The organism is Streptomyces sp. NPDC058239 (assembly GCF_042882185.1).
Classification (GTDB): Bacteria; Actinomycetota; Actinomycetes; order Streptomycetales; family Streptomycetaceae; genus Streptomyces.
The window spans coordinates 92071-149741 of sequence record NZ_JBHVWS010000018.1; the positions used below are offsets into that span (position 1 = coordinate 92071).

Sequence of the window (57671 nt, forward strand, 5' to 3'; positions counted from 1 at the left end):
CCGTCGGGCCCCCCCCGGCCTCTATCCCCCGCCCCGCGCCCCCCCCCCCCCCCCCCCCGCGGGGGGGGGGGGGGGGGGGGCCCCCCCCCCCCCCCCCCCCCCCCCCCGGCTGTCGAATCAGTTCTGCATATGGACCAATCGGCCCGGAGTGGCGCGTGCCTGTGCGGGTGACCGGGCACCCATGTCCCGTCCAGCCCGCAGATTCCTCGAACCACCCGTCAGATCCCCCCTCTGGAGCTCCGTATGGAACCAGTCGCCGGCGCACGGCACTGCCCGTTCGACTATGCCGAGGCCCTCGAATTCGACCCGGTGCTCAGGCACTTGATGACCGAAGAACCCGTCTCCCGCATCCGGCTGCCGCACGGCGACGGCGAGGCATGGCTCGTCACCGGCTACGACGACGTGCGCACGGTGACCACCGACCGGCGCTTCAGCCGGAGCGCCATCATCGGCCGGAACTTCCCGCGCATGACCCCCGAGCCGATCGTTCAGGACGAAGCGATCAACGTGATGGACCCGCCGGGCAGCAGCCGCCTGCGCAGCCTGATCTCCAAGGGCTTCGCGCCTCGTCACATGGAGCGCATGAAGGTCCGTACCCAGCATGTCGTGGACGAGCTGCTGGACCGGATGGAGGAGCACGGAGCCCCCGCCGATCTCTTCGAGCATCTGGCGGCCCCGCTGCCCCTGACCACCATCTGCGAGGTCCTCGACATTCCCGAGGCCGACCGCGCGCAGCTGCGCGCCCATGCCCGGACGATGATGGACACGACCGTCGAGAACCGGGACGACGCGGTACGGGCCAAGGCCGATCTCCGCGCCTACTTCCAGAAGCTGACGGCGCTGCGGCGCGGGAACCCGGGCGACGACCTGATCAGCGCGCTGGCCACGGCTCGCGACGGGGACGAGATCCTCAACGACCAGGAACTGACCGTGATGGCCATGGTGCTGCTCATCACGGGCCAGGACACCACCACGTACGAGATCGGGAACATCGCCTACACGCTGCTCACCAGGCCCGACGAGCTCGCGATGCTGCGCGACCGCCCCGACATGCTCCCGCAGGCCATCGAGGAGCTGCTGCGCTTCATTCCCTTCCGCAAGGGTGTCGGCATTCCCCGTGTCGCCACCGAGGACGTGGAACTGAGCGGCGTGGCGATCCGGGCGGGGGACATCGTGCATGTCTCCTATCTGACGGCCAACCGGGACGGCCGGAAGTTCGACCGGCCCGACGAGCTGGATCTGGAGCGCGAAAGTCCGTCCCATATGACCTTCGGCTGGGGCGGCCATCACTGTCTGGGTGCCCCGCTCGCGGCGACGGAGCTCCAGGTCGCCATCGGAACTCTGCTGGAGCGTTTCCCGGCTCTGAAGCTGGCGACGCCGGCCGAGGAAGTGCGCTGGAACAAGACCTCGATCTGGCGCTATCCCCTCGAACTGCCTGTCACCTGGTGACAGGGGAGGTCCGGCGACGCACCGGGCCTCTGTGTACGGACAGTGATGCTCATTGATGATGCGTCGCACCATGGCGCCCGGCAACCCGGAACAGTCCCGGGGCGCCGGGCGCCTTTCCACGCCCTGCTGCGCGCTGTGCGTCGGCTCGACATGCGGCCCCGATCCGCCTGCCGTAGCGTGATCCCGACGGCCACCCACCCAAGCCGTGGCGGATCAGTATCCGCCCATGAACGGCTAGAACTCAGTCTTCGACGGTCGGCCCGTCCGCGCCCGTATCAGGGGTTACCGAACCCGGCGCAGGAATCCACCAAAGCTCCGATTCGCGCGGCACCGCGCGTGCGGAGCCGTGGTGGCCACTCCCGCGTCGATGAACACCCCGTAACGTTCCGGGCCAGGCGGTGTGGACCAAAAGTCCGCTAGGAGGAGTTCCATGGCGGTTCTCTGCAAGCCGGCAATCGAGGTTCCCGAGTATGTCATCACCAACGAGGAAACCCTGGAGCTGGCTCAACGGTTGCACGGCGACCATCCGCAGATCGACCTGGTCCTTCGTCTGATCGAACATACCGGGGTGCGGAAACGGCACCTGATCCAACCGATCGAGAAGGTGCTGCAGCACCCGGGCTTCGACGCCCGCAGCATCACCTACGAACAACAGACCAAGGCCAGGGTGCCGGCGGTGGTACGCCGGGCACTCGATCAGGCCCAACTGGAGCCGCGGCAGATCGACTTGATCGTCTACGTCTCCTGCACCGGCTTCATGATGCCTCCGCCGACCGCGTGGCTCATCGGCAAGATGGGCTTCCGGCCGGAGACACGGCAGATGCCGATCGCCCAACTCGGCTGCGCCGCGGGCGGCGCAGCCGTCAACCGGGCCCACGACTTCTGCACGGCTTACCCCGACGCCAATGTGCTGATCGTCGCCTGCGAGTTCTGCTCGCTGTGCTACCAGCCCACCGATCTGGGTGTCGGATCCCTGCTGTCCAACGGCCTGTTCGGCGACGGCATAGCCGCCGTCGTGGTCCGAGGCAGCGGTGGCACCGGAGTCCGCCTGGAAAGCAACGGCTCGTACATCATCCCGGACACCGAGGACTGGATCTCCTACGCGGTCCGGTCCACCGGATTCCACTTCCAGCTCGACAAGCGTGTGCCAGGAACCATGGAGCCCCTCGCCCCGGCCCTGAACGCCGTCGCGGAGGAGCACGCGTGGAACGCCAGCAAGATGGACTTCTACATCATCCACGCGGGCGGCCCGCGCATCCTGGACGACCTGAGTCGCTTCCTCGACGTGCCGCCGGAAGCGTTCCGCTTCAGCCGCGCCACGCTCACCGAGTACGGCAACATAGCCAGCGCGGTGGTGCTCGACGCCCTTGGCCGCATGTTCGACGAGGCTTCGGCCCTTGACGGCCACCGCGGCCTGATGGCGGGCTTCGGCCCCGGCATCACCGCCGAGATCTCCCTGGGCACCTGGACGACGGACTCCGAGTAGGTTTCGGCCCGCCCGGCGCTTGTGGCCCCGGTCCTCCAGCCCGTCCGGCGCTCGAGGACCGGGGTCCGGGGCAGAGCCCCTGGTTCCGGAAAGGGACGGGGTTGGGGTGAAATCCCGCGCAGCGGCCCACCCCGCCCCGCGCCCCACGCCCCTGTCAGTGCCGGGTGCCAGACTCGACAGCATGACCGAACGTTGGGCTCTGGCCACCACGGAGACCGGCGGCGCCCTCCTCGCCCCGCTGGACTCCACCGGCCTGCCCACCGCCGCGGTCCTGACCGAACCCGACCTCGTGGAAGCGGTCCGCTCCCGCCCGGATGTCACCCGCTGGGTCTGGCGGTCCACCGCCGAGATCTACCCGCGCCTGCTCGCGGCCGGCGTCCCCGTGGCCCGTTGTTACGACATCGAGGTCGCCGAGTCCCTCCTCCTCGCCCACGAGGGCCGTCTGGGCGAACCCCGTTCCGCAGCCGCCGCCCACGCCCGCCTGCGCAACGCCCCCGTACCCCCCGATCCTCCGCCCCGCTCCGCCGAGCCCGGCTCGCAGTCCTCCCTCTTCGAGCCGCAGTCCGGCACGGATCTGCCCCTCGACGACCTGCTCCAGGTGTACGCCGACCAGCTCCGCCGCCACGACGCCACCGCACACCCGGGCAGGATGCGCCTGCTGACGGCCGCCGAATCGGCCGGCATGCTGGTCGCCACCGAAATGAACCGGTCAGGCCTCCCCTGGCGCGCCGACGTGCACCGGGACGTGCTCCACGAACTGCTCGGCGAGCGTTACGCGGGCGGCGGCGAGCCCCGCAGGCTGGCCGAGCTGGCCGACGAGGTGTCGGCCGCCTTCGGCAGACGGGTCCGCCCCGACCTCCCCGCCGACGTGGTGAAGGCGTTCGCACAGTCCGGCATCAAGGTGAAGTCCACCCGGCGCTGGGAGCTGGAGGAGCTGGACCATCCGGCGGTGGAACCCCTCATCCAGTACAAGAAGCTGTACCGGATCTGGACGGCGCACGGCTGGAGCTGGCTCCAGGACTGGGTGCGCGACGGCCGCTTCCGCCCCGAGTACCAGCCGGGCGGCACGGTCAGCGGCCGCTGGACGACCAACGGCGGAGGAGCGCTGCAGATCCCCAAGGTGATACGGCAGGCGGTCGTCGCCGACGAGGGCTGGCGCCTCGTCGTCGCGGACGCCGACCAGATGGAGCCCAGAGTGCTGGCTGCGATCTCCCGCGATCGCGGTCTGATGGAGGTGGCGGGCCATGACGGCGATCTCTATACGTCGCTGTCGGACCGGGCCTTCCACGGCGACCGGGACCACGCCAAGCTCGCCCTGCTGGGCGCGATCTACGGCCAGACCTCGGGCGACGGCCTGAAGAACCTGGCAGCCCTGCGCCGAAGATTTCCGCTGGCCGTGGCCTTCGTCGACGATGCGGCAAAAGCGGGCGAGGAAGGACGCCTCGTACGGACATGGCTGGGCCGGACCAGTCCGCCCGCGGCCGGGAGCGAGGAGAACGACGAGGCCGGCATCCCGCAGGAGAACACGGAACAGCCCTCCGCCGAGGGCGAATTCACCCCTGGTTACGCATCGTCGAACGCCCGCGCGCGAGGCCGCTTCACCCGTAACTTCGTGGTGCAGGGCAGTGCGGCGGACTGGGCGCTGCTGCTCCTGGCCGCCCTGCGCCAGTCGCTCGGCTCCGCCGGTCTGCGGGCCGAGTTGGTCTTCTTCCAGCATGACGAGGTGATCGTGCACTGTCCACAGGAGGAGGCAGAGGCGGTCGTGGAGGCGATCCGGGCAGCCGGCGACCTGGCCGGGCGGACCGCCTTCGGCGATACGCCGGTCCGTTTTCCGTTCACGACGGCGGTCGTGGAGCGCTACTCGGACGCGAAATAGCGCCACCTGCGGATCACCCGCCGGAGCCGGGCATACCCGGCCCCCGGGGCCCTCCGCTCCCCTGCTGTTCACCCGTGTCCCGCCCCGGGGCAGGTCCCGGAGCAGGTCGTGCGCCCGGTCCGTCGTCGAACCCGGCCAGCCCGTGATCGTAGTGCGCGGGACGCAGATGCTGATGCCGATGCCTGGCATTGAGCCTGTGGATGACGAACGCTGCGATCGCGATCATCGCGACGACGACCACGACGGTGACCAGAATGTCCATGCGGTACCGGCCCCCTTCGATGCGCAGGCCGACAAAGGCGGCTCACCGGGAGCCGTACACATCCAGGCTACTCCGCAGACCAGCACCCGCCCCCGGACAGCGGACCCACCGCGTGCGCCGTATCCACTTGCGTTCCCACAGCGCGGGGACGTTCGGCGGTTCCCAGCCGATGACGGCCGAGTGCGCCTGCAGACAGCGGTACGTGACCCCGCCGCACGTGACACGGTCTCCCGCGTTGCAGAGCGCCCGGCCGCCCAGGCGGATCCGTCGGGTCGGTGGGCGGGTCCGCCTGAGTGCCGCTGGTGACCAGGGTGAGCCCAGCGCCGGGTTCACCGGCTGGAAGTACGTCGTACCGCCCTGGGGGCAGTTGCCGGAACCGCCGGAGGTGACGCCCTGCGCCTGGCGGCCGGAGATGAACGAACCACCGCAGTCGCCCGGTTCGGCGCACACATGGGTGCGGGTGCCCCCGGAGACGATGCCCTCGGCCGAGGCGCGGGCGGCCTGCACGACCACGCGGTTGGTGGCCACGTCGACGTACCGGCCGGGTATGTCCCTGGGGGCCTTGCCCAGTGCCGGCCGGTCCAATGCGGCCTCGGCGGCGTCGAGTTCGGCCAGGCTGTGTCCGACGACGACAGGCCCGGCACCGGCCTTGCCGATCCGGGCGGCGTCCGTGGCATCGGTGGTGGCGACGGTCGCGATGGCGGTACACGCGGCCGGGGCGCGTCTGCGGAGGATGGATCTCTCCATGGAACTCTCCTTGATTTCGGGGGAATTGCCGCCCAGGTAGCCGCGTACACGTCAGCCTCAGGAGATCCCGCTCTCCCCCTCACCTCGCGTTATGGGGCACGTGACCGGCGGCGTCGGGGCCTTCCCGGCCCCGAGCCGCCGGACTGGCCCTAGGCTCCGCGCATGGCCACGCATGAACGCGAGATCACCGAGCCCGTCGACCTGTGCCTGCCGGACGGCCGGCTGAACCCTGCGGCCCGCGGATGGTCCAGGCAGCCGCTGCACCGGGCGAATCTCCGGGGCTGGGGCCGGACCAAGCGGTGGGAGTACTGGTGCGTGACCACACCGACCCACCTCGTCGCGCTGACCGTGAGCGACCTCGACTTCCTGGCCCTGAACACCGTGTACGTACTGGAGTACGGGTCGGGTGGCCGCGAGTTCGAACGCACCGCGATCGTCCCCGGCGGCCGCGGCGTCCATCTCCCGGAGACGATCGCAGGCGCGCCCGGCTCCCCCGCCGTGGTGGTCGGTCCGCAGCGACCGACCAGCGGCAAGGTCAGGATCGAGATCCGCGAGGAGAACGGGGGTACCCGCCTGCGGGCCCGCTGCCTGACCCCGTCCTCACCGCAGGAGCCCAAGGGGACGAGGAGGACCAGGGAGACCGTGGAGGTCGACCTTTTCGCCGCTCTGCCCGCCGGCCACGAAACGCTGTCCGTCGTCGTGCCGTGGAGCGAGCACCGCTTCCAGCACACGTCGAAGCACACGGCCCGCCCCGCCTCCGGCACGGTCCGGATCGGCGACAGGGTCCTGGAGTTCGGCGAGGACGCCTGGGCCGTACTCGACCACGGCCGGGGCCGCTGGCCGCGTTCGGTCGACTGGAACTGGGGCGCCGCATCGGGCCGTACGGGCGGTCACACGGTGGGGCTGCAGTTCGGCGGCCGCTGGACGCGCGGCACCGGCGCCACCGAGAACGCACTCTGCGTGGACGGCCGGATCACCAAGATCGGCCAGGAACTGGAGTGGCGCTGGTCGCCCGACGACTACATGGCCCCATGGACCATCAGATCGGCGGACGACCGGACCGTGGTGGACCTCACCTCCGCCCCTGACGACCGGCCCCTGGTGGACCTCACCTTCACCCCCTTCCACAACCGCTCCGCCCGCACCGACGCCGGCCTGATCGCCAACCGCACCGACCAGTGCTTCGGCCACTACACCGGCCGCATCCGGGACGACAAGGGCCGCGAGATCGCCGTGGACCGGCTACTCGGCTGGGCCGAGGACGTCCATATGCGCTGGTGATCTCCCCGTGCCGCCACCCGCACCCATAGGTTCGTCCCATGCGAATAGGTGAGTTGCTGGGTGCCGGACGATCCGCCGATGTGTACGCGCTCGACCAGAAGTGGGTCCTGCGCCGCTACCGCGACGGCATGGACGCCACCCACGAGTGGACGGTCATGTCCTACCTCAGCGCCCACGGCTACCCGGTCCCCCGCCTCGGCCCCCGCAACGCCGAGGCGGCACCCGGCGATCTGGTGCTGCAGCGCCTGACCGGCCCGACGATGCTGCAGTCCCTGCTGTCCGGCGATCTCTCTGCGGCCGAGGCCGGCACCATGCTGGCCGGCCTTCTCGCCGAACTGCACACCGTCCCCGCCCGGCTCTCCCCGCACCCCGAGGACCGGATCCTCCACCTCGACCTGCACCCGGACAATGTGATGCTGACGGACCGGGGCCCGGTGGTGATCGACTGGAGCAACACCGGGGAGGGCGTACCGGCCGCGGACCGGGCCATGTCGGCCCTGATCCTCGCCCAGGTCGCGGTCGACGTCCGTTCCCCCGTGTCGGCGGGCGCCCGTGCCCTGCTGGATGCCCTGTTGCCGCACTTCTCCGCCTCCGGCGGCATCCCCGACCGCCACCTCGCCGAAGCCGCCTCGCACCGCACGGCCAACCCGACGATGAGCCCGCACGAGGTGGCCCTCATCGGCCGCGCGACGTCACTGATCACCGAGTTGACGCACTGAGCGCCCGTACCGCCGACCGGCCCACCGGCTCGTTGTGGCCGATCCGGCCCGGCCCCGAGCGGGCGGCCCTCTTCCCCCTGCCACCGGGTCGCTGCATGTCAACCGGAGGCCCTTTGCGGCAGCGGTCGAACAAGCGCATAAGAAAAACCCCAGGTCACGGCGAGTGAGTCCTGGGGTAATTCCGAGCCGCCTTCGGGATTCGAACCCGAGACCTACGCATTACGAGTGCGTTGCTCTGGCCAACTGAGCTAAGGCGGCACGCTCTGTCGCACCATGGTGCGATCAGCAGCGTCGCCAAGTCTACACAGTTTCCGAGGGTGCTCCGTACCAGCCCGGCTTTGGCCCGTTTTCGCAGGTCAGCGGCAAGACGGATGCGATCAGGAGCACATCTTGCCCTCGGTCGGCGGGGTGCCGTCCAGGAGGTAGGTATTGATCGCCGTGTCGATGCAGTCGCTGCCGCGGCCGTACGCCGTGTGGCCGTCGCCACGGTAGGTGAGAAGAGTTCCGGAGGAGAGCTGGCCGGCCAGGGACTCGGCCCACTTGTACGGAGTGGCCGGGTCGCGGGTGGTGCCGACCACGAGGATCGGGTCGGCGCCCTTCGCCTCGATGCGGTGGGGGGTGCCGGTGGGCCGGACCGGCCAGTGGGCGCAGTTCAGGGCGGCCCAGGTGAAGGTCCTGCCGAAGACCGGGGATACCTTCTCGAAGCCGCTGAGTGCCTGGGCTGCGGCATTGGCGTCGGCGAAGGCGGGCGGCAGATCCAGGCAGTTCACGGCGGTGTTGGCGAACATCAGGTTCGCGTACGTGCCGTTCGGCTCGCGCTCGTAATAGCTGTCCGACAGGGAGAGCAGGCCGGAGCCGTCACCCTTCTCGGCCCCGGTGAGGGCATCGCGGAGCTGGGGCCAGGCCGACTCGTCGTACATGGCGGCGATGACTCCCGTGGTGGCGAGGGATTCGGTGAGCTCGCGGGAGGCGCCGGTGGGGATCGGCCTGGCGTCGAGGCGGGCGAAGAGCTGCTTCAGACGAGTGGCCGCATCGGCGGTGGAGGTGGTGCCGAGCGGGCAGTCCGCCTTCTTCACGCAGTCGGCGGCGAAGGACTTGAACGCGGTCTCGAAGCCCGCGGTCTGGTCGCGGTTCGCGTCAACTGCGGGGAGCGACGGGTCCATCGCGCCGTCCAGGACCAGGCGGCCGACCCGGGCGGGGAAGAGCTCGGCGTACGTCGCGCCGAGATAGGTGCCGTACGACGCCCCGACGTAGTGCAGCTTCTCGTCACCGAGCAGGGCCCGCAACATGTCCATGTCGCGGGCCGTCTCGGCCGTGGAGACATGCGGGAGGATCTCGCCCGAGCGCCGCTCGCAGCCGCTTGCGAACTCCTTGTAGGCGTCGCTCAGCCTGTTGACCTCGGTGGCGTCGTCCGGGGTCTGGTCGACCTGGGTGTAGGCATCCATCTGCGAACCGGTGAGGCATTCGACGGGCTCGCTGCGGGCCACTCCGCGCGGGTCGATGGCGACCATGTCGTAACGGGCCCGGACCTGGGCGGGATAGCCGATGGCCGCGTAACTCTGGAGGTAGCCAACGGCCGAACCGCCGGGGCCACCCGGATTCACCAGGAGGGAGCCGATCCGCTTGCCCGGTCCGGTGGCCTTCGCGCGGGAGACGGCCAGCTCGATGTCGCCGCCGTCCGGCATCGCGTAGTCCAGGGGCGCCTTCATCGTCGTGCACTGGAACCCCTCGACGCCGCAGTCCCGCCAATTCAGCTGCTGCGCGTAATACGGCGCGAGCGCGGCGGGGGCCGATGAGGCGGACGGCGAGGCGCTCGTCGAACTGCCACTGCTGCAGCCGGAGATGAGGAGGCCGGCAGTGCCGAGCGCGGTGGCAAGGATGCGGAGCGGGCGCCTGGTGTCCATCCCCGGAGCGTAGTCGCCGCGTGACGGCTCGCCCGCTTGTCTGCTCGTACGGGTGAAAAAGCAGTGATAAACGGTGATGAGCAGCGGCGATGAGTGACGAGTGGTGTCAGCCCGCGCGCAGCGCCATCGTCATCGCCTCCACCGCGAGCAGCGGCGCCACATTGCGGTCCAGCGCCCGGCGGCAGGCGAGCACCGCCTCTATCCGGCGCAGGGTTCGCTCGGGCGTGGAGGAGCGGGCGATGCGGTCGATGGCGTCCTGTGCGTCCGCATTGGCGATGGCGATCCGCGAGCCCAGCTGGATGGCCAGTACATCGCGGTAGAAGCCGGTCAGATCGGTGAGGGCGAGATCGAGGCTGTCGCGCTGGGTACGGGTCTTGCGGCGCTTCTGTCTGTCCTCCAGCTCCTTCATCACCCCCGCCGTGCCGCGCGGCATCCGCCCCCCGGCCGCAGCGCCGAGCGCGGCCTTCATCTCCTCCGTCTCCTTGGCGTCGACCTCCTCCGAGACCTGCTTGGCGTCATCGGTGGCGGTGTCGATCAGCTCCTGGGCGGCCTTGAGGCAGCCTCCGATGTCCTCGACCCGCAGCGGGAGCTTGAGCACGGCGGCACGACGGGAACGGGCTTTCTCGTCGGTGGCGAGGCGGCGGGCCCTGCCGATGTGGCCCTGGGTGGCACGGGCGGCGGACGCGGCCCGCTCCGGATCGATGCCGTCGCGCCGGATCAGGACGTCGGCGACGGCGTCGACCGGGGGCGTGCGCAGCGTGAGGTGGCGGCAGCGGGAACGGATGGTGGGCAGCACATCTTCGAGGGAGGGTGCGCAGAGCAGCCACACCGTGCGCGGCGCGGGCTCCTCGACGGCCTTCAGCAGGACGTTCCCCGCGCCTTCGGTGAGCCGGTCGGCGTCCTCCAGAACAATGACCTGCCAGCGACCGACGGCCGGTGAGAGCTGGGCGCGGCGGACCAGCTCGCGGGTCTCCTTCACACCGATGGAGAGCAGATCGGTACGGACCACGTCTACGTCGGCGTGCGTACCGATGAGGCTGGTGTGACAGCCGTCGCAGAAGCCGCAGCCCGGTGCGCCGCCCAGGGCGCGGTCGGGGCTGGTGCACTGGAGGGCGGCGGCGAAGGCCCGGGCGGCGGTGGAACGGCCGGAGCCCGGCGGTCCTGTGAACAGCCAGGCGTGGGTCATCTTCGACCCCGGAGGCACCGGCTCCCCCGCGGAGTGGGCGGTGACCAGCGCATCGGCGTCCCGGGCGGCGGCACCGAGCTGCTCCTGCACCCGGTCCTGACCGACCAGGTCGTCCCATACGGTCATGGGTCACCGCCCTTCCGGTGGTGTGCGGCTGCGCGGCTGTCCTGCGATGCGGCCGCGCAGCTGTGATGTCACTGCTTGTCGATCCGGCTTCCCCGATCCGACTCCCATTGTGGGGGACGGGTCTGACAATCCCGGCAGCACCGCAGTCCGGCTGCCGGGCAGACCCGCCCGGCAGCCTCCGCGGATCAGCGGCGGGGGCGCCGTCCCCGGCCCGAGGGACCTGAGTCCTCGTCGTCGCGGTGGTCGCCCAGCAGTTCGTCCGCCAGCGTCGGAAGATCGTCCAGCGGGGTCTCCTCGGCCCAGTCGGGACGAGGGCGCCGGCCCCGGCGCTCCTGGTGTTCCTGACCGTCCCAGTGGTCCTGAACCGGCTGCGGGGCGACCGCATGCGGGTCGCTGACCTGCGGGAGCTCGCGCGTGCGCTCGTTCTCGTTCTCCCGGGCGGAGTCCGCCGGGCGCTCGTCACGGAAGATGCCCCGCGGAACCCGGTCTGCCGGGTTCGCCTCCCGGGCGTCACGAGCAGCCCGGGCGTCGCGTACGTCCTGTACCGGGGGAAGAACCGTCGTCTCATCCGCGGCACCCGCCGCGCCAGGGCGCTCGGACCGGTCGTGGATCTTCGGAATCATTGCCGTCTCGGCCTCGTCGGAGGGCGAGGGCGGGGTGACCGGCGAAGGCACCGGCTGCGTCACATCGTTCGGGTTGACGATCGGTGTCGGCACCGTGATCTCGCTGTCCGGCACCGCCGCAGCCGTCTCGGCCTCGGCCTGCCGGCGGGCTTCCTCGGCCCGCAACAACGCCTCTTCGGCCTTGCGCTGCTTCTCCAACCGCCGCGCCTCGGCCTCCTTGCGCAGCCGGGCCTCCTCCTCGGCCTGCCTGCGCAGCCGGGCCTGCTCGGCCTCGCGGGCCGCTTCCTCGGCCGCCAGCCTGGCCCTCTCCTCCTCGGCCAGACGCCGGGCTTCCTCGGCCCGCTGCCGGGCCTCCTCCGCCTGGCGTTCGGCCTCGCGCTGGCGTGCCTCCTCCAGCTCGCGGCGCTTGCGCTCCTCCTCCTCGGCCCGGAGCTTGGCGAGCTGTTCCTGCCGCTCGCGCTCCAGCCGCTCCTCCTCGGCCTTGCGGGCCGCCTCTTCCTCGGCCTTGCGCCTGGCCTCTTCCTCGGCGGCCTTGCGTGCCTCCTCCTGGGCCTTGATCTCGGCCTCGGAGAGCGGGAGGAGCTGGTCGAGCCGGTGGCGCACGACCGTGGTGATCGATTCCGGATCCTGGCCCGCGTCCACCACCAGGTAGCGGGTCGGGTCGGCCGCGGCCAGCGTCAGGAAGCCGGACCGCACCCGGGCGTGGAACTCGGGCGGCTCGGACTCCAGCCGGTCGGGCGCCTCGGTGAACCGTTCCCGCGCGGTCTCCGGGTCGACGTCCAGCAACACCGTCAGATGCGGTACGAGTCCACTCGTCGCCCAGCGCGAGATCCGGGCGATCTCGGTCGGGGAGAGGTCACGGCCCGCGCCCTGGTAGGCAACGGACGAGTCGATGTAGCGGTCGGAGATGACGATCGCGCCCCGCTCCAGCGCCGGACGGACGACCGAGTCGACGTGCTCGGCGCGGTCGGCCGCGTACAGCAGTGCCTCGGCCCGGTTGGAGAGCCCGGCCGACGACACATCGAGCAGGATCGAGCGCAGCCGCTTGCCGACCGGGGTCGCGCCCGGTTCGCGGGTGACGACGACCTCGTGGCCCTTGGCGCGGATCCACTCGGCGAGCGCCTCGACCTGGGTGGACTTGCCGGCGCCGTCGCCGCCCTCCAGGACGAGGAAGAAACCGGTCGCGGCGGGGGCGACGGCCGGTTCGCCGCCGCGCAGTGCCTCGCGCAGATCACGGCGCAACGGCACTCCGGAGCGGTCGTCCGTCTTGGCGAGGACGATCACGGATGCGGGCAGCAGCAGTGCGCCGATCAGCATCAGCGCGAAGGCCGCTCCACCGTGGGCGAAGACGAAGTCACCGGAGGTCAGCCGGTGCTCGCCGATCGCGGCGGCCAGCAGCGGGCCCGCGAGCGCGCCGAGCGCGACGAGGACCCGTACGACGGCCTGGAGGTGTTCGGTGGTCCTGGCCCGGCGGAACTCCTCGGTCTCCTGGTCGACCAGGACATGGCCGGTGCCGGCCGCGACACCCGCCGCGTATCCGGCGAGCACCGCGATCATGAGCACGGTCGCCGTGTCCGGCACGAGTCCCATGGCAAGGAGTGCGATGCCCGTGACGGCCGTGGCCAGCGCGAGCAGCCGGCGCCGCGACAGCGCGGGCAGCACCTTCCCCGCGGTTCGGATGCCGACACCCGTGGCTCCGGTCAGGCCGAGGATCAGCAGGGCGAAGGTGGCGGGGCCGCCGCCCAGGTCGGCGGCGTGCAGTACGGCGACGGCGGCAGCGGCGGCAATGGCTCCGGCGACTGCGGCACAGACACCGACGATCAGCGGCACGGATCCGGTGCGGCCCTTGTCGGGTCCGCTGCCCGTCGAGGGCCGACGCAGGCCCTCCAGCGGCGAGCGCGGGCGGGGCGTCTGCGAACCGGGCAGTTCCAGGAAGTACAGGGTGGAGATCGAGGCCGAGAAGAGCCCGGCCGCGACGTACGAGCCGAGGGCCGCCTGGTGGAGCGAGAACCACTCCAGGCCCGAGCCCAGCAGGTTGCCGATGAGCGTGGCGATCAGCAGGACGGCCGCGGCGGCCGGAATGGCGGCGAAGTCGGTACGGATGGAGAGCCGACGCAGTGCGTCGAGGTGGTCGGGCAGCGGACGTACAGCGGCGCCTTCGGGGGGCGGGGCGGGCAGCAGCGCGGGAGCGGCACCGTCCTTGGAAACCGTCCACAGGCGTTCGGCTGCGCCGATGACGAAGACGGTGATGAGGATCATCATGAGCGCCTTGTCGGGCATCCAGTCGATCCACAGCGGTGCGACGACCAGCAGCGCGAGCCGCAGACCGTCCGTCCCGATCATCAGCCACCGCCGGTCCAGCGGTCCTCCTGGCGCGGTGAGCGTCGTCAGCGGCCCCAGGAGTACGGCTCCGAAGAGCAGGGTGGCAAGGATCCGGGCACCGAACACCGCGGCGACGGCGAACGCCGCCCCTCGGTACCCGGCTCCGAATGAGCCCTCAAGGACCGCCGCTTGCAGCGACATCAGCACCAGCACGAGAAGGGCGAGTGCATCGCCGATACTGCCGACGAGCTGGGCGCTCCACAACCGCTTCAGCGGGGGAACACGCAACAGGGCTCGTACGGCGCGCTCGCGTGAGTCTGCGGCAAGTGTGTCGGAGGTGGGGCTCACGACCGTTGGCTGCTCGGCTCGCGTCATCCGCCCAGCCTATCCGGAGCTGCGGGGTCCCCGGAGGCCCCGCCCGAACATATGGGCGTCCGGGGGCCGGCGTCTGCGGCCCGACGCCTGCGATCGGGGGCATTCCCAGCCCTCCGGCGCCTGAGGAGCCGGGTCCGGGGCAGAGCCCCGGTTTCGAGAGGGAGCGGGTAGCGGACTGCCCCTCCACAGGCGCCCCGCCCTCGCCCCATCCCTCTCGCTCACCCGGCCCCGGTACGCAAACGCCGGAGGGGCTGGAAAGCCCAGCCCCTCCGGCGATCGGTCGTACGGTCAGTCCTCCGCAGACGCCGCCGTCGTCTTCTTCGCCGCAGTCGCCTTCTTCGCGGTCGTCGTCTTCTTCGCCGCGGTCTTCTTGGCTGCCGCAGTCGTCTTCTTGGCCGCCGTCTTCTTCGCGGTCGCCTTCTTGGCCGGGGCCTTCTTCGCCGGAGCCTTCTTCGCCGTCTTCTTCTTGGCGGGCCCCTTGGCGCGCTTCTCGGCGAGCAGCTCGTAGCCGCGCTCCGGCGTGATGGTCTCGACGCTGTCGTCGGTCCGCAGCGTCGCGTTGGTCTCGCCGTCGGTGACGTACGCACCGAAGCGCCCGTCCTTGACCACGACCGGTGCCCCGCTCACCGGGTCGGTGCCCAGTTCCTTCAGCGGCGGCTTGGCGGCGGCGCGGCCGCGCTGCTTGGGCTGGGCGTAGATCGCGAGAGCCTCTTCGAGGGTGATGTCGAAGAGCTGTTCCTCGGAGGTCAGCGACCGCGAGTCCGTGCCCTTCTTCAGATACGGGCCGTAGCGGCCGTTCTGCGCGGTGATCTCGACGCCGTCGGCGTCCTCGCCGACGACACGCGGCAGCGACATCAGCCTGAGTGCGTCGGCCAGCGTCACCGTGTCCAGCGACATGGACTTGAAGAGCGAGGCCGTCCGCGGCTTGACCGCGTTCTTGCCGGTCTTCGGGGTGCCCTCGGGCAGCACCTCGGTGACGTACGGGCCGTAACGCCCGTCCTTGGCGATGATCTGGTGCCCGGTGACCGGGTCCGCACCGAGCTCGAAGTCGCCGCTCGGCTTGGCCAGCAGCTCCTCCGCGTACTCGACGGACAGCTCGTCAGGCGCCAGGTCCTCCGGCACGTCCGCGCGCTGGTGGCCCTCGGAGTCCTTCTCGCCGCGCTCGATGTACGGGCCGTACCGGCCGACCCGGAGCTTGATGTCGTTGCCGACGGCGAAGGAGGAGATCTCGCGCGCGTCGATCGCGCCGAGGTCGGTGACGAGCTCCTTCAGACCGCCGAGGTGGTCGCCATCGCCGTTGCCCGCGTCGGAGGCCGCCCCCGCTCCGGCCGTGTCGCCGGCGCCCGCACCGAAGTAGAAGCGCTTCAGCCACGGCACGGACTGGGCCTCGCCGCGCGCGATGCGGTCGAGGTCGTCCTCCATCTTCGCGGTGAAGTCGTAGTCGACGAGCCGGCCGAAGTGCTTCTCCAGCAGGTTGACCACGGCGAAGGAGAGGAAGGACGGGACGAGCGCCGTGCCCTTCTTGAAGACGTAGCCGCGGTCCAGGATCGTGCCGATGATCGAGGCGTACGTCGACGGGCGGCCGATCTCGCGCTCTTCGAGCTCCTTGACCAGCGAGGCCTCGGTGTAGCGGGCCGGCGGCTTGGTGGCGTGGCCGTCGACCGAGATCTCCTCGGCGGACAGCGCATCGCCCTCGGCGACCTGCGGGAGGCGCCGCTCACGGTCGTCGAGCTCGGCGTTCGGGTCGTCGGCGCCTTCGACGTACGCCTTCATGAAGCCGTGGAAGGTGATCGTCTTGCCGGACGCGGAGAACTCGGCGTCCCGGCCGTCGCTCGCCCGGCCGCCGATCTTGACGGTGACGGAGTTGCCGACCGCGTCCTTCATCTGGGAGGCGACGGTCCGCTTCCAGATCAGCTCGTAGAGCCGGAACTGGTCGCCGGTGAGGCCGGTCTCGGCAGGGGTGCGGAAGCGGTCGCCGGAGGGGCGGATCGCCTCGTGCGCCTCCTGCGCGTTCTTGACCTTCCCGGCGTACGTGCGCGGCTTGTCCGGCAGGTAGTCGGCGCCGTACAACTGCGTGACCTGCGCCCTCGCCGCGGAGATCGCGGTGTCGGAGAGGGTCGTGGAGTCGGTACGCATGTAGGTGATGAAGCCGTTCTCGTACAGCTTCTGCGCGACCTGCATGGTGGCCTTGGCCCCGAAGCCCAGCTTCCGGCTCGCCTCCTGCTGGAGGGTCGTCGTGCGGAACGGCGCGTACGGGGAGCGACGGTACGGCTTCGACTCGACGGACCGTACGGCGAACGTGGCGTCGGCGAGCGCGGCGGCCAGGGCGCGGGCGTTCGTCTCGTCCAGGTGCAGCACCTGACCGGAGCCGGACTTCAGCTGCCCGTCCGGACCGAAGTCACGGCCCTGGGCGATGCGGCGGCCGTCGACCGCGCTGAGGCGGGCGGCGAGGGTCGACGGGTCGGAGGCGTCACCGGTGCGGCCGGTGGCGAAAGTGCCGGTCAGGTCCCAGTACTCGGCGGAACGGAAGGCGATGCGCTCGCGCTCCCGCTCGACGACGAGACGGGTCGCCACGGACTGGACGCGGCCGGCCGACAGGCGCGGCATGACCTTCTTCCACAGGACCGGCGAGACCTCGTAGCCGTAGAGACGGTCGAGGATTCGGCGGGTCTCCTGGGCGTCGACCATGCGCTGGTTGAGCTCACGCGGGTTGGCGACGGCCTCCCGGATCGCATCCTTGGTGATCTCGTGGAAGACCATCCGGTGGACCGGGACCTTGGGCTTCAGGACTTCCTGCAGGTGCCACGCGATGGCTTCGCCCTCGCGGTCCTCATCGGTGGCGAGGAAGAGTTCGTCGGACTCGGCCAGCAGCTGCTTGAGCTTCCTGACCTGCGCCTTCTTGTCCGCGTTGACGACATAGATGGGCTGGAAGTCATGCTCGACGTCGACGCCGAGCCGACGGACCTCGCCGGTGTACTCGTCCGGGACCTCTGCGGCGCCGTTCGGCAGGTCGCGGATGTGCCCGACGCTCGCCTCGACGACGTATCCGGGGCCGAGGTAGCCCTTGATCGTCTTCGCCTTGGCAGGCGACTCGACGATGACGAGTCGGCGGCCGCCCTGTGCGGTCTCGCTGGTCGGGGACAACTTCGCTCTTCTCTCCGGTCGACACTCAGTGGGCATCCGGGCAGCGCGATGACGCTGCCGATGGTGCTGTCGCTGCGGAGTGTGACGGTACAACCCGCCCCCGTGTCAAACGGCAAAAGCCCGCAACGGCCACTCGAACGGTAACCCGACTTCCGCCATTCCTGCCGCCCGGACTGCCCGGTCCATCGTGTGCACGGCCGCTGCCTGCGGGTTTCTGGTTGCTGTGGCGGCGCTGCCGGCACCGGCGGTGAGAGGCGGACGGGCCGGGCGTGTTCCCTGCCACTGACCGCCTTGACCTGCGGTTCCCGGCCCGGTCCGGCGGGGAGTGGATCAGATGCGGGTGAAGCACCACACACCGAGGGCGAGAAAAAGTACGCCGAACACAGTGGCGAGAGCGGCGGAGGCGACGGGGCTCACACCGTGCGCCACCGGCGCACGGTGCAGCACGCGCGCCCCCGTCCACAGCAGCAGCGCGGCGCCGAACAGTGCGAATGCTGTTCCGGCGAAGACCGCAGGTCCGCTCTCCATGCCCGTACGCCTCCCTGTCCCTGCTCGGCCGGGGCCCGTGCCGTCCGGTCGGGGGAAGGCTGCCACCCCAGGACGTCGTGCACGCGAACCCCCGGTGAATGGCCGGATTCACACATCCCGGGAGCGCGGGACCGAGGCCCCGGGGGCAACACCGGTCCGCGAGCCAACCGGAATCCACAGCCCCCGCGGCGGACCGTCGGCGGTGAGCGTGAAGACGCTGATGACGAGCCCGTTCATTAGATACGGCAGCACGCGCCCGGACCGGAACGGAGCCCGGTACCGGAGACAGCCGCGGTGCCGGAGCCGACAGCCGCCCCACCCCGGGACCAGGGCCGGGCTGGGGCCGGGCCCAGAGCAACGCCATCAGCCCGCCGGCGGCACCGGCTCCAGGAAGCCCTCCTCCACCAGCAGCCGGATCGCCTGCGGGGTGCGGTCGCGCAGCAGCACGGGGTCCTCGTTCATCAACTGGGCGATCGCGTCCAGGATCCGGCCCGCGGGCAGCGTTCCGTCGCACACGCCCGCGAAGCCCGCGCCGACGGCGTCGACCTTCGTCGCACGCCGCATGCCGCGGTTCTGACGGAGCACCACATGCTCGGGGTCCTCCGCGCCCGGCAGTCCGACCTGCTCCTGCACGACCTCGGCGGCGAGTGCGAAATGGCCGGCCAGGAGCGCCGCGTCGTCCTGTTCGCGGAGGTAGTCCTGGCGGGCGAAGTGGGCCTGGACGGCCGGTCCGAGCGGCTGCTCCACCGCGTGCGGCCACTCCTCGATCACGACGGACGGGTTCCCGGCAGCAGCCGCGACGGACTTCCGCAGGGTGATCCAGCCGAAGCCGACGCCCTTGGTCTTGCGGGCCTCGAACTCGTCCAGCCAGGCGTCGTACCGTGCGGCGTACTCCGCGGGGTCCGTGCGGTGGTCGCCGCTGTCGCGCAGCCACAGCTCCGCGTACTGCGTGACGTCCTGGACCTCGCGCTGCACGATCCAGGCGTCGCAGCCGTGAGGCACCCAGGAACTCAGCCGGTTCTGCCACTCCTCGCCCTCGACGTGCTGCCAGTTGGCGAGGAAGTGGGCGTATCCGCCTTCGTTCAACCGGCCGCCCGACTGCTGCACCAGGGTCCGGCACAGATCGTCGCCGCCCATGCCGCCGTCGCGGTAGGTGAGGCGGGCGCCGGGCGAGATGACGAACGGCGGGTTGGAGACGATCAGGTCGTACGTCTCGGTTCCGACCGGCTCGTACAGGGAACCCTGGAGCAGCTCGGCCGGGGCGGCGCCGGACAGGGCGAGCGTCAGCCGGGTGAAGTCCAGCGCACGCGGGTTGAGGTCGGTGGCCGTGACCCGGGTGGCGTGCTGCGAGGCGTGCAGTGCCTGGATGCCGGAGCCCGTACCGACATCGAGCGCGGAGGCGACAGGCGTACGGACGGTGATCCCGGCGAGTGTGGTGGACGCCCCGCCGACTCCGAGGACCACGCCCTCCTCGCGCGAACCGATGCCGCCCGCGCCGCCGACCGCGCAGCCCAGGTCGGAGACGATGTACCAGTCCTGCCCCTCGGGCCCGCTGTACGGGCGTACGTCGACCGTGGCCCGCACCTCCTCGCCGGTCCGGGTCACCCAGCCGTCCTCGATGCACTCGGCCAGTGGGAGCGCGGCGCGGGCCCGCTCGTACGGGACGGGGTGCTGGAGCAGGAAGAGCCGCACCAGTATTTCGAGCGGGGAGTCCCCCCTGGTGGCACGCAGCGCCGGAACCGTCTCACTGCGGGCGAGCGCGGCATAGGCCGGTGCACCGAGCAGGTCGAGGAGCCCGTCGGCGGTGAAGGCGGCGGCGAGCAGGGCTTCGCGGAGCCGGGGCGAACGGTCGGGCGCGGGGAGACTGGTCGTACTCACGCACCCATTGTGGCCGCTACCGCTGACAACGGCAGCGGCCCGGCGCCCACCATGGCCGCCGGGCCGTCCGTACAACCACTGCTTCCGCCCGGTTACGGCTTCTTGCTGGGAGAGGCGGACGGCGAGGCCGACTTCGAGGAAGCGGTATTCGGCGGCACCGAGGCCGTCGGCTTCTGGCAGCCCTTCTGCTTCGCCATCGCGGTGCCGACCTCGCCGGACTGGAGCTTCTTCAGCGCCTCGTCACCGCCGGTGCTGATCTTGTTCAGCTCGTCCGCGATGCCCTTGAGACCGTCGGCGAACTTCGCCTGGTCCTTCGTGTTGAGGGCGTCGACCTTCTTCTGCAGGTTCGCGTACGCCACGGAGGAGGCGTTGAGCTCCTTCACGGCCTCCTTCTGTGTGGTCTCGCCGCCGTCGACCGGCGGCGCGCCCGCCGAATCGACAGCCGCGCCCAGTGCCTTGTACGCCTGCGAGATCTGCTGGAAGGCGGCCGAGTCGGTCTTCTGGACGTCGGCGGGCTTGCTGTTGTCGGCGGTCTGCTGCTGGATGGCGGCGTTGGCGTTCGCGATCTTCTGCAGTTGGGGCTGGACCTGGTCGCAGACCTTCTTGGCCCAGGCGTTCACCTTGTCGCTGTTGTCGTCGCTGCTGCAGCCCGACAGCGTAAGTACCAGTACCGCACCGCCGGACAGCGCGGCCGCAAGCTTCTTGTTCACCGGATCGGTCCCTTCCAAGGCTCTCGGCCCCGGAACTTACACGTCGAGCGCCCTCCATCCGGGTGCCGGACGTCCGATGAGTGACCTTTTGCAGCCATTTGCACCAAGGGAAATGAGGGAGATACAACTCACCCACACAGCCCTCCGGACGCTGGAACACCTGCACGAGCAAGCACACGGACGGGCGTACCGACCGGTGTCCCGACACCAGAACACGACCGGCGGACGACACATCAGAGTGCGTCGCCCGCCCGGTCGTTGAGCCGGGGCCGGCTACATTCCACCGGCCTCTTCCCGTTGCCGATTCACGAAACAGCCGCCTGGTCGGCCGATTTGGCTGATCCCCCGCCACTGTCAGCGGGGCCCTCCTCGTCCCCCACGGCGATCCCGCGCCGTTTGGAGACGTAGACCGCGCCGATGATGACGGCGACGGCGAGCACCGCCACCACCGCTCGTACGCCGGCACTTGCGTCCTGCCCGTAGCTGAACTGCACCACCGCCGGGGCGATGAGCAGCGCGACCAGGTTCATCACCTTGAGCAAGGGGTTGATCGCCGGTCCCGCCGTGTCCTTGAACGGGTCACCGACCGTGTCCCCGATGACGGTCGCGGCATGGGCCTCACTGCCCTTGCCGCCGTAATGACCGTCCTCCACGAGCTTCTTGGCGTTGTCCCACGCACCACCGGAGTTGGCCAGGAAGACCGCCATCAGTGTGCCGGTACCGATGGCGCCCGCGAGATACGAACCCAGTGCCCCGACGCCGAGCGTGAACCCGACGGCGATCGGCGCCAGGACGGCGAGCAGGCCGGGCGTGGCGAGCTCGCGCAGGGCGTCCTTGGTGCAGATGTCGACGACGCGTCCGTACTCCGGCTTCTCGCTGTAGTCCATGATCCCGGGATGCTCGCGGAACTGCCGCCGCACCTCGTAGACCACGGATCCGGCGGACCGGGACACCGCGTTGATCGCCAGCCCGGAGAAGAGGAAGACGACCGCGGCACCGAGGATCAGGCCCACCAGGTTGTTGGGCTGCGAGATGTCCAGACTGAGTGTCATTTCCCCGGCCTTGGCCCCCACGTCGTCGACCGCTGTGGCGATCGCGTCGCGGTACGAACCGAAGAGCGCCGACGCCGCCAGGACGGCCGTGGCGATGGCGATGCCCTTGGTGATGGCCTTTGTGGTGTTGCCGACGGCGTCCAGGTCGGTGAGGACCTGAGCACCGGCGCCCGTGACGTCACCGGACATCTCCGCGATGCCCTGTGCGTTGTCGGAGACCGGGCCGAAGGTGTCCATGGCAACGATGACGCCGACGGTGGTGAGCAGCCCGGTCCCCGCCAGCGCCACCGCGAAGAGCGCCAGCATGATCGACGTACCACCGAGCAGGAACGCCCCGTAGACGCCCAGACCGATCAGTAGTGCCGTGTAGACGGCGGACTCCAGACCGATGGAGATACCGGCGAGTACGACGGTGGCCGGACCGGTCAGCGAGGATTTGCCGATGTCCCTGACAGGTCGCCGGCTGGTCTCGGTGAAGTAGCCGGTCAACTGCTGGATCAGGGCGGCCAGCACGATGCCGATGGCGACGGCGACCAGGGCGAAGACCCGCGGATCGCCGCCGTGCGAGGAGATGGCGGTGTCGGTGACGCCGTCCAGATCAGCGTACGAGGACGGCAGGTAGACGAAGACCGCCACGGCCACCAGGACGAGCGAGATCACCGCGGAGATGAAGAATCCGCGGTTAATGGCGGTCATTCCGCTGCGGTCGGCGCGCCGCGGGGCGACCGCGAAGATTCCGATCATCGCGGTGACCACGCCGATCGCCGGGACGATCAGCGGGAAGGCCAGTCCGGAGTCACCGAAGGCGGCCTTGCCGAGGATGAGCGCCGCGACGAGCGTCACGGCGTACGACTCGAAGAGGTCGGCCGCCATGCCCGCGCAGTCACCGACGTTGTCGCCCACGTTGTCGGCGATGGTGGCGGCGTTGCGTGGGTCGTCCTCCGGGATGCCCTGCTCCACCTTGCCGACGAGGTCGGCGCCGACGTCCGCGGCCTTGGTGAAGATACCGCCTCCGACCCTCATGAACATGGCGATCAGCGCGGCACCGAGACCGAAGCCCTCCAGCACCTTGGGCGCGTCGGCGGCATAGACGAGGACGACACAGGAAGCACCGAGCAGCCCGAGGCCCACGGTAATCATGCCGACCACGCCACCGGTACGAAAAGCGATCTTCATCGCCTTGTGCGAAACAGCGGTGAGATCCCTTTCGGGTTCCCCTTCCGCGGGAGTCGCCTCACGCGCAGCAGCAGCCACACGGACATTACTGCGCACGGCGAGCCGCATCCCGATGTATCCGGTGGTCGCCGAGAAAAGCGCACCCACCAGGAAGAACAACGAACGGCCCGCGCGCTGCGACCAGTTGTCGGCCGGAAGCAGCAGAAGCAGGAAGAAGACTACGACGGCAAAGATGCCGACGGTGCGCAGTTGCCGGGCCAGATAGGCATTCGCGCCCTCCTGGACGGCTGCTGCGATCTCCTTCATACGATCGGTGCCCTCACCGGCCGCCAGCACCTGGCGCACCAGCAGCCGGGCGACGACCAGCGCGGCGATGGCGACGACCGCGACGACGATCACGATGACGCGGTTGTCATCGGTGAGTACCGCGGCCGCGAGAGATGCGGGTCGACCGGAAGGTGTGGAAAGTGCGGAATCTTGCGTCAGTCCTGCCAGTGGGGTGTTGAAGAACTCCGCCATACGTCCTCCTTGACGCTCAGCGCTCAAGACGTGGACGGATTGTAGGGAGCGGGAGCTGATCAAAACAGTGCGCGGTAAATGTAATTGACCTTAACGGCGGATCGGCAAATGATCGCGGCCGCGAATCGACCCGAATGCAGTAATGGGGCAGGCACATTTCCTGTAGATCAATGATCACACAGAAATGAAAAAAGGCCCTGCTCAGCAGGGCCCCAAAAGAGGGATCAAGAAATGGATCGGGGGATGGATTCGAGGGAATCGGGACGGCCGGACCGCCCGTGACGCCTGCGGCGCCTCAGGGAAGCACCGTCACGGGCGTCTTCGGCCAGCTCATGCGGATCACTCCGCCGTTGGCCCCCGATCTGACTTCCACATCATCGACGAGGCCGCTGATGACTGCGAGACCCATCTCGTCCTCGCTGTCGGCATCGGTCTCGGAATCCGGACCATCGAATCCCACGCCGGGCGTGGCGCCGCGTGTCGCGGAGGCTCCGGCGGGAGCGGGCTCGGCACCCGGCCCGGGCACCTCGTCGCCGACCTCGATGGAGAAGGACTTCTCCTCCTCGGTCAGGACAACGGAGACAGGAGCGGTGATGCCATGGCTGCGGTGCAGCCCGACTGCGCGGCTGCAGGCTTCACCGACGGCGAGTCTGACCTCGTCGAGCACGGCTTCATCAACCCCCGCCCGGCGCGCCACGGCGGCTGCCACGAGGCGGGCCGTCCTGACGTGTTCGGGCTGGGCGCTGAAGCGGAGTTCAACGGTGGCCATGCGATCCCCCTCAGACGTACGGGCGTGCATCCCAGGGACCCGGGCGGGCTGCCCGGCACCCCTGCTCTTCTTCCGGTCTTCTTCCGGTCTTGTTCCGGTCTTCTTCCGGAACCGGCGAAGCCGTCGGCTGACCGGCCTGGTCGCCGACCGCCGGCCCACTGACGGACAACTGTCGACTGCCCGACAGGCGCCCGACCCGGCAGACGGCCCACTCTCAAGCGGCCGAATGCCGAACAGCCGACCGGCAAGCAGCCGACCGACAGACCGGACGCCGACCGGTTGCTCAGCGATCGGGGCACTGGCTACCCAGGTCCCGACCGCTGACTACCCGACCGGCCGACTGCCTGACTGAGGCAACCGGCGGTCAGGCCGCCCGCCGGTCACGGCTACCGGTGCACCGGTAGCGCGCCGGTCCGGCCGCGGACCGACCGTCAGTCGGTGGCCGCAACTGCCTCGTCGACCGTGGTGTGAATCGGGAACACCTTGGTCAGACCAGTGATCCGGAAGATCTTGAGAATGCGCTCCTGGTTGCAGACCAGGCGCAACGAGCCCTCATGGGCCCGGACACGCTTCAGGCCGCCCACGAGCACGCCGAGGCCGGTGGAGTCGAGGAAGTCGACGCCTTCCATGTCGACAACCAGGTGGTAGCTGCCGTCATTCACCAACTCGACCAACTGCTCGCGCAGCTTGGGCGCGGTATACACATCAATCTCGCCACCGACCTCGACGACCGTACGGTCGCCACCAGGGCCGGACACATTGCGAGTCGACAAGGACAGGTCCACGGATCCTCCAGCACCTTGCTATCGAGCGGTCGCCCCTCGGTCTCCCCGGCGGAGCCAGGGGACGGATCGCCAGCCGCGATGGCATTCAATCACTTACCAGCAGCCATGCACGACGCCTTGGGACCATTGTCCGTCACGCCAGTGACACACTCGGTGCCGATGGCCAAGAATCACCGCCCCAGTAGACCACCCGAGAACAGGGACTCCCGCCCCTCTCCCGCCATGGTCCTCGACCGGCTCGCCGCAGCGGCGGGCCGGTCCGCGCGCATCACTCATACGGAGCACTTGCCCCCGCGTACGGGAACCCATGCCATCTGGCCCGATCGCATCCGGCCAGAAGTGATCGCCGCGATCCAGAAAGCCGGAATCGACCACCCTTGGGCGCACCAGGCGGCCGCCGCCGAGCACGCCCTGGACGGCGAATCCGTGGTCATCGCCACCGGCACGGCGTCCGGCAAGTCGCTCGCCTACCTCGCCCCGGTGCTCACCGCACTGCTCGACGGCTCCGAGGCCCCGAACGGCCGTGGCGCGACCGCCCTGTATCTCGCCCCCACCAAGGCCCTGGCCGCCGATCAAAGGCGTGCGGTGAAGGAACTTGCGGCACCGCTCGGCAACGCCATCAGGCCCGCGGTCTACGACGGCGACACCCCGGTCGAGGAACGCGAGTGGGTGCGCCAGTACGCCAACTACGTCCTGACCAACCCCGACATGCTGCACCGCGGGATACTCCCGTCCCACCCCCGCTGGTCCTCCTTCCTGCGCGCCCTGCGCTTCGTCGTCATCGACGAGTGCCACACCTACCGGGGTGTCTTCGGCTCCCACGTCGCCCAGGTGGTGCGCCGGCTACGCCGTCTGTGCGCCCGCTACGGAGCGAATCCGGTCTTCCTCCTCGCCTCGGCCACCGCGGCGGAGCCCTCCGTCGCGGCGGGCCGCCTCACCGGTCTCCCGGTCAAGGAGGTCGCCGACGACGCCTCGCCACGCGGCGAAATGGTCTTCGCCCTGTGGGAGCCGCCCCTCACTGAGCTGCACGGCGAGAAGGGCGCGCCCGTGCGCCGTACCGCCACTGCCGAGACAGCCGACCTCCTCACCGATCTGACCGTCCAGGGCGTCCGCTCGGTCGCCTTCGTACGCTCCCGGCGCGGCGCCGAACTGATCTCCGTCATCGCCAAGGAACGCCTCGCCGAGGTGGACCGCTCTCTGCCCGCCCGGGTCGCCGCCTACCGCGGGGGTTATCTCCCCGAGGAACGCCGCGCCCTGGAGCGCGCCCTGCACTCCGGTCGGCTGCTCGGCCTGGCCGCCACGACCGCTCTCGAACTCGGCGTCGATGTCTCCGGCCTGGACGCCGTCGTCATCGCAGGCTATCCCGGCACCAGGGCGTCGCTGTGGCAGCAGGCGGGCCGCGCAGGACGTTCCGGCCAGGGCGCCCTGGCCATCCTGGTGGCCCGCGACGACCCGCTGGACACCTTCCTCGTCCACCATCCCGAGGCGCTCTTCCAGCAGCCCGTGGAGTCGACCGTCCTCGACCCGGACAACCCGTACGTCCTCGCTCCGCACCTGTGTGCCGCCGCTGCGGAGCTCCCGCTCACCGAGCCCGATCTGGAGCTCTTCGGCCCGGCCGTGGCCGAACTGCTGCCGCAGCTGGAGGCCGCGAAGCTGCTGCGCAAACGCGCATCGGGCTGGCACTGGACCCGCCGCGAGCGCGCCGCCGATCTCACCGACATCCGCGGCGAGGGCGGCCGCCCCGTCCAGATCGTCGAGGAGGGCACCGGCCGACTGCTGGGCACCGTCGACGAATCGGCCGCGCACACCGCCGTCCACGAAGGCGCCGTCCACCTCCACCAGGGCCGCACCTATCTGGTCCGGAAGCTGGATCTGGAGGACTCGGTGGCCCTGGTCGAGGAGGCCAACCCGCCGTACTCGACGACCGCACGCGACACCACCGCCATCGCCGTCCTGGAGACCGACACCGAGATCCCTTGGGGTGACGGGCGGCTCTGCTACGGCTCCGTGGAAGTCACCAACCAGGTCGTCTCCTTCCTGCGTCGCAAACTGATCACCGGCGAGGTCCTCGGCGAGACCAAGCTGGATCTGCCGCCCCGCACTCTGCGCACGCGCGCCGTGTGGTGGACGGTCACGCAGGACCAGCTCGACGCCGCCCGTATCAACCCGGAGATCCTGGGCGGCGCCTTGCACGCCGCGGAGCACGCATCGATCGGGATGCTGCCGCTCTTCGCCACCTGCGACCGATGGGACATCGGTGGCGTCTCCGTGCCGTTGCACCCGGACACCCTGCTGCCCACGGTCTTCGTGTACGACGGGCATCCGGGCGGTGCCGGATTCGCCGAGCGGGCCTTCCACACCGCCCGCACGTGGCTGACCGCGACCCGCCAGGCCATCGCGTCCTGCGAATGCGAGGCGGGCTGCCCGTCCTGCATCCAATCCCCGAAGTGCGGCAACGGCAACGATCCGCTGCACAAGCGGGGCGCTGTGCGCCTCCTCAGCGAACTCCTCCGGTCCGCGCCGCCGGACCCCGGGGAGCCGAGCCCTCCGGAACCGTCGGAGGCGACGGATCCGGAGAGCCGGGAGCAGCCGCCGGAGGGCCGGCCCGGGACCTGACCGCCGGTTCGTACGGCCCGAAACTCACCCGGGCCGTCACATCGGCGATCTCCCCACGCACCGTGCACCGCACCACCACCGCCCCCTGTGCCGCGGCCACCTCCTCGGCCGCCCCGCACGCCTCCCCGGGCCCTTGCAGGGCCCGGTCGGCCGCGGCCAGGGCTGCCAGGTCCGCCGCACCGCCGGCCCGGTGCCGGACGACCATCACCTGTCCGAGCGCCAGCACGACCGCAAACACCGCGCACAACGTGGCCGTGGTCATGGCCACCCACACCGTCGCCAGGCCTCTGTCCCGGTCCGGGGCCCGACCTCGATTCAGACCGTGATCCCCGCTCCTGTCCAGCCACCCGCGGACGGCCTTCCGGGCTCTCCCTCCTGTCCCGGTCACGACGCCACCCCCACCGTGTCCTCTGCAAGTGCTGCCGCCTCCGCATGGAGCTTGAGGGCCAGTGGGCCGGGTCCGGGCATCGGCGCCGCCACTCGTACCCGCCACAGCTCCCCGGCCCGCTCCATCGCAACTTCGGCCCCGTCGGGTGCCGCCGAACGAGTGGCTTCCAGCACCTGCGCCTCCGGTTCCGAGCGGGCCGCCGCCCTCGCCCCGGCCCGGGCCGCGTCCACACAGCGGATCTGGGCCGAGGCAGCCATCAGAGCCCAGACCAGCGCCAGGGCGAACACTGCCAGCACCGGAATCGCCATAGCCGCTTCCGCCGTCACCGCCCCCCGGTCTCCGCCCCCGCACACGGTCCTGGAGCGACCTCCGGCGCATCCCCCGGAACTGCTCCTAGAACTTCGCATCGAGCGCGTCCTTGAGCAGTGACTGCAGCGCGGACATGACCGGCTGGCTGGTGACCACCTTGTAGAGCACCGCCGCGAACGCACAGGCCGCGATTGTCCCCACCGCATATTCGGATGTCGTCATTCCGTTGTCCGACCGAACTCGGCGCATCATGCTCCGCACCCAGCCCCTGATTCGCTGTGCCATTTCAACCCCCGCGAAATGCGTAATTCATATTGAGTAGATACTTACTAGTACTTTTCTGTCACCCGTTGTGAAGCAGGCCGGTCGCCAGACCGATCACCACCGGCGCCACTCCGACCGCCAGGAAGGCGGGCAGAAAGCAGAGTCCGACCGGTGCGGTGATCAGCACGCCTGCCCGCTGGGCGCGGGCCACGGCCGCGCTCGCCCGCTCCGCCCGCATCGCCTCGGCCAGCCGCGCCACCGGCTCCGCCGCCGGAGCCCCGGTCGATCCCGCCCGGTCCAGGCAGCGGGACAGCGCACCCGCGCCCGGTATCTCCCCGAACCGCCCCCAGGCCACTGCAGGTTCACCACCGAGCCGGATCTCCGCGGCCGTCCGCGCCAGACTCACGCCGACCGGTCCACCCAGCGACTCCCCCACCGCCTCCGCTGCCTCTCGGGGCCCGGCTCCGGCAGAGATGCAGGCCGCCAAGAGGTCCGCCGCCAAAGGGAGCTGCCGTGAGACCTGCGCCGCTTCCACAGCACCGACCCCCGATTCGCGGCTGCGCCGGGCCCGCTGCCACCTCCAGGCGCCGTACACCCCTGCCAGCCCGGCCGTGAACCCCGGCAGGCCGCCGATCAGGACCACGCCTGTCGCCAGAACACCCAGTGGCGCAATCCATTCCTTCACCCGGGCACCGGAAACCGTCCGCCCGCGCAGACGCTTCTCCGGGCCGATGGCCAGCAGCACCGCACCCCGACGGCGTATCGTCCGCCTCCGCCGCCGCCTCGCCGGAGCGAGGGCCAGATACGCAACCGTGCCCAGAACCGCCCACACTGCCGCCGCCCGGTGGACGACTTCGCCGGTGACCACGTTCACGCCGCCTCCCCCGCCCGTACGATCCGGCCGGCCCAACAAAGCCCGGCCGCCTCCAGCAACCCACCCGCCACCAGACAGACCAGCCCGGCCGGCGTGTGCAGCAGCACCCTCAGCGGATCGGCCCCGAGCGCCGCCCCCAGTCCCAGACCCAGCACCGGCAGCAGCGCCAGCACCGCCACCGTCGACCAGGCACCGGCCAGTTGGGCCCGTAACTCCTCCCGTCTGCGCCGCTCCGCCCGCAGCGCACCCTCCAGGCGGTCCAGGCCCGCCGCGAGCCCGGTCCCGCCGTCCACCGCCACCCGCCAGCAGGCCGCCACCCCGGCAAGCCCGTCCAGACCCGGCTCCCGAGCCGCCTGCCCGAGCGCCCCCGGCACATCGCCGCCGAACCGCGCCGCAGCGGACACAGCGGCCTCCGCCGTTCCCATCACCCCGTTCCCGCGGACAGCGACGAGCAACGCCTGCCCCGGCTCGCGCCCGGCCCGCAGCTCACCCACGACGGCACCGCACAGCGCCACCACCCCATCGGCCCGGCGTTCGCGCTCCTGCGTCAGGGCCCGTCTCCGCAGCCACCGGCGCACCAGCGGCACCGCCACCGCCACCGCCAGCACCGGCAGCACGGATTCCCCCAGCACGGCGATGGCCAGCGCCACCGGCAGGCAGAGCCACTCCCGCCGCGCCCGCAACCGCTCCTGGAACCAAACCCGAATCCCCTCCCAGCGCTCACGGAGCGGCGACTCCGTCGCCCCGTCGACGAACAACACCCGCGCTCGCCGACGCCCCTGGTCCTGGACCACCACCAGCCAGGCCGCCACCCCGACGCACAAGACCGCCGCACAGCTCGCGCCGGCCGACAGACCCACCACCGCGCCACCACTCACAGCGCACCTCCAGTCATCGACCGCAGCCGTTCCCAGCCCCGCTCCTGCACAAATCCGTCGGTGCCCCAGCGCAGTGCCGGCACGGTCACCACCAGCCCAGCCGCATCCCTCTCCAGGACCTGCACCTCGGCGATCCGCCGCTGCCCGGCCCGGTCCCGTACGAGATGGACCACCACCGACAGCGCGGCCGCCAACTGGCTGTGAAGTGCCGTCCGGTCCAGTCCCGCCGCCGTCCCCAACGCCTCAAGGCGGGCCGGGACGTGCTCGGCTGCATTGGCATGAACCGTCCCGCAGCCGCCCTCGTGGCCGGTGTTCAGCGCGGCCAGCAGTTCGGTGACCTCGGCGCCCCGCACTTCCCCGACCACCAGCCGGTCGGGCCGCATCCGCAGCGCCTGCCGCACCAGGTCCCTCAGGGTCACTCGCCCCGCCCCCTCCTGGTTGGCAGGGCGCGACTCCAGGCGCACCACATGCGGATGGTCCGGCCGCAGCTCCGCCGAGTCCTCGGCGAGCACGATCCGCTCACGCTCCCCGACCGCACCCAGCAGACTCGATAAGAGGGTCGTCTTCCCGGCCCCCGTCCCCCCACTGATCAGATACGAGACCCGGGCTTCCACCAACGCCCTCAGCACCCGGTCACCGCCCGGCGGCACGGTCCCCGCCGCGACCAGCTCAGTCAATGAGAAGGCCCTGGGCCGCACCACCCGCAGCGACAGGCACGTCGAGCCGACGGAAACCGGCGGCAGCACGGCATGCATACGGGTGCCGTCCGGCAGTCGCGCGTCCACCCAGGGCCGGGCGTCGTCCAGCCGCCGCCCCGCCACGGCCGCCAGCCGCTGTGCCAGTCTGCGCACCGCTGCGGCGTCCGGAAAGGTCACCCCGGTGAGTTCGAGCCCGCCGCCCCGGTCCACCCACACCCGGTCCGGCGCGGAGACCAGGACATCCGTCACGGCCGGGTCGGCGAGCAGCGGTTCCAGCACCCCGGTGCCGACCAGTTCGCCGCGCAACTCATCGGCCGCGCCGAGCACTTCGGCATCGCCGAGCAGCCGTCCCTGGGCTCGAAGAGCTGCCGCGACCCCGGCCGGGGTCGGCGCCGCGCCGCTCTGTGCCAGCCGTTGCCGCACGGCGTCGAGCAGCGTCTCCGTCATGACGCACCCCCACCGGCGCGTCCCCCCGCAGTCTCCGGAGCGAGTGCCCGCTCCCAGAACGCCGCGCAGAACCTGGCCAGTGGACTGCGCGCACTGCCGCCGGGCGGTGCGCCGCCGTCCTGCGTGGCCAGCAGCCCGGCGTCGAGCGGGAGTTCACCGGCAAGCGGCAGCCCCAGCGCCTGCGCCACCCACCGCTCGTCGAGGCCCGCCGCGTACGGGCCGCGGGCCACCACCCGCAAGTCGTCCAGCACCATCCCGGCCATCGACGCCACCCGCTTCGCCGCCGCGACTGCGCGAAGCTCTCCGGGGACCACCAACAGCCCGAGGTCCAGCTGTGCGAGCGCCTCGGCCACCGACTCGTCAACCCGGCGCGGCAGATCGACGACCACCACCCCGCCGAGCCTGCGCGCGGCGGCCAGCACGGCCCGCATGGCCTGTGGCGGGATGACCACCCAGTCGTCACGACCCCAGCTGAGCATCCGCAGACCGTGCAGTGCGGGCAACGACTCCTCCAGTGCGCCTCCGCCGACCCGCCCCTTGGAATGGACGAAATCCGGCCACCTCATTCCCTCGGCCCGTTCGCCGCCGAGCAATACATCGATGCCCCCGCCGAGCGGGTCACCGTCGATCAGCATGGTCCGCCGTCCGGCCCTGGCCGCGGTCACCGCGAGGGCGCAGGCCAGTGTGGACGCGCCGGATCCGCCCCGTCCGCCGATCACTCCGACGGTGAGTGCCGGCCGGCCCACGCCTTCCGCCGCATTGGCGATCTGATCGACGAGCCAGCCCTCCGAATCGGGCAGCCTCAGTACATATTCAGCCCCGATCTCCACGGCGCGGCGCCAGACATCCGGGGCATCCTGGTCCCGGCCTACGAGCGTCACGCCGCGCCTGCGTGCCGCTCCGCGGCACCGCTGGGCGGCATCGTCCCCCACGAGAACCATCGGGGCCTGCTCCCAGCCGCCTCTGCGTTCGGGCAACGAGTGATGAACTTCTGGTTCCGCTCCGGCGGCCGCGCACAGCCGCAGCAGATCGTCGAGGAGTTCCACATCCTCGGTCACGATCAACGGCCCGCTCCGCCGTACCCCGACGGTCGGCAGACGATCCCGTGCGATGGATTCAGCCACGATCTCCGCCCCCTTCTCACTGCACCTTCATCGCGGTTCGCGGTGATCTCGGAGCGTTCCGAGATCGGCGATTCCACAACCCGCGGACTTCGCGGCTGGAATCACCGTGCAGCGCTTCAGGAAATCGTGTGGATCTTGCTCAAAAACTGTGGACAACTCCGCCGTTGTGAATATCTCTGTCGCTCATACCGGCGACTTCCGGAGAGCAGCACTTCCACTACGCACCGTGACGAGCCAAGATGGTGAGGGACGGAACGAGAAGCGGGCCATCGTGGCCGAAATGGAGGCAGAATGCTTGATTCCGAACGGCAGAAACGCGTCCGGACATGCGACGACCCCCGCCGGGGGGGAGAGCGGGGGTCGTCCCCACGGCCGACTCGGGGGGGGAGGAGCCGGACCGGGTTAGCACGGTCGCGAACGATCCGTGACTTCCATGGTGTACCCGAGAGCCTTCTCAGGCAAACCCACGCGCCAGAGTTTACGCCGAATGGTGGGCCCCTATGCTCAGCCTTGTGGAAAACCGCTTCTTGCCGCGCACAGCAGCCTTCTTCGACCTGGACAAGACGGTCATTGCGAAGTCTTCGACGCTGACCTTCAGCAAGTCCTTCTACCAAGGCGGACTGATCAACCGCCGCGCTGTACTGCGCACTGCGTACGCACAGTTCGTGTTCCTTGCCGGGGGTGCAGATCACGACCAGATGGAGCGGATGCGGGAATATCTCTCCGCGCTCTGCAAGGGTTGGAACGTCCAGCAAGTGAAGGAAATCGTCGCCGAGACCCTGCACGATCTGATCGACCCGATCATCTACGACGAAGCGGCGACGCTCATCGAGGAGCATCACACCGCCGGACGCGATGTGGTGATCGTCTCGACCTCGGGCGCCGAGGTCGTCGAACCGATCGGCGAGCTGCTGGGCGCCGACCGAGTCGTCGCCACCCGGATGGTCGTCGGTGACGACGGCTGCTTCACCGGCGAAGTGGAGTACTACGCGTACGGGCCGACGAAGGCCGAGGCGGTCAAGGCTCTCGCAGTGTCGGAGGGATACGACCTGTCGCGCTGCTACGCCTACAGCGATTCCGCGACCGATGTACCGATGCTGGAATCGGTCGGCCACCCGCACGCAGTGAATCCGGACCGCGCTCTGCGGCGCGAAGCGACCCTTCGCGAATGGCCGATTCTCGCCTTTGACCGACCGGTACGACTCAAGCAGCGACTGCCGACGTTCTCGATGCCGCCGCGCCCGGCATTGGTCGCTGCGGCAGCGCTGGGCGCAGCCGCCGTCACAGCGGGACTGGTCTGGTACACCTCCCGCCGCCGCACCACCACGACCTCCACCTGATGCACGAGCCGGGCGTCGGTGCCCCTATGCACCCCCTGGGCCCCGCCGCCCAGCCCGGGCTATGGGATCGAGCAGGGCGACCGATCAGTCCAATTCATCCAGCCGAACCGAGTTGTCCAACTCGCCCGTAATTGAACCTAAAAGTAAAGAAGTGTGGCCAGCACTACCGCTCGCCCCGGCTCTGGAGTACAAAGGACTCAACGGCCCGCGAGACCAAGGACATCCGAGAGGATTACCTGATAACGCAAAAAAGGCCCCACGGACCGAGCATGAAAACCGAGCACCCACGCGACGTCGACCCGTCGATTACGGGCCAGCCGCACCAGGGAACGGGCAAAGCCCCCGACCTGATGGGCACATATCGAGGACGCATGGTAACTGGGTAGACATGCCAGCGGCGGTACCGAGGACGGTACCGCCGCAACCCTTTTACCGGGCAGTGAAGTTACAGCAGTGGAGTTACCGCGTTGGAGTTACCGCGGTGAAGTCGGTCATCGATTCGCCGCACCCGCTTGCCCCCGCCCAGCCCGCGGACACGACGCGGTCCTGCTACGCAGCGCCGCGCTGCAGCGCCTCGCACACCGCCGTCGATTCCCTGACACCCAGCTCCACGGCGCGCCCGCAGTGCGCGATCCAGGCCGCCATCCCCTCCGGCGTCCCCGACAGATAACCCTCGAACGCAGCGATGTACGCCGCCCGCCCCTGCTCGGCGTGGCCCACCTCGGCGGGGCAGATCGATTTGGGGTCGAGGCCGCTCCCGATCAGCACGATCCGCTCGGCGGTACGCGCGACGAGGCCGTTGTACGAACCGAAGGGACGCAGGGCCAGCAGTTCTCCGTGCACGACCGCCGCCGTCACCAGCGCGGGCGCCGCAGTGCCCGAAAGGATCAATCCGGAGAGTCCTTCCAGCCGCCCCGCCACCTCCTCGGCGTCCGGCAGCGCCGCTTCGATCAGCGGCTCGTCCACGGGTTCGCCTGCCAGCCGCGGCCGACCGACAGCGTCCTCGGGTGCCGCGCCGCCGGCCGCAACCAGATGCAGCCGCGCCAGGACACGCAGCGGCGACTGCCGCCAGATGGAGAGCAGTTGGCCCGCTTCGGCGGTGAGCCTCAGGGCCGCTCCGATCACATGCGCCTCACCGTCACCGCTGAAGTCGGTACGCCGGCGCACCTCCTCCAGATTCCAGTCGGCGCCGGACAGCGCCGCCGAGCCACGGGCGCCGCGCAGCGCCGCTTCGGCGGTGACCTCGTTGCTGCGGCGCCGCATGACGCGGTGGCCATAGACCCGGTCGACGGCCTTGCGTACGGAGTCCACCGCGTCGGCGACCCCCGGCAGGGCGCCCAGGGTGGCGAGCGGATCAGAGGCAGTCGTACTCATAAGTAGCGAGGCTACGCGCCCCTTACACCGATACCGCCCGGGAGTGGCCTTCTTCACGAAGGACGACAGCAGACAGCAATGACACCGCTACCCTAGGTGAACATGAAGATCGCTTTCGTAGGGAAGGGCGGCAGCGGCAAGACCACGCTGTCCTCGCTCTTCATCCGCCACCTTGCCGCCAATGAAGCCCATGTCGTCGCGGTGGACGCCGACATCAACCAGCACCTCGGGGCCGCGCTCGGCCTCGACGACCAAGAGGCTGCGGCGCTGCCCGCCATGGGAGCCCAGCTGCCTCTGATCAAGGAGTATCTGCGCGGCAGCAATCCCCGTATCGCCTCCGTCGAGACGATGATCAAGACGACTCCGCCCGGCGAGGGCTCGCGACTGCTGCGGGTCCGCGAGAACAACCCGATCTACGACGCGTGCGCCCGCGCGGTCCGGCTCGACGACGGGGAGATCCGGTTGATGGCCACCGGGCCATTCACCGAGTCGGATCTGGGTGTGGCCTGCTACCACTCCAAGGTCGGTGCGGTCGAGCTCTGCCTCAACCATCTGGTCGACGGCCCCGACGACTATGTCGTCGTTGACATGACAGCAGGTTCGGACTCCTTCGCTTCCGGGATGTTCACCCGCTTCGACATGACGTTCCTGGTCGCCGAGCCCACCCGTAAGGGTGTCTCGGTCTACCGCCAGTACAAGGAGTACGCCCGGGACTTCGGGGTCGCGCTGAAGGTCATCGGCAACAAGGTGCAGGGCGAGGACGATCTGGACTTCCTGCGTGCCGAGGCGGGCGACGATCTGCTGGTCAGCGTCGGGCATTCCGACTGGGTACGGGCCATGGAGAAAGGCAGGCCGGCACGCTTCGAGCTGCTGGAGGCGGACAACCGGATGGCCCTGCAGGCGCTGCAGAATGCCGCGGAGGATTCGTACGAGCAGCGGGACTGGGAGCGCTACACGCGGCAGATGGTGCACTTTCACCTGAAGAACGCGGAGAGCTGGGGCAATGAGAAGACGGGCGCCGACCTGGCCGCCCAGGTCGACCCGGCCTTCGTACTCGACGAGCGGTACGTGCAGGACGGCGCCGCTCAGCCCGCCTGACCCATCGGCGCCCGGGCCGGGAGGATGCCCTCGTTCCGGCCGGGGCACCGTGGCGCCCTCAGGCGGCAGTCGCAGCCGAAGGACGCGCAACTCGGTGACCAACACGGCCACCGAGCGCGGTCACCGGGTCAGCGACCGGCCTGATCCGCACCGGACCCGGTATGAGCCTTGCCGACGCCCGGTCCGCGTCCGCCCCCGAGGTCGCGGCTTCGTCGAGGAAGTCCATCCAGCCGTTCGCCGGGGCCTGGCCGGCATCGAGCACGCCGAGCTTCGCCGGCGTTGCCGGGTCCTGTGCATCCAGCCGGTCGGCCGGCTGCCGGAAGGACACGCCGAGGACGCCCTCCTTGGCGCAGACCGTCGCAATGGTCTGCTCGACGGCCCGCATGTACGTGCCGCCGTTGCAGGACTCGAAGTTGGTTGCCGATGATCAGGGGGCACGGTTCCCGTCATACGCGCGGTCGACGGCCTGAATCAGGCCGTCGCGCATCTGGTTGCCCCAGTACCCGTGTCGGCCCGGATCTCCCCGCGCCGTGCCAGACTCGTTGAACATGAAGTTGTAGCCCACCGACAGGGTCTCGAACTCGCGCCCCGGAACCGGGACGAGCTGCATCGAAAGATCCCGGATGCCGCCCTTCTTCTTGGGCCGGACCTGGTTGTCGACGCCACTGGAGTCGTAGCGGAAGCCCATCACCCGAGCGCGGCCACCGCATTCTTCTGCCCCTCCAGACAGGGGGTGCGGCAGCCGATGAGCTCCTTGTCGCAGTCGAAAGGAAGCGGCTGCTCGCCCTTGAGGTCGGGGTCGTTGGTCTTCCAGCTCCTTCACAAAGGTCTTGGGCTGGCTGATCTCGTTCTTCGACTGATCGACGGACCAGGTGCCGACACCACCGTCGCGGCCGCAGAAGTGGCCGTTGAAGTAGACGTTGAAGCGGCCGTTGAAGCGGCCGTTGAAGTGCGTGCCGTCTCGTCACCGTCCTCCTGGGCGCCGCGAAACTGGGTGATGGTGTTCCGGATTCCCTCGGTGCCGTTGAAGCCGATGCCAGAGCTGTCGGCGCTGTGCTTCGGCGGGTCGCAGAGCACCCACTTGCCCTCAGGCAGCAGATACACGCCGCTGAGGAAGTGCGTCATGTTCGCGTGGCATTTCCTGCCCACCTCACGGAAGTGCGAGAACAACTTCTGGCTGTCCTCTCGGCGCCGCCCCACGAGAACACCACGAAACTGCGGGGGGCTCCTGACCAAGTGCCAGGCGCTGCGCCGCCAGCTGCTTCGGCGGCCGGCCGTGAAGGCGGTGAACCTGTCGCCGATGAGGCGGGACATGCTTTCGGGTGCGGCTCGGGGGGGACGCCCTTCTCCGCTCCGGCGTCTCGCTTCGCGGCAGCGGGGCCGGCGGCACCGGACCTGGAATCCGCACGGGAGGAGCAGCCGACCACTCCCGCGGCGAGTGCAACGGCCAGACGCTTAGGGGCGACCCGTTTGGCGGTGATCCTCTTCGCGGCGCCCTCGTCTGCCCACCCTCTTCCTTGCAGGAAATTTGCGCCGAAGTGCAGACGCGGCGAGGTCGCGGTAACACGCGACCATGCCCAAATCAGTATGACAAGCTGCATGAAAAGCTACTTATTCACTTGAACAGGTGATTGAAAGGTCCATTTGATCTCAAGCATGGACAGAGATCTTTACTCTCCATTACGATCTATTTACTGAGAGTTGAGAAATCCCGCCGCTGCACGCCGTGACCCACGGCCGCGTCCCCCACGTTCCGCGACCGCGCTGCCCCGGAGGAGACGGGAACATGTCTGCTTGCGTCCCCACTCGTCATGACCACACATCCCGCAGTTCGCGCCCACCCCGCGCCTCGGGAATCAAACGACCGCACAGCCCGCCACAGCCACCGCGCGGTGGACGATTCCGCATCGCGGGCGCCGACCTGTCCGCATCGATCACGGTCTTCCTGCTCGCCGTCCCCATGTCGCTCGGCCTCGCCGTCGCCATGGACGCCCCGCTGGAGGCCGGCCTCATCTCCGCCGCGATCGGCGGAATCGTCGCCGGACTGCTCGGCGGCACACCTCTCCAGGTCAGCGGCCCGTCCGCCGGACTGACCGTGGTCACAGCCGAGTTGATCCAGATCTACGGCTGGCGTACCACCTGCGCGATCACCATCGGCGCGGGACTTCTGCAGATCCTGCTGGGCTCGTTGCGGGTGGCGCGCAGCGCTCTCGCCGTCAGCCCCGCCATCGTGCACGGCACCCTCGCCGGTATCGGCGTGGCCATCGCACTCGCCCAGCTGCACATCGTGCTCGGCGGCTCGCCTGACAGTTCGGCCGTCGCCAACGCCCTCGCCCTTCCAGACCAGTTGGGGCGGGTGAGTCCGGCCGCCCCGCTGATCGGCGTGCTGACCATCGCCGTCCTGATCCTGTGGCCGCGGATTCCGGGGCGGATCGGCCGGGTGGTACGGCGGATTCCGGCTGCCCTCGCCGCGGTGGTGACCGCGACGGCGGTGGCCGCGATCACGGCGCCCGGGATCGCCCGGGTCGATCTGCCGTCCTGGCGCTCGCACGCACTGCCGGAGATGCCGCACGGACCCGTACTCGCCCTGGCCACCGCTGTGCTGACAGTGATGTTGGTAGCCAGTCTGGAGTCGTTGCTCGCCGCGGTCGCCGTGGACAAGCTGTCGGCCGACCGTGCCGGCGGGCAAGCGGCCGCCCGGTCCAAAGCCGACTTGACGTCGGCCTCGACCTCGGGTCCGGTTTCGGTTTCGACGTCAGCCTCGCCCCAGGGCCCGGGCCCGGCCTCTTCGTCCCCGCCGGACCAGCCGGACCAGCCGGACCCGCCCGTCAGACGCTCCGATCTCGACCGTGAGCTGCGTGCCCAGGGCATCGCCAACACCCTGTCCGGGCTTGTCGGCGGGCTGGCGGTGTCCGGCGGCGCGGTCCGCAGTTCGGCGAATGTGCGGGCCGGAGCGACGGGCCGCGCCTCCACCGTGCTGCACGGCGTCTGGGTGATGCTCGCCGCAGGGCTACTGGTCACCACCCTGGAGCAGATCCCACTGGCCGCGCTCGCCGCGCTGGTCATGATGGTCGGCATCCAGATGGTGAATTTCGCCCACATCCGCAATGTCCATAAGCACCGGGAATTCCTGGTGTACGGGGCGACGATCACCGGCGTGCTCCTCTTCGGTGTGCTCAAGGGCGTAGTGATTGGCATCGCGGCGGCGGTGGCCGTCGCGCTGCACCGGCTGGCCCGGACCAGGATCACCGTGACCGAACAGGGCGGCCAGCATCTGGTGGTCGTACGAGGCCAGTTGACGTTTCTCGCGGTTCCCCGGCTCAGTCGGGCGCTCGCCCGGCTGCCCCAGGACGGGGATGCCGTCGTCGAGCTGGACGGCTTCTTCATGGACCATGCGGCGTACGAGACGATCCAGGACTGGAGCATTGCCCAGACGGCCCACGGCGGCCGGGTCGTCTTCACCGGCAGGTCCGGCGGCCGGATCGCAGAGCCTGCCTCGGCGGCGCATTCCTGTTGCCGCCCCTGGACGCCGTGGCGCAACCATCACTGCCACGACCGGCCCGGCCAGCCACCCGCGACCCACCACGCCCGCCTCGGCACGGGCCCCGCCCCCGACTCCGGATCCGGTTCCGTCGAGGACCGCTCCCCCGGGCACCACACATCCCATGACGCCCCCGGAGCCCACAGCACCCCCGGCCCGGCCGACTCACCCACCGCCGCCCCGCGTCGGACCGGCGACAACCGCCTGTTCAGCGGAGTGAGTTCGTTCCAGCGGAACACCGCTCCGCTGGTGCGCGAGGAGCTGGCCCGGTTGGCCCGCGAGGGTCAACGCCCCTCCCAGCTCTTCATCACCTGCGCCGACTCCCGCCTGGTCACCAGCATGATCACGGCGAGTGGCCCGGGTGACCTGTTCACCGTACGGAACATCGGCAATCTGGTGCCGCCGCCGGACACCGAGTCGAGTGACGACTCGGTGGGGGCCGCCATCGAGTACGCGGTGGATGTGCTGAAGGTGGAGTCCATCACCGTCTGCGGACACTCAGGCTGCGGCGCGATGCAGGCTCTGCTCGGCGCCAAGCCTGACCCGGACACTCCGCTGACGTCCCTGTGGCGCTGGCTGAGACACGGGCTGCCGAGCCTGGAGCGGATGGCGTCCCGGCATCATGCCTGGGCCCGGATCTCCGGCCGCCTTCCGGCCGATGCGTTGGAGCAGCTCTGCCTCACCAATGTGGTCCAGCAGTTGGACCATCTGCGGGCCCATGGATCGGTGGCGCGGCGGCTCGCCGAGGGCACGCTCCAACTGCACGGGATGTACTTCCATGTGGGCGAGGCGCAGGCCTATCTGCTGGCCGAGGGCGCGAGCGCCGGGCTCGCGCTCGACGAGGTATTCGACCGCGTGGACCCTGGCGACGCCCACGCCTCCTCCGATTCCCACACCCCGGACGATTCCCATGCCTTGACCGGTTTCCACGCCCCGGCCGGCTCCCGCTCGCCCGGCGACGCCGACACCCCCAGGCCCGCCGCCCCGGGTGATCCAGCCGGTTCCGGCGAGTTGGAACGTACCGGCGTCTGAACCACATTCGCCCCCGGTCCGTGAGACCTTGTGGTCCCGCCTCCGCGTCGCTCCACACCGCTCCGTGCCGCTGTGCCCCGCACTGTGGTGCGCCGCGCCGGACCGCACGTGGAGGCGGGATCGTGTCTCCATACACGAGACACAGGTCTAAACCAATTCCGGGCAGACACTTGTCACCCGGCCTTTGGCCTGATGAGCTATGCCCCGGGACACAACGGACACCCTGGGAATGGGAGATGTCGTGAGCAACGAAAGCCTGGCCAATCTGCTCAAGGAGGAGCGGCGGTTTGCACCGCCTGCCGATCTGGCCGCCAATGCCAACGTCAAAGCGGAGGCGTACGAGCAGGCCGAGGCGGACCGGCTGGGCTTCTGGGCCGAGCAGGCCCGTCGCCTGACCTGGGCCACGGAGCCGACCGAGACGCTCGACTGGAGCAACCCGCCCTTCGCGAAGTGGTTCGCGGACGGCAAGCTCAACGTCGCGTACAACTGCGTGGACCGCCATGTCGAGGCCGGCCATGGCGACCGGGTCGCCATCCACTTCGAGGGTGAGCCCGGCGACAGCCGCGCCATCACCTACGCCGACCTGAAGGACGAGGTCTCCCGCGCAGCGAACGCCCTCACAGAGCTCGGTGTCGGCAAGGGCGACCGGGTCGCCGTCTATCTGCCGATGATCCCCGAGGCCGCCATCGCGATGCTGGCCTGCGCCCGCATCGGCGCGGCGCACTCGGTGGTCTTCGGCGGCTTCTCCGCCGACGCCATCGCCGCCCGAATCCAGGACGCGGACGCCAAGGTCGTCATCACCGCCGACGGCGGCTACCGCCGCGGCAAGCCTTCCGCACTCAAGCCTGCCGTGGACGACGCCGTCTCCCGTTTCGACAGCGTCGAGCATGTCCTCGTGGTGCGGCGCACCGGCCAGGACACCGCATGGACCGAGGGCCGCGACGTCTGGTGGCACGAGATCACCGGCCGGCAGTCCGCCGAGCACACCCCCGAGGCGTTCGAGGCGGAGCAGCCGCTCTTCATCCTCTACACCTCCGGCACGACGGGTAAGCCGAAGGGCATCCTGCACACCTCCGGTGGCTACCTCACACAGGCTGCGTACACCCACAACGCGGTCTTCGACCTCAAGCCGGAGACCGATGTCTTCTGGTGCACCGCCGACATCGGCTGGGTGACCGGCCACTCGTACATCGTCTACGGCCCGCTGGCCAACGGCGCGACGCAGGTCATGTACGAGGGCACGCCCGACTCCCCGCACCAGGGGCGTTTCTGGGAGATCGTGCAGAAGTACGGCGTCACGATCCTGTACACCGCGCCGACCGCGATCCGTACGTTCATGAAGTGGGGTGACGACATCCCCGCCAAGTTCGACCTGAGCAGTCTTCGGGTCCTCGGTTCGGTCGGTGAGCCGATCAACCCCGAGGCGTGGATGTGGTACCGCAAGCACATCGGCGCCGACAAGTGCCCGATCGTGGACACCTGGTGGCAGACCGAGACCGGCGCCATGATGATTTCGCCGTTGCCGGGCGTCACGGAGACCAAGCCGGGAAGCGCCCAGCGCGCCCTGCCCGGCATCTCCGCCACGGTCGTCGACGACGAGGCCAACGAGGTTCCGAACGGCGGGGGCGGCTACCTCGTCCTCACCGAGCCGTGGCCGTCGATGCTCCGCACCATCTGGGGTGACGACCAGCGCTTCATCGACACGTACTGGTCGCGCTTCGAGGGCAAGTACTTCGCGGGCGACGGCGCCAAGAAGGACGAGGACGGCGACATCTGGCTGCTCGGCCGGGTCGACGACGTGATGCTCGTGTCCGGGCACAACATCTCGACCACCGAGGTCGAGTCGGCGCTCGTGTCGCACCCCTCGGTCGCCGAGGCTGCCGTGGTCGGCGCCGCCGACGAGACGACCGGCCAGTCCATCGTCGCCTTCGTGATACTGCGCGGTACGGCTGCCGCCTCGGACGAGCTCGTCGCGGAGCTGCGCAACCACGTCGGCACCACGCTCGGCCCGATCGCCAAGCCGAAGCGGATCCTGCCGGTCGCCGAGCTGCCGAAGACCCGCTCCGGCAAGATCATGCGGCGTCTGCTGCGTGACGTCGCCGAGAACCGCGAGCTGGGCGATGTCACGACGCTCACCGACTCCTCGGTGATGGACCTCATCCAGACCCAGCTGCCGTCCTCCTCCTCATCCGAGGACTGACCGAGGCGAGTACGTCCCCGAGGGGCATCCGGCAACGCGCCGGGTGCCCCTCGGGCATTTAAAGTGAAGATCACCGAATACCGCCCCGCGCACCCCGGGTACAGTGGCAGTCGCGTCAACAAAGCAATAAGAAATCTCCACAGGGTGTGCCGGGAAGTCTGGTCGGCAAGTGCATCAGCCATGCCATCGCTGCCGTACCGACCCGGAGGTCCTCACTCGTGGCCGCGCCCACCCCCACACCCTCTTCCTCCCGCCGCACCTTTCTGGCGCGCCTGCCCCTCCCCGAGCGGAACTACCTCGCGGATGCCCTGCGCACCGAGACCGTCGGCGGAGTCATCCTGCTGGTCGCCGCGATAGCCGCCCTGGTGTGGGCGAACACCTTCGGTTCCGGTTACGCGGCCGTCAGCGACTTCCACTTCGGTCCCGGGTCACTTGGCCTCAACCTCTCCGTGGAGCACTGGGCGGCGGACGGGCTGCTCGCGGTCTTCTTCTTCGTCGCGGGCGTCGAACTCAAGCGGGAACTGGTCGCGGGCGAACTGCGCGACCCCAGGGCGGCCGCTCTCCCGGTCGTCGCCGCGCTGTGCGGGATGGCGGTTCCGGCCGTCGTCTACACACTCGTGGCCGTGACCGGCGGGGGTTCCACGGACGGCTGGGCCGTCCCCACCGCCACCGATATCGCCTTCGCGCTCGCCGTCCTGGCGGTCATCGGCACCTCGCTGCCGAACGCGCTGCGCGCCTTCCTGCTGACGCTCGCCGTCGTCGACGACCTCTTCGCGATCCTGATCATCGCGGTCTTCTTCACCGAACAGATCAACTTCATGGCGCTGACCGGCGCCTTCATCGGCCTCGCCGTCTTCTATCTGCTGCTGCGCAGGAATGTGCGCGGCTGGTACATCTACGTACCTCTCGCCCTGGTCATCTGGGGCCTGATGTACAACAGCGGCGTCCACGCCACCATCGCCGGTGTCGCCATGGGCCTGATGCTCCGCTGCACCCGGCGGGACGGCGAGACCCACTCCCCCGGCGAGCACATCGAGCACCTGGTCCGCCCGCTGTCGGCCGGTATCGCCGTGCCGCTGTTCGCCCTCTTCTCAGCAGGTGTCTCCCTCTCCGGCGGCGCGCTGGCAGGCGTCTTCACCCGGCCCGAGACGCTCGGTGTCGTCCTGGGGCTCGTCGTCGGCAAGACGATAGGCATCTTCGGCGGTACATGGCTGGCCACCCGCTTCACAAGGGCGGAGCTGAACAAGGACCTGGCCTGGGCGGATGTCCTCGCGGTCGCCTCGCTCGCCGGGATCGGCTTCACCGTCTCGCTGCTCATCGGTGAACTGGCCTTCGCCGGCGACGAGGACATGATCAACGAGATCAAGGCCGCCGTGCTGCTCGGCTCGCTGACAGCCGCCGCACTCTCCGGTGTACTGCTCAAATTCCGGGTACGCAGATACCGGACGCTGTACGAGGCGGAGGAGCTCGACGAGGACGAGGACGGCGTGCCCGACATCTACGAGCAGGACAACCCGGAGTACCACCTGCGGATGGCCGCGATCTACGAGAAGAAAGCGGCCGAGCACCGCCGCCTTGCCCAACTGGCGGGGGCAGCGAGCAGCAAGCCGGACAGTCCGGCATGATCTGACACCAGATGTGTTGAGCAGGAGAGCAGGAGAGGGAGTCAGGGATGAGCGACCCCGGCAACAACGCGGGCAGTGCCGACCGCAGTCTCGGGCAGCTGGTCGCCGCGGCGACAGCCGAGATGTCCGCACTGGTGCACGACGAGATCGCCCTGGCCAAGGCCGAAGTGCGGCAGGACGTCAAGCGTGGCGTGACCGGGAGCGTGGCGTTCATCATCGCGGGCGTGCTGGTCCTGTTCGCGATCCCGGTGCTGAGCTTCGCGGCGGCGTACGGAATCCACTACCTGGGGCTCGGCCTCGCCGTGTCGTTCACGATCGTGGGCGTCGCCTTCATCTTGCTGGGGGCGTTGCTCGCGCTGTTCGCCATCGCCAAGTTCAAGAAGGTGAAGCCGCCGGAGAAGTCCATCGCTTCGGCCAAGCAGACGGCGGCCGTACTGCAGGGCGTGAAGCCGCACCCGCGGCCCGCTGTCACGGCGGGGGCGAGCCGTCCGGCCGCCGTGGGCAGCACGCCGGCGGACAAGGCCCTGGAGAAGTCTTCGGTCCAGGACAAGGCGTCCGCTGTGGCACGCTCGTCCACATGACGGTCCCCGATTCCAGTGCATCCGGCCCAGTAGGCCCGGAAGGTCAGGCAGGCCCGGAAGGCCGGGAAAGCCCGAACGGCCAGGCGGGCCCGGTCGGCTCCTCGGGCTCGACCGGCCACTCAGGCTTCTCCGGCCTGCCGAGTTCCTCCGGCCCGGCCGGCTCCGGTGGGCCCGTACGGCTCGACGGGCCGTGGACCCACCGGGACGTGGCGGCCAACGGCGCCCGCTTCCACATCGCCGAGCTCGGCGAGGGGCCGCTGGTACTGCTGCTGCACGGCTTCCCGCAGTTCTGGTGGACCTGGCGCCATCAGCTCACCGCACTGGCCGACGCCGGTTTCCGGGCCGTGGCGATGGACCTGCGCGGGGTCGGCGGCAGTGACCGTACGCCCCGGGGTTACGACCCCGCCAACCTGGCGCTCGACATCACCGGCGTGATCCGCTCGCTCGGCGAACCGGACGCCGCCCTGGTCGGCCACGACATGGGTGGCTACCTCGCCTGGACGGCCGCGGTGATGCGGCCGAAGCTGGTGCGCCGCCTCGTGGTCTCCTCGATGCCGCATCCGCGCCGCTGGCGATCCTCGATGCTCTCCGACTTCGCGCAGTCCCGCGCGGGCTCATACATCTGGGGCTTCCAGCGCCCGTGGGTGCCGGAGCGTCAGCTCGTCGCGGACGACGCGGCGTTGGTGGGCCGGCTGATCCGTGACTGGGCGGGTCCCCGCACCCCTGAGTTCCCCGACGATGCGGCGGTCGACGTCTACCGGCGCGCGATGTGCATCCCGTCGACGGCGCACTGCTCGATCGAGCCGTACCGCTGGATGGTGCGCTCCCTGGCCCGTCCGGACGGAATCCAGTTCAACCGGCGCATGAAGCGACCGGTGCGGGTACCCACACTGCACCTTCACGGTTCACTCGATCCGGCGATCCGTACGCGGAGCGCGGCGGGGTCCGGCGAGTACGTCGAAGCACCGTACCGTTGGCGACTTTTCGACGGTCTGGGGCACTTCCCCCACGAGGAGGATCCGGGCGGGTTCTCGGCCGAACTCATCAACTGGCTCAAGGATCCCGAGCCCGACCGGTAGCCGTACGGGCACAGTTGTCCGACGAACAGCCAATTGCCCGGCGCATAGGCCAATTGGCTGGCGGATGGGCGGTTACCGACCATGAGGCACGGGCAGACGTCGGGGTATGGGCTGGACGCACGACTTCGGTGACACAGCACGCAACCGTCGCTCGACCGCCACGGCGAGTCCGAGCACTCATGAGGGGGGCGGCCCCCAGGACCGGGTGCACGATATGCAAGTTCTGCATGATCCCCGGCTCGGTATTCCGCGCATTCTGCGCCGTCGGGCCCGCTGGGTCTCGGCGCGGCTGCGCCATCCACGCGGATGACGTCCGCCCCGGCCGGCCGGTGAGCGTTCACCGGCCGGGCGGGACTTCCACGGCTCTCCCGGCTGCCGCGGGGCAGCACGCCCAGGGCGTGTCCGGCGGATCAGGGCCGGGCAGGCTCTAGAGGGCGCACGCCTGGCTGTCGACCTGCTGGTTGGCGGTGCGGCCGTGCGCGATGTCCTGGCGGATCTCGTCGGCCGTCAGCGCATAGCCGGTATCGGGGTCGTCGAGCGACTTCGCGAAGACGACTCCGTACACCTTGCCGTCGGGGGTCAGCAGCGGTCCGCCGGAGTTGCCCTGACGGACGGTCGCGAAGAGCGAGTACACATCGCGGCGGACAGTGCCCCGGTGGTAGATGTCCGGTCCGTCGGCGTCGATACGGCCCCGGACCCGCGCGGCCCGTACGTCGTACGAGCCGTTCTCCGGGAAGCCCGCGACGATGGCGCTGTTCCCGGTGTCGGCGTCGTGATCGGTGTCGGTGAACTTCAGCGGCTTCGCGACGAGGTCCGGTACGTCGAGTACGGCGATGTCGCGCTGCCAGTCGTAGAGGACGACCTTCGCGTCGTACAGCCGCCCCTGCCCGCCGATCTGGACGGTCGGCTCGTCGACGCCGCCGACGACATGGGCGTTGGTCATCACCCGGCGGTCGGAGAAGACGAAACCGGTGCCTTCGAGGACCTTGCCACAGCTCGGGGCCGTACCGACGACCTTGACGATGGACTTCTTGGCGACGGCTGCCACGGGGCTGCCGGCCAGCGCCGGGTCCGGGGCCCGGACCTCGGTGATCGGCTCGTTGGCGAAGGGGCTGAAGACCTGCGGGAAGCCGTTCTGCGCGAGGACCGAGGAGAAGTCCGTGAACCAGGTGGAGGCCTGGGTCGGCATCACCCGGGAGATGCCGAGCAGGACCGACGAGCTACGGACCTCCTTGCCCAGCGTGGGCAGGGAGGTACCGGCCAGTGCGGAACCGATCAGCCAGGCGACCAGCAGCATCGCGACCACATTGACCAGGGCACCGCCGGTGGCATCGAGAGCGCGCGCGGGCGACCACGTGATGTACCGGCGGAGCTTGTTTCCGAGATGGGTGGTGAACGCCTGGCCCACCGAGGCACAGACGATCACGATGACGACGGCGACGATGGCTGCCGTCGATGAGACTTCGGAGCCGTTCGTCAGCTGGTCCCACAGGACCGGCAGCAGATAGACGGCTACGAGACCGCCGCCCAGGAACCCGATCACCGACAGGATGCCGACGACGAAACCCTGGCGATAGCCGATGACCGCGAACCACACGGCGCCGGCCAGCAGCAGGATGTCCAGCACGTTCACCGTCTATAGCCTCGCAGATTCGTCGGGCCTGTTCATTCGACTGGGTCCGGGCAGGGCCGGACAGCGCAGCACGGGAGTCAGCCTGTCATGCGCGCCAGTCGAGCGGCACCTGCTTGGCGGTGTCCCACGGGCGCTCCCAGCCCGCGAAGTGCAGAATCCGGTCGATCACTCCGGCCGTGAAACCCCAGACCAAGGCGGATTCGACCAGAAATGCCGGGCCTCGGTGACCGCTCGGATGGACCGTGGTCGCGCGATTGGCCGGGTCCGTGAGATCCGCCACGGGGACGGTGAAGACCCGGGCTGTCTCACCCGGATCGACGACGCCGACCGGGCTCGGTGACCGCCACCAGCCGAGGACCGGTGTCACGACGAAGCCGCTCACGGGGATGTAGAGCCGGGGCAGCACTCCGAAGAGCTGCACTCCGCGCGGATCGAGGCCGGTCTCCTCCCGGGCCTCCCGCAGAGCGGCCCTGAGCGGCCCTGTAGTGGCTTGGTCGCCGTCCTCCGGGTCCAGTGCGCCGCCGGGGAAGGAAGGCTGTCCAGCGTGGGAACGCAGGCTTCCGGATCGCTCCATGAGGAGCAGCTCGGGACCGCGCTCGCCCTCCCCGAACAGTACGAGTACGGCGGACTGCCGCCCGGCGCCGCTCTCCGGCGGCAGAAAGCGGCTGAGCTGGTCCGGCTCGATCGTCCGCGCGGCACGGGCCACGGGGTCGAGCCAGTCGGGCAGGCCCTCGGTCGTGACGGTGACGGCTCCGTCGTGACCTGCGCCTGCCGTGGTGGCGGCGGCCGCCGCGACCGCCGCCGCGGGGCTCACGGCCGCCGGGTTGACCACAGCGGGGCTGACCGCCGCGGGCGCGGCTGCCGCTTCCGCACTCTGTTCGTGCGTGCTCTGCGTGCTCTGTTCGTGCGTCTTCATAGGCACCCCTCGTCTCACAACGCCTGTCATCACGCATTTCGTTCCGGAGCGAGCGCCGTGCGTCAGTCGGCCCCCAGGGCCGACGCGGGCTTGCCCGGATAGTCCGCCGGCGGGCTCAGCCGCTGCCCGGGCTGACCGCCCATCTCGTACTTCAGCAGCTTCCTGGCCTTCTCCGGGTCCGTCTCGCCCTCCCCGTACGCCGGGCAGAGCGGGGCGATCGGACAGGCGCCGCAGGCGGGCTTGCGGGCATGGCAGATGCGGCGGCCGTGGAAGACGACGCGGTGCGAGAGCATCGTCCACTCGCTCTTGGGGAAGATCGCGGCGATCTCGGCCTCGACCTTCTCCGGGTCCTCCTGCTCCGTCCACTTCCAGCGGCGGACCAGGCGCCCGAAATGAGTGTCGACCGTGATGCCCGGTACGCCGAAGGCATTCCCGAGCACGACATTGGCGGTCTTGCGGCCGACGCCCGGAAGCGTGACGAGATCGGCGAGCCGGCCCGGCACCTCGCCGCCGAACCTGTCCCTGAGCGCCACGGAGAGGCCTATCAGCGACTTGGTCTTGGCCCGGAAGAAGCCGGTCGGCCGAATGAGCTCTTCCATTTCCTCCGGGACGGCCGCGGCCATGTCCTCGGGGGTGGGGTAGGCGGCGAAGAGGGCGGGGGTGGTCTGGTTGACCCTCAGATCGGTGGTCTGGGCGGAGAGGACCGTGGCGACGAGAAGCTCGAAAGGATTCCTGAAGTCCAGCTCGGGGTGGGCATACGGGTAGAGCTCGGCGAGCTCACGGTTGATCCTGCGGGCACGACGAACCATCGCCAGATGCGATTCCGGTTTCACACCGGGCTTTGCTCCGGATTTCGCGGGTTTCACGGTGGCCTTCGCGGTGGACTGGGCTGCGGCCCGCGCGGCGGACCTCGACGCGGGCTTCGCTGCGGTCTTCGCTCCGGCCCTCTGGACCTGCTCGCCCACAGGGCGTTTTGTTGCTTTTTTCGGGCGACTCGCAGCCTGTTCGCCCACAGCGGAATCACGGCCTTCCGGCACCCCATCAGCCCCCTTGGCCTGCGCTCTCACCGGCGATTTGGACACCCGGCCAGCCTAGAGCCACGCGCTGACATCCGCCCCGGTCACCGCGCATCCACCCCCAATCAGCCCCCTGCCTCACGGTTCGGCACGCCCGTGCGTCAAACTGGTTTGTGATTGATCGCACTGTTTTACCGTCCGGCATGATGGGGACCACGGTTCCCTGAACAGGCCGACAAGGAGAGAACTCGTGGACGACGTTCTGCGGCGCGCCCCGCTTTTCGCGGCGCTCGATGATGAGCAGGCCGCGGAGCTCCGCGCCTCGATGAGTGAGGTGACCCTCGCACGCGGCGACGCGCTCTTCCACGAGGGCGACCCGGGCGACCGCCTCTATGTGGTCACCGAGGGCAAGGTGAAGCTCCACCGCACCTCCCCCGACGGACGCGAGAACATGCTGGCGGTCCTCGGCCCCGGCGAGCTGATCGGTGAGCTGTCGCTCTTCGACCCGGGCCCGCGCACCGCCACCGCGACCGCGCTGACCGAGGTCAAGCTCCTCGGCCTCGGCCACGGCGACCTTCAGCCCTGGCTGAACGCCCGCCCCGAGGTGGCCACGGCCCTGCTGCGCGCCGTCGCCCGCCGACTGCGCAAGACCAACGACCAGATGTCCGATCTGGTCTTCTCGGACGTACCGGGCCGTGTCGCCCGCGCCCTCCTCGACCTGTCGCGCCGCTTCGGCGTCCAGTCCGAGGAAGGCATCCATGTCGTCCACGACCTGACCCAGGAAGAGCTGGCCCAGCTGGTCGGCGCCTCCCGCGAGACGGTCAACAAGGCGCTCGCCGACTTCGCCGGACGCGGCTGGCTGCGTCTGGAGGCGCGCGCCGTGATCCTGCTGGACGTGGAGCGCCTGGCCAAGCGGTCCCGCTAGCCGGCCTGCCGGTCGGCCTCGACCGGACGCCATCTCCGTACGCAAGGCCCTGCCGCACGGCGGGGCCTTGCGGCATATCCGTACCGTCCTAGATCAACCCGTGCTCGCTCAGGTACTCCAGCTGCGCCAGAACCGAGAGTTCCGCCGCGGGCCACAGGGACCGGTCCACGTCCGAGTACACCTGTGCCACCACCTCCGATGCCGTCCGGTGTCCGGCCTCGACCGCCGTCTCCACCTGGGCCAGCCGGTGCGCGCGGTGTGCGAGGTAGAACTCGACCGCGCCCTGCGCGTCCTCCAGCACCGGGCCGTGCCCCGGCAGCACCGTGTGCACGCCGTCGTCGACCGTCAGCGAACGCAGCCTCCGCAGCGAGTCGAGGTAGTCGCCGAGCCGCCCGTCCGGATGCGCGACGACCGTGGTGCCGCGTCCGAGGATCGTGTCCCCCGTCAGCACCGCCCGGTCGGCGGGCAGATGGAAGGAGAGCGAGTCCGCGGTGTGCCCGGGAGTCGGCACGACGTGCAGCTCCAGGCCCCCAGTGGTGATCACATCGCCCGTGGTCAGTCCCTCGCCTCCGAGGCGCAGCGCCGGGTCCAGGGCGCGCACCTCGGTACGGGTCAGCTCGGCGAAGCGCGCCGCGCCCTCCGCATGGTCCGGGTGCCCGTGGGTGAGCAGGGTCAGCGCGATCCGGTGGCCCGCCCGCTCGGCCGTGTCGATGACGGCCAGCAGATGTGTGTCGTCCAGCGGGCCCGGGTCGATGACGACCGCGAGGTCGGAGTCGGGCTCGGCGACGATCCAGGTGTTGGTGCCGTCCAGCGTCATCGCCGAGGCGTTGGGGGCGAGGACGTTGACGGTACGGGTGGTGGCGGGGCCGGACAGCACCCCGCCGCGTGGCTGGCCGGGCAGCGCGGCCGCGTCGCTCATACGGCTTCACCTCCCGCGCCACCTGCGCCTGTCGGCCCGCTCGGGATGTGTTTGGTGAACTCGTCGTGTCCCGGCCAGCTCAGCACCAACTCGTCACCCTCCAGCCGCGCCTGTGCCAGTACGGGGGTGAGGTCCTGGGAATCCGCCGCCTTCAGGGCCTCGGCGGCTGTCCCGTACGGCCTGAGCGCCCGCAACGTCGACACGGTCGGCGGCATCATCAGCAACTCGCCCCTGTCGTACCCGTCGGCGGCCTCTCCGGGCGCTGTCCACACCGTGCGGTCGGCCTCCGTGGAGACGTTGCGGGTGCGCTGGCCCTCGGGCAGCGCGGCGACGAAGAACCAGGTGTCGTAGCGGCGCGGTTCGAACTCGGGGGTGATCCAGCGCGCCCAGGCACCCAGCAGATCGGAGCGCAGCACCAGACCGCGCCGGTCCAGGAACTCGGCGAAGGAAAGCTCGCGGGCGACCAGTGCCTCGCGGTCGGCCTCCCAGTCGGCGCCGGTGGTGTCGCTGACGACTGTGTCGGCGGTCGGGCCGGCGAGGAGGACACCCGCCTCCTCGTACGTCTCACGGACCGCCGCGCAGACGATGGCCTGCGCCTCGGCCGGTGTATCGACGCCGAGCCGCTCGGCCCAGCTCTCCAGCGCGGGTCCGGCCCAGCCGACGAGCCGGTCGTCGTCGCGCGGGTCGACCCCGCCACCCGGATAGGCGTACGCCCCGCCGGCAAAGGCCATGGAGGCGCGGCGGCGCAGCATGTGGACGGCGGGGCCGCCCCCGGTGTCAGCGGCAGGATCCCGGAGCAGCATCACGGTGGCGGCCCGCTTCGGAGTCGCGGCCGTCAGCTCGCCTGCGGCGAGTGCCCGGATCCGGCCGGGCCATTCCGGTGGGTACCACTGACCATTGGACATGGCCGGAGGCTATCCGGAACCGCGACGATGTTCGAGAGGCACGTTGATCCGTACATGCCCCGTACACACATGATCCCGCCCGGTCATCACGACCGGACGGGATCAGAGAATCGACAGCGGACGGCAGCGATCGCCCAAGGACCACGGCGGGCGTACTGTTCAGCCCGGCCCCGAGGACCGCAGCGGCCCCAACGGCGACGGCCGCCTGCGACCCGCGGCAGACGCACGGCCCGGGCCGACGGACCACCCGCAGCAGACCTACGGCTCAGGCCCCGACCAGCTCGACCTGGACCTCGACCTCCACCGGCGCGTCCAGCGGCAGCACCGCGACGCCCACCGCGCTGCGCGCGTGCACGCCCTTGTCGCCGAGGACCGCGCCCAGCAGCTCGCTGGCGCCGTTGATCACGGCGGGCTGCCCGGTGAAGTCGGATGCCGAGGCGACGAAGCCCACGACCTTCACGACTCGCGCGATCCGGTCCAGGTCGCCCGCGACGGACTTCACGGCGGCCAGCGCGTTGAGCGCGCAGGTCTTCGCCAGTTCCTTGGCCTCGTCGGGCGTGACCTCCGCACCGACCTTGCCGGTGACGGCGAGCTTGCCGTCCACCATCGGGAGTTGGCCGGAGGTGTACACGTACACCCCCGACTGCACGGCCGGCTGGTACGAGGCCAGCGGCGGCACGACGTCCGGCAGCGTCAGCCCGAGCTCGGCGAGCTTCGCCTCGACGGCGCCCGCCACTACGCCTTCTCCCGCTTCAGGTAGGCCACGAGCTGCTCGGGGTTGTTCGGGCCGGGAACGACCTGGACCAGCTCCCAGCCGTCCTCGCCCCAGGTGTCCAGAATCTGCTTGGTCGCGTGCACGAGAAGGGGCACGGTCGCGTATTCCCACTTGGTCATGGCCCGACTGTAATGCCTGGCACGCGCAGCCTCGTGCGTAGCCCGCGGCCCGACTGGTTAGGCTCGAATACGTGAGCAGGTTCCAGGTCGTCAGCGGCAAGGGTGGTACCGGTAAGACCACGGTCGCCGCCGCCCTCGCGCTCGCCCTCGCGAGCGAGGGCAGGCGGACCCTCCTCGTGGAGGTCGAGGGCAGGCAGGGCATCGCCCAGCTCTTCGAGACGGAGTCCCTTCCGTACGAGGAACGCAAGATCGCCGTCGCGCCGGGCGGCGGCGAGGTGTACGCCCTCGCGATCGACGCCGAACGCGCCCTTCTCGACTATCTCCAGATGTTCTACAAGCTCGGCAGCGCGGGCCGGGCGCTCAAGAAGCTCGGCGCGATCGACTTCGCCACCACGATCGCGCCCGGTGTACGGGACGTGCTGCTGACCGGCAAGGCCTGCGAAGCCGTACGCCGCAAGGACAAGCAGAACCGGTACGTCTACGACTACGTGATCATGGACGCCCCGCCCACCGGACGCATCACCCGCTTCCTCAATGTGAACGACGAGGTGGCGGGGCTGGCCAGGATCGGCCCGATACACAATCAGGCGCAGGCCGTGATGCGGGTGCTGAAGTCCCCGGAAACGGCTGTCCATCTGGTGACACTGCTCGAGGAGATGCCGGTCCAGGAGACCGCGGACGGCATCGCGGAGCTGCGGGCCGCCGAACTGCCGGTCGGCCGGGTCATCGTGAACATGGTGCGCCCGCATCTGCTGGACGAGGACGCGCTGCGCACCGCCGCGGGCGGCCGCCGCAAGGAGATCGCCAAAGCGCTGACCCGGGCGGGCGTGACCGGCTCCGCGGGGCTCGTACGCCCCCTGGTCGAGCAGGCGGCCGAGCATGCCCAGCGGGTCGAGCTGGAGCGCGAGCAGCGCGAGGTGCTCGCGGGCCTGGAGCTGCCGGGGTACGAACTCCCGCTGATCGGCGAGGGCATGGACCCGGCCGGGCTCTACGACCTGGCGACCGAACTCCGCAAGCAGGGCGTGGGTGACGGGGTGGGCGAAGGGGTGGGACAAGGGGTGGGTACATGACACAGAGCACGGACGCGGACGCGGCGACAGACACGGACTCGGCCGCAGGCAGGGCCACCGCACCCGCACCCGCGCTGGACACCGACGCACTGCTCGGCGACCCCGGCATCCGGATCGTCGTGTGCTGCGGTTCGGGCGGGGTCGGCAAGACCACGACCGCCGCGGCACTGGGCGTACGGGCGGCCGAGCGCGGCCGTAAGGTCGTCGTCCTCACCATCGACCCGGCGCGCAGGCTCGCCCAGTCCATGGGCATCGACTCGCTGGACAACATCCCGCGCCGGGTGTCGGGCATCGACGGCGAGGGCGCCGGTGAACTGCACGCCATGATGCTCGACATGAAGCGGACCTTCGACGAGATCGTCGAGGCGCACGCGGACGGCGAGCGGGCCCGCGCGATCCTGGAGAACCCCTTCTACCAGTCCCTGTCGGCCGGTTTCGCGGGCACACAGGAGTACATGGCGATGGAGAAGCTCGGGCAGCTGCGCGCGCGCAACGAGTGGGACCTGATCATCGTCGACACCCCGCCGTCGCGCTCCGCGCTGGACTTCCTGGACGCACCCAAGCGGCTCGGTTCGTTCCTGGACGGAAAGTTCATCAAGTTGCTGATGGCCCCGGCGAAGATGGGCGGCCGGGCAGGGATGAAATTCCTCAACGTGGGCATGTCAATGATGACCGGCACCCTCGGCAAGTTGCTCGGCGGTCAGTTTCTGCGCGACGTACAGACCTTCGTGGCGGCGATGGACACCATGTTCGGCGGCTTCCGCACCCGGGCCGACGCCACGTACAAACTGCTGCAGGCGCCCGGTACGGCGTTCCTCGTCGTCGCGACACCGGAGCGGGACGCGCTGCGCGAGGCGGCGTACTTCGTGGAACGGCTGGCCGCGGAGGAAATGCCGCTGGCCGGTCTGGTGCTCAACCGCGTCCATGGCAGCGACGCCGCCCGGCTCTCCGCCGAGCTCGCACTTGCGGCCGCAGAAAATCTTGACGGGGTCGGCATTGTGGATCAGACGGCCGGGAAGGCTGGACTTCGTGACCCGGCCGACTGGTCGGTCGCCTCTCCCGAAGCCGTTGCCGATCCCGATCCTTCCGAGCACGAGGCCATCGAAGACCGCGAGCCAGATCCCGAAGCCGCGACCAGGACCGAGGCCGCTTCCGTCGAGCAACTGACCGCAGGTCTGTTGCGGCTGCACGCGGAACGGATGCAGGTGGTCGCGCGCGAACAGCGCACACGCGACCGCTTCACCGCGCTGCACCCCGAGGTCGCCGTGACCCAAGTGGCCGCGCTGCCCGGTGACGTACATGACCTCGCGGGGCTTCGGGCCATCGGGGACCGGCTCGCGACCGGTTCCGCCCCGGCCGGAGCTGCGTAGCCGCCCGTCCGCTCTATCCCACCGCGGCGTACCTCTCGTGCAGTTCGTCGTCGTCCAGCTCGATCGCCACGGGCAGGATGCCCGTGGACTGCTCGTACTCGCTGCGCGCGGTCTCCAGCAGCCGGCGCCAGGACGTGACAGTCGGCCGCCTGCGCAGCAGTGCGCGGCGCTCCCGCTCCGTCATTCCGCCCCATACGCCGAATTCGACGCGATTGTCCAGCGCATCGGCCAGGCACTCGGTCCGCACCGGGCATCCGGTGCACACCGCCTTGGCCCTGTTCTGCGCTGCCCCTTGTACGAACAGTTCATCCGGATCGGTAGTGCGGCAGGCTGCCTGCGCACTCCAGTCGGTTACCCAGCCCATCACGGCGCCGTCCTCTCCCGAATCGAGGCTCCCCCACGGCGGTAGCGGCATATTCACCGCTGCCAGTTGAGGACGTTACGGAAGGCAGCGACAGCACAACACCCCCTTCGGGCCCAATCTTGAATGGCCCGAACGGACTATGCGTATGCGGCAGATCACCCAGGGGAGTGAGGTGAGGACATACCTGAACATCCCAGCAGAATCGGGACAGTTCACCTGGATCACAACGGACGTTCGATGACACAGGAGGCGAATTCGGGAGTGCCTGAACTCGTGGCCGAATCGTGCACGGGGGTTGATACGCAACGGGACTGCTGTGACAGTTGTGAGCAGCTTAGGCCAAGGCATATACGTGTGTCCGGCGAATGAGAACGTAGGCTGCCCCCATGCCAAAGAAGCGCTCGGGCGGGGGTCTCACGACGACCCAGCAGGCCGCCAAGTTCCTCGGTGTCGCCGCACTTTCCGGAGTTGTGCTCGCGGGCATCGCGCTGCCGGCCGCCGGAGCACTGGGTCTCGCCACCAAGGGGACGGTCGAGGGATTCGACGAGATCCCGGCCAATCTCCGCACTCCACCGCTGAGCCAGCGCACCACGATCCTGGACAGCAAGGGCGGAATGATCGCCTCCGTCTATTCGCGCGACCGCACGGTGGTCGAGCTGAAGGACATCTCGCCGTACATGCAGAAGGCGATCGTGGCGATCGAGGACGCCCGCTTCTACGAGCACGGGGCGATCGACCTCAAGGGCATCCTGCGCGCACTGAACCGCAATGTGCAGGAGGGCGGGACCGCGCAGGGCGCCTCGACCCTCACGCAGCAGTACGTGAAGAACGTCTTCGTCGAGGAGGCAGGCGACGACCCGGACAAGGTCGCGCAGGCAACTCAGCAGACCATGGGCCGCAAGATCCAGGAGCTGAAGTACGCGATCCAGGTCGAGGAGAAGCTCGGCAAGAAGCGCATCCTGACGAACTACCTGAACATCACCTTCTTCGGGCAGCAGGCGTACGGCGTCGAGGCCGCCTCGCAGCGCTACTTCTCCAAGCACGCGAAGGACCTGACGCTGGAGGAGTCCGCGCTGCTGGCCGGCATCGTGCAGTCGCCGAGCCGCTACGACCCGGTCAACGACACCGCCGAGGCGACCAAGCGCCGCAACACCGTGCTCCAACGCATGGCCGAGGTCGGTGACATCTCGCAGGCCGAGGCCGACAAGGCGAAGTCGAACCCGATCAAGCTGAAGGTACAGAAGCCGCAGAACGGCTGCATCACGGCCGTCAGT

At 69.8% G+C, this 57671-nt stretch carries 45 protein-coding genes, 1 tRNA gene and 2 pseudogenes (1 of these 48 running past the window's edge); 18 read left to right on the forward strand and 30 right to left on the reverse strand.

Annotated elements, in window-relative coordinates; translation table 11 throughout:
- Positions 1-243: 243 nt before the first annotated feature.
- From ACFVYE_RS20750 to ACFVYE_RS20760, 3 genes are all read left to right on the forward strand, one after another.
- Positions 244-1449: a cytochrome P450 gene (locus ACFVYE_RS20750; RefSeq protein ID WP_389606777.1), complete on the forward strand. Its 1206-nt coding sequence runs from the start codon at positions 244-246 to the stop codon at positions 1447-1449.
- A gap of 430 nt (positions 1450-1879) precedes the next feature.
- On the forward strand, positions 1880-2935 hold the full coding sequence (locus tag ACFVYE_RS20755; RefSeq protein ID WP_389606779.1) for a type III polyketide synthase: 1056 nt from the start codon (positions 1880-1882) through the stop codon (positions 2933-2935).
- Positions 2936-3116: 181 nt separating this feature from the next.
- Positions 3117-4811: a bifunctional 3'-5' exonuclease/DNA polymerase gene (locus ACFVYE_RS20760; protein ID WP_383958459.1), complete on the forward strand. Its 1695-nt coding sequence runs from the start codon at positions 3117-3119 to the stop codon at positions 4809-4811.
- Between the two features lie 13 nt (positions 4812-4824).
- Here ACFVYE_RS20760 and ACFVYE_RS20765 read toward each other — a convergent pair whose 3' ends face one another.
- Both ACFVYE_RS20765 and ACFVYE_RS20770 read right to left on the reverse strand, forming a co-directional pair.
- Positions 4825-5073 carry a hypothetical protein gene (locus tag ACFVYE_RS20765; protein ID WP_383958461.1) on the reverse strand — a complete coding sequence of 83 codons (249 nt, stop codon included), beginning with the start codon at positions 5071-5073 and terminating at the stop codon, positions 4825-4827.
- Between the two features lie 129 nt (positions 5074-5202).
- Positions 5203-5775: pseudogene (locus ACFVYE_RS20770) on the reverse strand (alpha-lytic protease prodomain-containing protein); the annotation flags it as partial.
- A 207-nt stretch (positions 5776-5982) separates the two neighbouring features.
- Between ACFVYE_RS20770 and ACFVYE_RS20775 the strand changes: the two are divergent.
- Positions 5983-7101, forward strand: coding sequence for a DUF2804 domain-containing protein (locus ACFVYE_RS20775; protein ID WP_389606782.1), 1119 nt, complete (start codon positions 5983-5985; stop codon positions 7099-7101).
- Between the two features lie 38 nt (positions 7102-7139).
- Positions 7140-7820, forward strand: a complete 681-nt coding sequence (locus ACFVYE_RS20780) for a phosphotransferase (RefSeq protein WP_383958465.1) — start codon at positions 7140-7142, stop codon at positions 7818-7820.
- 184 nt (positions 7821-8004) lie between these two features.
- Here ACFVYE_RS20780 and ACFVYE_RS20785 read toward each other — a convergent pair.
- From ACFVYE_RS20785 to ACFVYE_RS20835, 11 genes are all read right to left on the reverse strand, one after another.
- A tRNA-Thr gene (locus ACFVYE_RS20785) sits at positions 8005-8078 on the reverse strand.
- A gap of 119 nt (positions 8079-8197) precedes the next feature.
- Positions 8198-9724, reverse strand: coding sequence for an alpha/beta hydrolase (locus ACFVYE_RS20790; protein WP_383958467.1), 1527 nt, complete (start codon positions 9722-9724; stop codon positions 8198-8200).
- A gap of 106 nt (positions 9725-9830) precedes the next feature.
- Positions 9831-11036: a DNA polymerase III subunit delta' gene (locus tag ACFVYE_RS20795; RefSeq protein WP_383958469.1), complete on the reverse strand. Its 1206-nt coding sequence runs from the start codon at positions 11034-11036 to the stop codon at positions 9831-9833.
- 185 nt (positions 11037-11221) lie between these two features.
- Positions 11222-14356, reverse strand: a complete 3135-nt coding sequence (tmk, locus tag ACFVYE_RS20800) for a dTMP kinase (RefSeq protein WP_389606785.1) — start codon at positions 14354-14356, stop codon at positions 11222-11224.
- A gap of 288 nt (positions 14357-14644) precedes the next feature.
- On the reverse strand, positions 14645-17500 hold the full coding sequence (gene topA, locus ACFVYE_RS20805) for a type I DNA topoisomerase (RefSeq protein ID WP_383958473.1): 2856 nt from the start codon (positions 17498-17500) through the stop codon (positions 14645-14647).
- Between the two features lie 330 nt (positions 17501-17830).
- Positions 17831-18028, reverse strand: coding sequence for a hypothetical protein (locus ACFVYE_RS20810; RefSeq protein WP_383958475.1), 198 nt, complete (start codon positions 18026-18028; stop codon positions 17831-17833).
- Between the two features lie 363 nt (positions 18029-18391).
- Positions 18392-19906, reverse strand: coding sequence for a methyltransferase (locus tag ACFVYE_RS20815; protein WP_389606788.1), 1515 nt, complete (start codon positions 19904-19906; stop codon positions 18392-18394).
- A gap of 92 nt (positions 19907-19998) precedes the next feature.
- Complete coding sequence (locus tag ACFVYE_RS20820) at positions 19999-20616, reverse strand: small secreted protein (protein ID WP_383958479.1); 618 nt, start codon at positions 20614-20616, stop codon at positions 19999-20001.
- Positions 20617-20921: 305 nt separating this feature from the next.
- Positions 20922-23363: a sodium-translocating pyrophosphatase gene (locus tag ACFVYE_RS20825; RefSeq protein ID WP_383958481.1), complete on the reverse strand. Its 2442-nt coding sequence runs from the start codon at positions 23361-23363 to the stop codon at positions 20922-20924.
- Positions 23364-23658: 295 nt separating this feature from the next.
- The gene (locus ACFVYE_RS20830) at positions 23659-24132 is read right to left on the reverse strand and encodes an ATP-binding protein (RefSeq protein WP_383958483.1); all 474 of its coding nucleotides are present in this window, start codon (positions 24130-24132) and stop codon (positions 23659-23661) included.
- 431 nt (positions 24133-24563) lie between these two features.
- Entirely contained in the window at positions 24564-24917 is a 354-nt protein-coding gene (locus ACFVYE_RS20835) for an STAS domain-containing protein (RefSeq protein WP_003967428.1), read from the reverse strand.
- A gap of 78 nt (positions 24918-24995) precedes the next feature.
- Between ACFVYE_RS20835 and ACFVYE_RS20840 the strand changes: the two genes are divergently transcribed.
- Positions 24996-27533 (forward strand): DEAD/DEAH box helicase, encoded by a 2538-nt coding sequence (locus ACFVYE_RS20840; RefSeq protein ID WP_383958485.1) that lies wholly within the window; start codon positions 24996-24998, stop codon positions 27531-27533.
- Here ACFVYE_RS20840 and ACFVYE_RS20845 read toward each other — a convergent pair.
- The 7 genes from ACFVYE_RS20845 to ssd all read right to left on the reverse strand — a co-directional run bounded on the left by ACFVYE_RS20845 (position 27415) and on the right by ssd (position 32449).
- The gene (locus ACFVYE_RS20845) at positions 27415-27795 is read right to left on the reverse strand and encodes an Rv3654c family TadE-like protein (RefSeq protein WP_389606791.1); all 381 of its coding nucleotides are present in this window, start codon (positions 27793-27795) and stop codon (positions 27415-27417) included. The two genes, ACFVYE_RS20840 and ACFVYE_RS20845, sit on opposite strands and share 119 nt — an antisense overlap.
- Before the next feature lie 122 nt (positions 27796-27917).
- Complete coding sequence (locus ACFVYE_RS20850; RefSeq protein WP_383958489.1) at positions 27918-28328, reverse strand: TadE family type IV pilus minor pilin; 411 nt, start codon at positions 28326-28328, stop codon at positions 27918-27920.
- Entirely contained in the window at positions 28315-28515 is a 201-nt protein-coding gene (locus ACFVYE_RS20855) for a DUF4244 domain-containing protein (RefSeq protein ID WP_383958491.1), read from the reverse strand. The genes ACFVYE_RS20850 and ACFVYE_RS20855 overlap by 14 nt, the downstream gene beginning before the upstream one ends.
- Positions 28516-28573: 58 nt before the next feature.
- On the reverse strand, positions 28574-29368 hold the full coding sequence (locus ACFVYE_RS20860; protein ID WP_383958493.1) for a type II secretion system F family protein: 795 nt from the start codon (positions 29366-29368) through the stop codon (positions 28574-28576).
- Positions 29365-30246: a type II secretion system F family protein gene (locus ACFVYE_RS20865; protein WP_383958495.1), complete on the reverse strand. Its 882-nt coding sequence runs from the start codon at positions 30244-30246 to the stop codon at positions 29365-29367. Before ACFVYE_RS20865 ends, ACFVYE_RS20860 begins: the two co-directional genes overlap by 4 nt.
- Positions 30243-31391, reverse strand: coding sequence for a TadA family conjugal transfer-associated ATPase (locus tag ACFVYE_RS20870; protein ID WP_327274448.1), 1149 nt, complete (start codon positions 31389-31391; stop codon positions 30243-30245). The genes ACFVYE_RS20865 and ACFVYE_RS20870 overlap by 4 nt, the downstream gene beginning before the upstream one ends.
- The gene (ssd, locus tag ACFVYE_RS20875) at positions 31388-32449 is read right to left on the reverse strand and encodes a septum site-determining protein Ssd (RefSeq protein WP_389606808.1); all 1062 of its coding nucleotides are present in this window, start codon (positions 32447-32449) and stop codon (positions 31388-31390) included. Before ssd ends, ACFVYE_RS20870 begins: the two co-directional genes overlap by 4 nt.
- Before the next feature lie 566 nt (positions 32450-33015).
- On the opposite strand from ssd, the gene ACFVYE_RS20880 reads away from it, so the two are divergent.
- The gene (locus tag ACFVYE_RS20880) at positions 33016-33855 is read left to right on the forward strand and encodes an HAD family hydrolase (protein ID WP_383958497.1); all 840 of its coding nucleotides are present in this window, start codon (positions 33016-33018) and stop codon (positions 33853-33855) included.
- Positions 33856-34404: 549 nt separating this feature from the next.
- Here the strand turns inward: ACFVYE_RS20880 and ACFVYE_RS20885 are convergent.
- Positions 34405-35229, reverse strand: coding sequence for an oxidoreductase (locus tag ACFVYE_RS20885; RefSeq protein ID WP_383958499.1), 825 nt, complete (start codon positions 35227-35229; stop codon positions 34405-34407).
- 102 nt (positions 35230-35331) lie between these two features.
- Between ACFVYE_RS20885 and ACFVYE_RS20890 the strand changes: the two genes are divergently transcribed.
- Complete coding sequence (locus ACFVYE_RS20890; RefSeq protein WP_383958501.1) at positions 35332-36327, forward strand: ATP-binding protein; 996 nt, start codon at positions 35332-35334, stop codon at positions 36325-36327.
- A gap of 58 nt (positions 36328-36385) precedes the next feature.
- On the opposite strand, the pseudogene ACFVYE_RS20895 reads toward ACFVYE_RS20890, so the two are convergent.
- A pseudogene (locus tag ACFVYE_RS20895) lies at positions 36386-37808 on the reverse strand (hypothetical protein).
- Positions 37809-38113: 305 nt separating this feature from the next.
- On the opposite strand from ACFVYE_RS20895, the gene ACFVYE_RS20900 reads away from it, so the two are divergent.
- The 6 genes from ACFVYE_RS20900 (at position 38114) to ACFVYE_RS20925 (ending at position 46695) form a co-directional block, all read left to right on the forward strand.
- Positions 38114-40900 carry a bifunctional SulP family inorganic anion transporter/carbonic anhydrase gene (locus ACFVYE_RS20900; RefSeq protein ID WP_383958503.1) on the forward strand — a complete coding sequence of 929 codons (2787 nt, stop codon included), beginning with the start codon at positions 38114-38116 and terminating at the stop codon, positions 40898-40900.
- Between the two features lie 199 nt (positions 40901-41099).
- Positions 41100-43100, forward strand: coding sequence for an acetate--CoA ligase (gene acs / locus ACFVYE_RS20905; RefSeq protein ID WP_383958505.1), 2001 nt, complete (start codon positions 41100-41102; stop codon positions 43098-43100).
- Between the two features lie 218 nt (positions 43101-43318).
- Entirely contained in the window at positions 43319-44725 is a 1407-nt protein-coding gene (gene nhaA / locus ACFVYE_RS20910; RefSeq protein ID WP_383958507.1) for a Na+/H+ antiporter NhaA, read from the forward strand.
- Positions 44726-44772: 47 nt separating this feature from the next.
- Positions 44773-45306, forward strand: a complete 534-nt coding sequence (locus ACFVYE_RS20915; RefSeq protein WP_383958509.1) for a phage holin family protein — start codon at positions 44773-44775, stop codon at positions 45304-45306.
- Positions 45303-46385: an alpha/beta fold hydrolase gene (locus tag ACFVYE_RS20920; protein ID WP_389606796.1), complete on the forward strand. Its 1083-nt coding sequence runs from the start codon at positions 45303-45305 to the stop codon at positions 46383-46385. Before ACFVYE_RS20915 ends, ACFVYE_RS20920 begins: the two co-directional genes overlap by 4 nt.
- Positions 46386-46491: 106 nt before the next feature.
- Positions 46492-46695, forward strand: a complete 204-nt coding sequence (locus tag ACFVYE_RS20925) for a hypothetical protein (RefSeq protein ID WP_383958513.1) — start codon at positions 46492-46494, stop codon at positions 46693-46695.
- A 117-nt stretch (positions 46696-46812) separates the two neighbouring features.
- Here the strand turns inward: ACFVYE_RS20925 and ACFVYE_RS20930 are convergent, their stop codons facing one another.
- The 3 genes from ACFVYE_RS20930 to nth all read right to left on the reverse strand — a co-directional run bounded on the left by ACFVYE_RS20930 (position 46813) and on the right by nth (position 49899).
- Complete coding sequence (locus tag ACFVYE_RS20930) at positions 46813-48018, reverse strand: MarP family serine protease (RefSeq protein ID WP_383958515.1); 1206 nt, start codon at positions 48016-48018, stop codon at positions 46813-46815.
- An 85-nt stretch (positions 48019-48103) separates the two neighbouring features.
- Complete coding sequence (locus tag ACFVYE_RS20935) at positions 48104-48934, reverse strand: NUDIX hydrolase (RefSeq protein ID WP_383958517.1); 831 nt, start codon at positions 48932-48934, stop codon at positions 48104-48106.
- Positions 48935-48996: 62 nt separating this feature from the next.
- Entirely contained in the window at positions 48997-49899 is a 903-nt protein-coding gene (nth, locus tag ACFVYE_RS20940; protein ID WP_389606799.1) for an endonuclease III, read from the reverse strand.
- Between the two features lie 301 nt (positions 49900-50200).
- On the opposite strand from nth, the gene ACFVYE_RS20945 reads away from it, so the two are divergent.
- Positions 50201-50875 carry a Crp/Fnr family transcriptional regulator gene (locus ACFVYE_RS20945; protein WP_014046869.1) on the forward strand — a complete coding sequence of 225 codons (675 nt, stop codon included), beginning with the start codon at positions 50201-50203 and terminating at the stop codon, positions 50873-50875.
- 88 nt (positions 50876-50963) lie between these two features.
- On the opposite strand, the gene ACFVYE_RS20950 is transcribed toward ACFVYE_RS20945, so the two are convergent.
- The 4 genes from ACFVYE_RS20950 to ACFVYE_RS20965 form a co-directional block, all read right to left on the reverse strand.
- The gene (locus tag ACFVYE_RS20950) at positions 50964-51794 is read right to left on the reverse strand and encodes an MBL fold metallo-hydrolase (RefSeq protein ID WP_383958521.1); all 831 of its coding nucleotides are present in this window, start codon (positions 51792-51794) and stop codon (positions 50964-50966) included.
- Positions 51791-52699, reverse strand: coding sequence for an NUDIX hydrolase (locus ACFVYE_RS20955; RefSeq protein ID WP_383958523.1), 909 nt, complete (start codon positions 52697-52699; stop codon positions 51791-51793). The genes ACFVYE_RS20950 and ACFVYE_RS20955 overlap by 4 nt, the downstream gene beginning before the upstream one ends.
- A 265-nt stretch (positions 52700-52964) precedes the next feature.
- The gene (locus ACFVYE_RS20960; protein ID WP_114245273.1) at positions 52965-53435 is read right to left on the reverse strand and encodes a RidA family protein; all 471 of its coding nucleotides are present in this window, start codon (positions 53433-53435) and stop codon (positions 52965-52967) included.
- Positions 53435-53593: a DUF4177 domain-containing protein gene (locus ACFVYE_RS20965; protein WP_003967454.1), complete on the reverse strand. Its 159-nt coding sequence runs from the start codon at positions 53591-53593 to the stop codon at positions 53435-53437. Before ACFVYE_RS20965 ends, ACFVYE_RS20960 begins: the two co-directional genes overlap by 1 nt.
- 71 nt (positions 53594-53664) lie before the next feature.
- Between ACFVYE_RS20965 and ACFVYE_RS20970 the strand changes: the two genes are divergently transcribed.
- Together ACFVYE_RS20970 and ACFVYE_RS20975 are read left to right on the forward strand one after the other, a co-directional pair.
- The gene (locus tag ACFVYE_RS20970; RefSeq protein ID WP_383958525.1) at positions 53665-54663 is read left to right on the forward strand and encodes an ArsA family ATPase; all 999 of its coding nucleotides are present in this window, start codon (positions 53665-53667) and stop codon (positions 54661-54663) included.
- Positions 54660-56033 carry an ArsA family ATPase gene (locus tag ACFVYE_RS20975; RefSeq protein ID WP_383958527.1) on the forward strand — a complete coding sequence of 458 codons (1374 nt, stop codon included), beginning with the start codon at positions 54660-54662 and terminating at the stop codon, positions 56031-56033. The genes ACFVYE_RS20970 and ACFVYE_RS20975 overlap by 4 nt, the downstream gene beginning before the upstream one ends.
- Before the next feature lie 13 nt (positions 56034-56046).
- Here ACFVYE_RS20975 and ACFVYE_RS20980 read toward each other — a convergent pair whose 3' ends face one another.
- Positions 56047-56397 (reverse strand): WhiB family transcriptional regulator, encoded by a 351-nt coding sequence (locus ACFVYE_RS20980; protein ID WP_383958543.1) that lies wholly within the window; start codon positions 56395-56397, stop codon positions 56047-56049.
- Positions 56398-56783: 386 nt separating this feature from the next.
- Here ACFVYE_RS20980 and ACFVYE_RS20985 point away from each other — a divergent pair, with 386 nt between their 5' ends.
- Positions 56784-57671, forward strand: partial view of a transglycosylase domain-containing protein gene (locus tag ACFVYE_RS20985; protein ID WP_383958529.1) — the 5' end (the start) only. It continues 1374 nt past the right edge of the window; the window shows 888 of its 2262 coding nt (coding positions 1-888); its start codon is at positions 56784-56786; its stop codon lies beyond the right edge, outside the window.

Excerpts from the sequence above, each read along its gene's own strand:
- ACFVYE_RS20750 (WP_389606777.1), top strand. The coding sequence starts at position 244 with ATGGAACCAGTCGCCGGCGCACGGCACTGCCCGTTCGACTATGCCGAG.
- ACFVYE_RS20755 (WP_389606779.1), top strand. The coding sequence starts at position 1,880 with ATGGCGGTTCTCTGCAAGCCGGCAATCGAGGTTCCCGAGTATGTCATC.
- ACFVYE_RS20760 (WP_383958459.1), top strand. The coding sequence starts at position 3,117 with ATGACCGAACGTTGGGCTCTGGCCACCACGGAGACCGGCGGCGCCCTC.
- ACFVYE_RS20765 (WP_383958461.1), bottom strand. The coding sequence starts at position 5,073 with ATGGACATTCTGGTCACCGTCGTGGTCGTCGTCGCGATGATCGCGATC.
- ACFVYE_RS20775 (WP_389606782.1), top strand. The coding sequence starts at position 5,983 with ATGGCCACGCATGAACGCGAGATCACCGAGCCCGTCGACCTGTGCCTG.
- ACFVYE_RS20780 (WP_383958465.1), top strand. The coding sequence starts at position 7,140 with ATGCGAATAGGTGAGTTGCTGGGTGCCGGACGATCCGCCGATGTGTAC.
- ACFVYE_RS20790 (WP_383958467.1), bottom strand. The coding sequence starts at position 9,724 with ATGGACACCAGGCGCCCGCTCCGCATCCTTGCCACCGCGCTCGGCACT.
- ACFVYE_RS20795 (WP_383958469.1), bottom strand. The coding sequence starts at position 11,036 with ATGACCGTATGGGACGACCTGGTCGGTCAGGACCGGGTGCAGGAGCAG.
- tmk (WP_389606785.1), bottom strand. The coding sequence starts at position 14,356 with ATGACGCGAGCCGAGCAGCCAACGGTCGTGAGCCCCACCTCCGACACA.
- ACFVYE_RS20810 (WP_383958475.1), bottom strand. The coding sequence starts at position 18,028 with ATGGAGAGCGGACCTGCGGTCTTCGCCGGAACAGCATTCGCACTGTTC.
- ACFVYE_RS20825 (WP_383958481.1), bottom strand. The coding sequence starts at position 23,363 with ATGGCGGAGTTCTTCAACACCCCACTGGCAGGACTGACGCAAGATTCC.
- ACFVYE_RS20830 (WP_383958483.1), bottom strand. The coding sequence starts at position 24,132 with ATGGCCACCGTTGAACTCCGCTTCAGCGCCCAGCCCGAACACGTCAGG.
- ACFVYE_RS20840 (WP_383958485.1), top strand. The coding sequence starts at position 24,996 with ATGGCATTCAATCACTTACCAGCAGCCATGCACGACGCCTTGGGACCA.
- ACFVYE_RS20845 (WP_389606791.1), bottom strand. The coding sequence starts at position 27,795 with ATGACCACGGCCACGTTGTGCGCGGTGTTTGCGGTCGTGCTGGCGCTC.
- ACFVYE_RS20850 (WP_383958489.1), bottom strand. The coding sequence starts at position 28,328 with ATGCGAAGTTCTAGGAGCAGTTCCGGGGGATGCGCCGGAGGTCGCTCC.
- ACFVYE_RS20855 (WP_383958491.1), bottom strand. The coding sequence starts at position 28,515 with ATGGCACAGCGAATCAGGGGCTGGGTGCGGAGCATGATGCGCCGAGTT.
- ACFVYE_RS20870 (WP_327274448.1), bottom strand. The coding sequence starts at position 31,391 with ATGACGGAGACGCTGCTCGACGCCGTGCGGCAACGGCTGGCACAGAGC.
- ACFVYE_RS20880 (WP_383958497.1), top strand. The coding sequence starts at position 33,016 with ATGCTCAGCCTTGTGGAAAACCGCTTCTTGCCGCGCACAGCAGCCTTC.
- ACFVYE_RS20885 (WP_383958499.1), bottom strand. The coding sequence starts at position 35,229 with ATGAGTACGACTGCCTCTGATCCGCTCGCCACCCTGGGCGCCCTGCCG.
- ACFVYE_RS20890 (WP_383958501.1), top strand. The coding sequence starts at position 35,332 with ATGAAGATCGCTTTCGTAGGGAAGGGCGGCAGCGGCAAGACCACGCTG.
- ACFVYE_RS20900 (WP_383958503.1), top strand. The coding sequence starts at position 38,114 with ATGTCTGCTTGCGTCCCCACTCGTCATGACCACACATCCCGCAGTTCG.
- acs (WP_383958505.1), top strand. The coding sequence starts at position 41,100 with ATGCCCCGGGACACAACGGACACCCTGGGAATGGGAGATGTCGTGAGC.
- ACFVYE_RS20915 (WP_383958509.1), top strand. The coding sequence starts at position 44,773 with ATGAGCGACCCCGGCAACAACGCGGGCAGTGCCGACCGCAGTCTCGGG.
- ACFVYE_RS20920 (WP_389606796.1), top strand. The coding sequence starts at position 45,303 with ATGACGGTCCCCGATTCCAGTGCATCCGGCCCAGTAGGCCCGGAAGGT.
- ACFVYE_RS20925 (WP_383958513.1), top strand. The coding sequence starts at position 46,492 with ATGGGCTGGACGCACGACTTCGGTGACACAGCACGCAACCGTCGCTCG.
- ACFVYE_RS20935 (WP_383958517.1), bottom strand. The coding sequence starts at position 48,934 with ATGAAGACGCACGAACAGAGCACGCAGAGCACGCACGAACAGAGTGCG.
- ACFVYE_RS20950 (WP_383958521.1), bottom strand. The coding sequence starts at position 51,794 with ATGAGCGACGCGGCCGCGCTGCCCGGCCAGCCACGCGGCGGGGTGCTG.
- ACFVYE_RS20955 (WP_383958523.1), bottom strand. The coding sequence starts at position 52,699 with ATGTCCAATGGTCAGTGGTACCCACCGGAATGGCCCGGCCGGATCCGG.
- ACFVYE_RS20965 (WP_003967454.1), bottom strand. The coding sequence starts at position 53,593 with ATGACCAAGTGGGAATACGCGACCGTGCCCCTTCTCGTGCACGCGACC.
- ACFVYE_RS20975 (WP_383958527.1), top strand. The coding sequence starts at position 54,660 with ATGACACAGAGCACGGACGCGGACGCGGCGACAGACACGGACTCGGCC.
- ACFVYE_RS20980 (WP_383958543.1), bottom strand. The coding sequence starts at position 56,397 with ATGGGCTGGGTAACCGACTGGAGTGCGCAGGCAGCCTGCCGCACTACC.